General features: G+C 71.3%; 54 protein-coding genes and 1 riboswitch (2 of these 55 cut by a window edge). Of the genes, 28 read left to right on the top strand and 26 right to left on the bottom strand.

Annotated features, from left to right (window positions below):
• Positions 1-658, bottom strand: partial view of a VOC family protein gene (locus AC07EJ_RS21095; protein ID WP_393581730.1) — the 5' portion only. The gene continues 134 nt to the left of window position 1, outside the view; only the first 658 of its 792 coding nucleotides appear in the window; its start codon is at positions 656-658; the stop codon falls past the left edge of the window.
• A gap of 218 nt (positions 659-876) precedes the next feature.
• On the opposite strand from AC07EJ_RS21095, the gene AC07EJ_RS21090 reads away from it, so the two are divergent.
• The gene (locus tag AC07EJ_RS21090; RefSeq protein WP_478884699.1) at positions 877-1,902 is read left to right on the top strand and encodes an NAD-dependent epimerase/dehydratase family protein; all 1,026 of its coding nucleotides are present in this window, start codon (positions 877-879) and stop codon (positions 1,900-1,902) included.
• 87 nt (positions 1,903-1,989) lie between these two features.
• Here AC07EJ_RS21090 and AC07EJ_RS21085 read toward each other — a convergent pair whose 3' ends face one another.
• Complete coding sequence (locus AC07EJ_RS21085; RefSeq protein WP_389491330.1) at positions 1,990-3,102, bottom strand: sensor histidine kinase; 1,113 nt, start codon at positions 3,100-3,102, stop codon at positions 1,990-1,992.
• Complete coding sequence (locus tag AC07EJ_RS21080) at positions 3,095-3,901, bottom strand: response regulator transcription factor (RefSeq protein WP_478884698.1); 807 nt, start codon at positions 3,899-3,901, stop codon at positions 3,095-3,097. Before AC07EJ_RS21080 ends, AC07EJ_RS21085 begins: the two co-directional genes overlap by 8 nt.
• 123 nt (positions 3,902-4,024) lie before the next feature.
• Here AC07EJ_RS21080 and AC07EJ_RS21075 point away from each other — a divergent pair, with 123 nt between their 5' ends.
• From AC07EJ_RS21075 to AC07EJ_RS21065, 3 genes are read left to right on the top strand one after another with little or no spacing between them, the layout of a single operon-like run.
• Entirely contained in the window at positions 4,025-4,759 is a 735-nt protein-coding gene (locus AC07EJ_RS21075; RefSeq protein ID WP_389491334.1) for a glycosyltransferase family 2 protein, read from the top strand.
• A complete protein-coding gene (locus tag AC07EJ_RS21070) occupies positions 4,756-5,424 on the top strand; it encodes a TIGR04282 family arsenosugar biosynthesis glycosyltransferase (protein ID WP_389491336.1) in 669 nt (222 codons plus the stop codon). Before AC07EJ_RS21075 ends, AC07EJ_RS21070 begins: the two co-directional genes overlap by 4 nt.
• Positions 5,421-6,074, top strand: a complete 654-nt coding sequence (locus AC07EJ_RS21065; RefSeq protein WP_389491338.1) for a class I SAM-dependent methyltransferase — start codon at positions 5,421-5,423, stop codon at positions 6,072-6,074. Before AC07EJ_RS21070 ends, AC07EJ_RS21065 begins: the two co-directional genes overlap by 4 nt.
• Here AC07EJ_RS21065 and AC07EJ_RS21060 read toward each other — a convergent pair.
• Both AC07EJ_RS21060 and AC07EJ_RS21055 read right to left on the bottom strand, forming a co-directional pair.
• Positions 6,029-6,580 (bottom strand): hypothetical protein, encoded by a 552-nt coding sequence (locus AC07EJ_RS21060; RefSeq protein WP_389491340.1) that lies wholly within the window; start codon positions 6,578-6,580, stop codon positions 6,029-6,031. The two genes, AC07EJ_RS21065 and AC07EJ_RS21060, sit on opposite strands and share 46 nt — an antisense overlap.
• Complete coding sequence (locus tag AC07EJ_RS21055; protein ID WP_389491342.1) at positions 6,580-7,812, bottom strand: molybdopterin-dependent oxidoreductase; 1,233 nt, start codon at positions 7,810-7,812, stop codon at positions 6,580-6,582. The genes AC07EJ_RS21060 and AC07EJ_RS21055 overlap by 1 nt, the downstream gene beginning before the upstream one ends.
• Before the next feature lie 227 nt (positions 7,813-8,039).
• Here AC07EJ_RS21055 and AC07EJ_RS21050 point away from each other — a divergent pair, with 227 nt between their 5' ends.
• A complete protein-coding gene (locus tag AC07EJ_RS21050; protein WP_389491345.1) occupies positions 8,040-9,380 on the top strand; it encodes a hypothetical protein in 1,341 nt (446 codons plus the stop codon).
• Here the strand turns inward: AC07EJ_RS21050 and AC07EJ_RS21045 are convergent.
• Positions 9,367-11,112, bottom strand: a complete 1,746-nt coding sequence (locus AC07EJ_RS21045; protein WP_389491347.1) for a phosphatidylglycerol lysyltransferase domain-containing protein — start codon at positions 11,110-11,112, stop codon at positions 9,367-9,369. The two genes, AC07EJ_RS21050 and AC07EJ_RS21045, sit on opposite strands and share 14 nt — an antisense overlap.
• Positions 11,113-11,269: 157 nt before the next feature.
• Here AC07EJ_RS21045 and AC07EJ_RS21040 point away from each other — a divergent pair, with 157 nt between their 5' ends.
• Both AC07EJ_RS21040 and AC07EJ_RS21035 read left to right on the top strand, forming a co-directional pair.
• Positions 11,270-12,496, top strand: coding sequence for an alpha/beta hydrolase (locus tag AC07EJ_RS21040; protein ID WP_389491349.1), 1,227 nt, complete (start codon positions 11,270-11,272; stop codon positions 12,494-12,496).
• Positions 12,497-12,598: 102 nt separating this feature from the next.
• Positions 12,599-13,084 (top strand): DUF4440 domain-containing protein, encoded by a 486-nt coding sequence (locus AC07EJ_RS21035; protein WP_389491351.1) that lies wholly within the window; start codon positions 12,599-12,601, stop codon positions 13,082-13,084.
• On the opposite strand, the gene AC07EJ_RS21030 is transcribed toward AC07EJ_RS21035, so the two are convergent.
• Positions 13,081-13,806 carry a class I SAM-dependent methyltransferase gene (locus AC07EJ_RS21030; RefSeq protein WP_389491354.1) on the bottom strand — a complete coding sequence of 242 codons (726 nt, stop codon included), beginning with the start codon at positions 13,804-13,806 and terminating at the stop codon, positions 13,081-13,083. The two genes, AC07EJ_RS21035 and AC07EJ_RS21030, sit on opposite strands and share 4 nt — an antisense overlap.
• Positions 13,807-14,214: 408 nt before the next feature.
• On the opposite strand from AC07EJ_RS21030, the gene rho reads away from it, so the two are divergent.
• From rho to AC07EJ_RS21015, 3 genes are all read left to right on the top strand, one after another.
• A complete protein-coding gene (gene rho / locus AC07EJ_RS21025) occupies positions 14,215-15,375 on the top strand; it encodes a transcription termination factor Rho (RefSeq protein ID WP_393581720.1) in 1,161 nt (386 codons plus the stop codon).
• 60 nt (positions 15,376-15,435) lie between these two features.
• The gene (locus AC07EJ_RS21020; protein WP_478884697.1) at positions 15,436-15,924 is read left to right on the top strand and encodes a GNAT family N-acetyltransferase; all 489 of its coding nucleotides are present in this window, start codon (positions 15,436-15,438) and stop codon (positions 15,922-15,924) included.
• Between the two features lie 153 nt (positions 15,925-16,077).
• Positions 16,078-16,512: an inorganic diphosphatase gene (locus tag AC07EJ_RS21015; RefSeq protein ID WP_478884763.1), complete on the top strand. Its 435-nt coding sequence runs from the start codon at positions 16,078-16,080 to the stop codon at positions 16,510-16,512.
• A gap of 35 nt (positions 16,513-16,547) precedes the next feature.
• On the opposite strand, the gene AC07EJ_RS21010 is transcribed toward AC07EJ_RS21015, so the two are convergent.
• Positions 16,548-16,910, bottom strand: coding sequence for an ArsR/SmtB family transcription factor (locus AC07EJ_RS21010; protein WP_478884696.1), 363 nt, complete (start codon positions 16,908-16,910; stop codon positions 16,548-16,550).
• Positions 16,911-16,999: 89 nt separating this feature from the next.
• Positions 17,000-17,223: riboswitch (cobalamin riboswitch) on the top strand.
• 29 nt (positions 17,224-17,252) lie between these two features.
• On the opposite strand from AC07EJ_RS21010, the gene nicT reads away from it, so the two are divergent.
• From nicT to AC07EJ_RS20970, 8 genes are all read left to right on the top strand, one after another.
• Complete coding sequence (gene nicT, locus AC07EJ_RS21005) at positions 17,253-18,347, top strand: Nickel transporter NicT (RefSeq protein WP_389491362.1); 1,095 nt, start codon at positions 17,253-17,255, stop codon at positions 18,345-18,347.
• 30 nt (positions 18,348-18,377) lie between these two features.
• Complete coding sequence (locus tag AC07EJ_RS21000; RefSeq protein ID WP_478884695.1) at positions 18,378-19,106, top strand: YoaK family protein; 729 nt, start codon at positions 18,378-18,380, stop codon at positions 19,104-19,106.
• Between the two features lie 90 nt (positions 19,107-19,196).
• On the top strand, positions 19,197-19,763 hold the full coding sequence (locus AC07EJ_RS20995) for a hypothetical protein (RefSeq protein ID WP_478884694.1): 567 nt from the start codon (positions 19,197-19,199) through the stop codon (positions 19,761-19,763).
• A gap of 543 nt (positions 19,764-20,306) precedes the next feature.
• Positions 20,307-22,004 (top strand): sensor histidine kinase, encoded by a 1,698-nt coding sequence (locus AC07EJ_RS20990; protein ID WP_389484886.1) that lies wholly within the window; start codon positions 20,307-20,309, stop codon positions 22,002-22,004.
• Between the two features lie 118 nt (positions 22,005-22,122).
• The gene (locus tag AC07EJ_RS20985) at positions 22,123-22,542 is read left to right on the top strand and encodes a roadblock/LC7 domain-containing protein (protein WP_362907536.1); all 420 of its coding nucleotides are present in this window, start codon (positions 22,123-22,125) and stop codon (positions 22,540-22,542) included.
• A complete protein-coding gene (locus AC07EJ_RS20980) occupies positions 22,539-22,898 on the top strand; it encodes a DUF742 domain-containing protein (RefSeq protein ID WP_362907537.1) in 360 nt (119 codons plus the stop codon). Before AC07EJ_RS20985 ends, AC07EJ_RS20980 begins: the two co-directional genes overlap by 4 nt.
• Complete coding sequence (locus tag AC07EJ_RS20975; RefSeq protein WP_389484882.1) at positions 22,879-23,490, top strand: GTP-binding protein; 612 nt, start codon at positions 22,879-22,881, stop codon at positions 23,488-23,490. Before AC07EJ_RS20980 ends, AC07EJ_RS20975 begins: the two co-directional genes overlap by 20 nt.
• Positions 23,487-24,731 carry a cytochrome P450 gene (locus tag AC07EJ_RS20970; RefSeq protein WP_389484880.1) on the top strand — a complete coding sequence of 415 codons (1,245 nt, stop codon included), beginning with the start codon at positions 23,487-23,489 and terminating at the stop codon, positions 24,729-24,731. The genes AC07EJ_RS20975 and AC07EJ_RS20970 overlap by 4 nt, the downstream gene beginning before the upstream one ends.
• 55 nt (positions 24,732-24,786) lie before the next feature.
• Here AC07EJ_RS20970 and AC07EJ_RS20965 read toward each other — a convergent pair whose 3' ends face one another.
• On the bottom strand, positions 24,787-26,010 hold the full coding sequence (locus AC07EJ_RS20965) for a cytochrome P450 (protein WP_389484878.1): 1,224 nt from the start codon (positions 26,008-26,010) through the stop codon (positions 24,787-24,789).
• 651 nt (positions 26,011-26,661) lie between these two features.
• Between AC07EJ_RS20965 and AC07EJ_RS20960 the strand changes: the two genes are divergently transcribed.
• Together AC07EJ_RS20960 and AC07EJ_RS20955 are read left to right on the top strand one after the other, a co-directional pair.
• Positions 26,662-27,171: a transglycosylase SLT domain-containing protein gene (locus AC07EJ_RS20960; protein WP_389484877.1), complete on the top strand. Its 510-nt coding sequence runs from the start codon at positions 26,662-26,664 to the stop codon at positions 27,169-27,171.
• A gap of 66 nt (positions 27,172-27,237) precedes the next feature.
• The gene (locus AC07EJ_RS20955; protein WP_478884693.1) at positions 27,238-28,374 is read left to right on the top strand and encodes an LCP family protein; all 1,137 of its coding nucleotides are present in this window, start codon (positions 27,238-27,240) and stop codon (positions 28,372-28,374) included.
• 10 nt (positions 28,375-28,384) lie between these two features.
• Here AC07EJ_RS20955 and AC07EJ_RS20950 read toward each other — a convergent pair whose 3' ends face one another.
• On the bottom strand, positions 28,385-28,813 hold the full coding sequence (locus AC07EJ_RS20950; protein ID WP_389484873.1) for a hypothetical protein: 429 nt from the start codon (positions 28,811-28,813) through the stop codon (positions 28,385-28,387).
• A 105-nt stretch (positions 28,814-28,918) separates the two neighbouring features.
• Here AC07EJ_RS20950 and AC07EJ_RS20945 point away from each other — a divergent pair, with 105 nt between their 5' ends.
• Together AC07EJ_RS20945 and AC07EJ_RS20940 are read left to right on the top strand one after the other, a co-directional pair.
• A complete protein-coding gene (locus tag AC07EJ_RS20945; protein ID WP_389484871.1) occupies positions 28,919-29,980 on the top strand; it encodes a right-handed parallel beta-helix repeat-containing protein in 1,062 nt (353 codons plus the stop codon).
• A 52-nt stretch (positions 29,981-30,032) separates the two neighbouring features.
• Entirely contained in the window at positions 30,033-31,085 is a 1,053-nt protein-coding gene (locus tag AC07EJ_RS20940) for a methyltransferase (protein WP_389484869.1), read from the top strand.
• A gap of 100 nt (positions 31,086-31,185) precedes the next feature.
• Here AC07EJ_RS20940 and AC07EJ_RS20935 read toward each other — a convergent pair whose 3' ends face one another.
• From AC07EJ_RS20935 to AC07EJ_RS20905, 7 genes are all read right to left on the bottom strand, one after another.
• Positions 31,186-31,518: a TcmI family type II polyketide cyclase gene (locus AC07EJ_RS20935; RefSeq protein WP_389484867.1), complete on the bottom strand. Its 333-nt coding sequence runs from the start codon at positions 31,516-31,518 to the stop codon at positions 31,186-31,188.
• A 25-nt stretch (positions 31,519-31,543) separates the two neighbouring features.
• The gene (locus tag AC07EJ_RS20930; protein ID WP_389484866.1) at positions 31,544-32,020 is read right to left on the bottom strand and encodes an SRPBCC family protein; all 477 of its coding nucleotides are present in this window, start codon (positions 32,018-32,020) and stop codon (positions 31,544-31,546) included.
• A gap of 1 nt (position 32,021) precedes the next feature.
• Positions 32,022-32,312 (bottom strand): acyl carrier protein, encoded by a 291-nt coding sequence (locus tag AC07EJ_RS20925; RefSeq protein ID WP_389484864.1) that lies wholly within the window; start codon positions 32,310-32,312, stop codon positions 32,022-32,024.
• Between the two features lie 24 nt (positions 32,313-32,336).
• Positions 32,337-33,584, bottom strand: a complete 1,248-nt coding sequence (locus AC07EJ_RS20920; protein WP_478884692.1) for a ketosynthase chain-length factor — start codon at positions 33,582-33,584, stop codon at positions 32,337-32,339.
• A complete protein-coding gene (locus AC07EJ_RS20915; protein ID WP_389484860.1) occupies positions 33,581-34,849 on the bottom strand; it encodes a beta-ketoacyl-[acyl-carrier-protein] synthase family protein in 1,269 nt (422 codons plus the stop codon). Before AC07EJ_RS20915 ends, AC07EJ_RS20920 begins: the two co-directional genes overlap by 4 nt.
• A complete protein-coding gene (locus tag AC07EJ_RS20910) occupies positions 34,846-35,325 on the bottom strand; it encodes a cupin domain-containing protein (protein ID WP_389484859.1) in 480 nt (159 codons plus the stop codon). The genes AC07EJ_RS20915 and AC07EJ_RS20910 overlap by 4 nt, the downstream gene beginning before the upstream one ends.
• A 67-nt stretch (positions 35,326-35,392) precedes the next feature.
• Positions 35,393-36,517 (bottom strand): SchA/CurD-like domain-containing protein, encoded by a 1,125-nt coding sequence (locus AC07EJ_RS20905; RefSeq protein ID WP_389484857.1) that lies wholly within the window; start codon positions 36,515-36,517, stop codon positions 35,393-35,395.
• 231 nt (positions 36,518-36,748) lie between these two features.
• Here AC07EJ_RS20905 and AC07EJ_RS20900 point away from each other — a divergent pair, with 231 nt between their 5' ends.
• Positions 36,749-38,497, top strand: coding sequence for an FAD-dependent oxidoreductase (locus AC07EJ_RS20900; RefSeq protein ID WP_389484856.1), 1,749 nt, complete (start codon positions 36,749-36,751; stop codon positions 38,495-38,497).
• A 233-nt stretch (positions 38,498-38,730) separates the two neighbouring features.
• Here AC07EJ_RS20900 and AC07EJ_RS20895 read toward each other — a convergent pair whose 3' ends face one another.
• Both AC07EJ_RS20895 and AC07EJ_RS20890 read right to left on the bottom strand, forming a co-directional pair.
• A complete protein-coding gene (locus tag AC07EJ_RS20895; protein ID WP_389484855.1) occupies positions 38,731-39,531 on the bottom strand; it encodes a class F sortase in 801 nt (266 codons plus the stop codon).
• 262 nt (positions 39,532-39,793) lie between these two features.
• Entirely contained in the window at positions 39,794-40,738 is a 945-nt protein-coding gene (locus AC07EJ_RS20890; RefSeq protein WP_478884691.1) for a hypothetical protein, read from the bottom strand.
• A gap of 18 nt (positions 40,739-40,756) precedes the next feature.
• On the opposite strand from AC07EJ_RS20890, the gene AC07EJ_RS20885 reads away from it, so the two are divergent.
• Positions 40,757-40,987 carry a hypothetical protein gene (locus tag AC07EJ_RS20885; RefSeq protein WP_478884690.1) on the top strand — a complete coding sequence of 77 codons (231 nt, stop codon included), beginning with the start codon at positions 40,757-40,759 and terminating at the stop codon, positions 40,985-40,987.
• A gap of 763 nt (positions 40,988-41,750) precedes the next feature.
• A complete protein-coding gene (locus tag AC07EJ_RS20880) occupies positions 41,751-43,142 on the top strand; it encodes an MFS transporter (RefSeq protein WP_478884689.1) in 1,392 nt (463 codons plus the stop codon).
• 126 nt (positions 43,143-43,268) lie between these two features.
• Here AC07EJ_RS20880 and AC07EJ_RS20875 read toward each other — a convergent pair whose 3' ends face one another.
• The 4 genes from AC07EJ_RS20875 to lnt form a co-directional block, all read right to left on the bottom strand.
• Positions 43,269-45,215: a helix-turn-helix domain-containing protein gene (locus tag AC07EJ_RS20875; protein WP_478884688.1), complete on the bottom strand. Its 1,947-nt coding sequence runs from the start codon at positions 45,213-45,215 to the stop codon at positions 43,269-43,271.
• A gap of 90 nt (positions 45,216-45,305) precedes the next feature.
• The gene (locus AC07EJ_RS20870) at positions 45,306-46,097 is read right to left on the bottom strand and encodes a 3-hydroxybutyrate dehydrogenase (RefSeq protein ID WP_393581705.1); all 792 of its coding nucleotides are present in this window, start codon (positions 46,095-46,097) and stop codon (positions 45,306-45,308) included.
• 55 nt (positions 46,098-46,152) lie between these two features.
• Positions 46,153-46,632 (bottom strand): NUDIX hydrolase, encoded by a 480-nt coding sequence (locus AC07EJ_RS20865; protein WP_478884687.1) that lies wholly within the window; start codon positions 46,630-46,632, stop codon positions 46,153-46,155.
• 10 nt (positions 46,633-46,642) lie between these two features.
• Positions 46,643-48,241 carry an apolipoprotein N-acyltransferase gene (gene lnt, locus AC07EJ_RS20860; RefSeq protein WP_478884686.1) on the bottom strand — a complete coding sequence of 533 codons (1,599 nt, stop codon included), beginning with the start codon at positions 48,239-48,241 and terminating at the stop codon, positions 46,643-46,645.
• A gap of 224 nt (positions 48,242-48,465) precedes the next feature.
• Between lnt and AC07EJ_RS20855 the strand changes: the two genes are divergently transcribed.
• Positions 48,466-49,536 carry an O-antigen ligase family protein gene (locus tag AC07EJ_RS20855; protein ID WP_478884685.1) on the top strand — a complete coding sequence of 357 codons (1,071 nt, stop codon included), beginning with the start codon at positions 48,466-48,468 and terminating at the stop codon, positions 49,534-49,536.
• A gap of 14 nt (positions 49,537-49,550) precedes the next feature.
• On the opposite strand, the gene AC07EJ_RS20850 is transcribed toward AC07EJ_RS20855, so the two are convergent.
• Positions 49,551-50,114 carry a hypothetical protein gene (locus AC07EJ_RS20850; protein ID WP_478884684.1) on the bottom strand — a complete coding sequence of 188 codons (564 nt, stop codon included), beginning with the start codon at positions 50,112-50,114 and terminating at the stop codon, positions 49,551-49,553.
• 105 nt (positions 50,115-50,219) lie between these two features.
• The gene (locus AC07EJ_RS20845; protein WP_389484838.1) at positions 50,220-51,008 is read right to left on the bottom strand and encodes a glutamate racemase; all 789 of its coding nucleotides are present in this window, start codon (positions 51,006-51,008) and stop codon (positions 50,220-50,222) included.
• 58 nt (positions 51,009-51,066) lie between these two features.
• Here AC07EJ_RS20845 and AC07EJ_RS20840 point away from each other — a divergent pair, with 58 nt between their 5' ends.
• Complete coding sequence (locus tag AC07EJ_RS20840; RefSeq protein ID WP_478884683.1) at positions 51,067-52,242, top strand: glycosyltransferase; 1,176 nt, start codon at positions 51,067-51,069, stop codon at positions 52,240-52,242.
• A gap of 13 nt (positions 52,243-52,255) precedes the next feature.
• On the opposite strand, the gene AC07EJ_RS20835 is transcribed toward AC07EJ_RS20840, so the two are convergent.
• Positions 52,256-53,536 (bottom strand): TerD family protein, encoded by a 1,281-nt coding sequence (locus AC07EJ_RS20835; protein ID WP_389484833.1) that lies wholly within the window; start codon positions 53,534-53,536, stop codon positions 52,256-52,258.
• Between the two features lie 260 nt (positions 53,537-53,796).
• On the opposite strand from AC07EJ_RS20835, the gene AC07EJ_RS20830 reads away from it, so the two are divergent.
• Positions 53,797-53,985: the start of a DUF6643 family protein gene (locus tag AC07EJ_RS20830; protein WP_478884682.1), read on the top strand. It continues 252 nt past the right edge of the window; the window shows 189 of its 441 coding nt (coding positions 1-189); its start codon is at positions 53,797-53,799; its stop codon lies beyond the right edge, outside the window.

The following is a 53,985-nucleotide window of genomic DNA, read 5'->3' as shown; positions in this document are numbered from 1 at the left end:
GCCTGGTCACCGTGGCGACCGCCGCGTCGCAGTCGTCGACCGCGAAGTAGACGTTGACGTACGACGGGACCTGCGGCGGGAAGTCCTCGGTCATCTTGAAGCGGCCGAGCTGAGCCTGACCGTCGAGGTTCCAGATCTTGAAATCGACGTTCTCGTCGACCATCTTCTGGACGTCGTACGGGAAGGCGGCCTCGAAGAATCCGTCGGTCTTCGCCGTGTCACGCGTGGTCACCTCGGCCCAGGCGTACGAACCGGACTCGCCCACCTTCTCGAACCCCTCGTGCGTACCCGGCTGCCAGAGGCTGAAGAAGACGCCCGCGGGATCCTGGACGGTGACCATCGAGCCGAAGTCGCGGACCTCCATGGGCTCCATCACCAGGGTGCCGCCGGCCTCCTTGACGCGGGCCGCCGCGGCCTTGACGTCGGGCGTGGCCAGGTACAGGTTCCAGGCCGGCGGGGTGCCCTCCATGCCCGGCATCTGCGGCGAGAGCGCGCCGACCCGCTTGCCGTCCGACTTCGCCTGCGTGTAGTTGCCGAACTCCTCCTGCCCCTCCTCGAACGTCCAGCCGAGAAGCTCACCGTAGAAGGTCTTGGCGGCCTCCAGGTCGGGGAACATGGCGTCGGCCCAGATGGGCGCGCCCTCCGGTCGTGCGGCCATGGCGCGAACCCTTCTTCCGAGTGGTGGCGGTTCCGGGGGTGAGATGTGCCGGGCGACAGTGACGCGTTTCGAGCACTTCGCCGCGATTCCCCCGTTTCACGCTAGTCGCGTACGGGCCCCCGCGCGATACCGAACTCTGTTCGCACAAGCCTTACGGAGTCGTGACACATCGGCAGGGAGTGCCCTCGCGGCGCCCCGCCCCGCATAGCGTGGGCGGCATGCGTGTACTGGTCACCGGCGGTGCCGGGTTCATCGGGTCCGCGGTCGTGGACGCTCTTTCCGCGCGAGGACATGAGGTCGTCGTGCTCGACGTCCGGCCGCCCGGCCCGGACGAGCGGCATCCGTGGGTCGTCGCGGACGTACGCGACCCCGCCGCCGCGGAGTCGGCCCTCGCCGGCATCGACGCGGTGTGTCATCAGGCGGCGAAGGTCGGCCTCGGCAAGGACTTCGCCGACGCGCCCGACTACGTCTCGCGCAACGACCTCGGGACCGCCGTGCTGCTCGCCGCGATGGCCTCGCGGGGCGTACGGGACCTGGTGCTCGCCGGGTCGATGGTCGTGTACGGGGAGGGCCGGTACGAGTGCGAGCACCACGGAGTGGTGCGACCGGGGCCACGTGCCGAAGGCGATCTGCGTGAGGGTCGATTCGAGCCCGCGTGCCCGCGGTGCGGCGCCGCGCTGAGCCCCGGCCTCGTCGGCGAGGACGCCCCCACGGACCCGCGCAACGTGTACGCGACGACGAAGCTCGCCCAGGAGCACCTGGCGTCCGCCTGGGCGCGGGCCACCGGGGGCCGCGCGATGTCGCTGCGCTACCACAACGTGTACGGGCCGGGGATGCCGCGCGACACCCCTTACGCGGGCGTCGCGTCGTTCTTCCGCTCCGCCCTGGCCAGGGGCGAGGCCCCGCGCGTCTACGAGGACGGCCGCCAGCGGCGGGACTTCGTGCACGTACACGACGTGGCCGCGGCGAACGCGCTCGCACTCGAGGCCATGAACGACCGGCCGGCCGGGTCGTGCGTCGCGTACAACACGGGCAGCGGGGACCCGCACACGGTGGGCGAGATGGCCCACGCCCTCGCCGCCGCGTACGGCGGGCCGATGCCGGTCGTGACGGGCGAGTACCGGCTCGGCGACGTACGGCACATCACGGCGGACCCGGCCCGGCTGAGGACGGAGCTCGGGTGGCGCGCCGAGGTGGGGTTCGAGGAGGGAATGACGGAGTTCGCCAAGGCGGAGCTGGGGTGAGCCAAGGCGAAGCCGGGGTGATGTGACGGCGGTAGGGGGTGAAGTGACGGCGGTGGGGGTGTGCGGGTCCGCCGTTCGACCCGGTGGCTACGCTGCTGCGGCCGGGAGAGTCACCTCGAAGCAGCAGCCGCCCGCCACGTTGCGCACGGCGGCGCTGCCCCGGTGGGCCTCGACGATTCCCCTGACGATGGCGAGCCCGAGGCCCGCGCCCGACGGGGGTGTACGGGCGTGACTGCCGCGCCACCCCGTGTCGAAGACGCGGGGCAGATCCTGCTCGGGAATGCCGCCGCAGCCGTCCGTGACGGTGAGGACCACACCGTCCGTGGAGCCGGCCGCCGCCACGGCGACGGTGCCGTCGGCCGGGGTGCGACGGATCGCGTTCACGAGGAGGTTGCCGAGGACGCGGCTCATCTCCTTGCCGTCGACCTCGACGGGAATCCTGTCGATGCGGTCGCCGACGAGGCGTACGCCGTGTTCGCGGGCGAGCGGGTCGGCGCCCGCGAGCGCGTCCCCCACAAGGTCGTGCAGGGAGATCCTCGACGGGCTCAGGACGAGGGTCCCCGCGTGGATGCGTGACAGTTCGAAGAGGTCGCCCACCATGTCGTTCATACGCTCGACCTCGGTGCGGATCTGGCGCAGATAGCGGTCCGGGTCGTCCGCCACGCCGTCCTCCAGGGCCTCGGACATCGCGCGGAGCCCGGCGAGCGGGGTGCGCAGATCGTGCGAGATCCAGGCGACGAGCTCACGACGCGAGGTCTCCAGGGCGCGCTCGCGATCCCTGGAAGCGGCCAGCTTGGCGCTCGTGGCCTCCAACTCCCTTGAAAGCGCGGCGAGTTCCGCCGTCGCGGGGACGAGGGGCGCCGCGAAGCTGCCGCCATCGCCGAAGGAGCGGGCGGCGAGGGTGAGTGCCTTGCTGCGGGCGACGACCCAGCGGCCCAGGAGCAGCGCGGTGGCCAGTGAGACGGTGGCGGCCATCGCGGCGACGGTCGTCACGACGGACAGGTCGTGCGGGGACAGGAACATCGCCCAGGCCACGACGAGCGTCCCGGCAAGCATCGCCGTCACGGCGACGGCGGCGACGACCGTGAGCGACACCGTCAGGGAGCGGCGGCGCAGCACGAACAGGGCGAGCGCGCCCAGCAGGCCCGCACCGACGGCGCCGAGGAACGCGTAGAGGGCGATGAGGAGCATGTCATGCACGGGGTCCGGTCCAGCCTTCCGTTTCGCGGTCGTGTCCGTGTTCGCGGTCGTGTTCGCGGTCGCGCTGAGGAACGTCCGGCGCGCGGTCGGCGTCGCCGTGCGGGCCCGCGTCCAGGCGGTAGCCGACGCCCCAGACCGTCTGGATGAGGCGTGGCGCCGCCGGGTCGTCCTCGATCTTGCCGCGCAGCCGGCGGACGTGGACCGTGACGGTCGACAGGTCGCCGAAGTCCCAGCCCCACACCTGCTGCATGAGTTCCTCGCGAGAGAAGGCCCGGCCCGGGTGGCGCACGAAGAAGGCGAGGAGGTCGAACTCCCGTATGGTCAGGGCGAGTTCGGCCCCGGCCTTGGTGGCGCGGCGGGCCGCGGGGTCGATGGTGAGGGCGGCCGCGCGCAGCGGTCCCGCCGTCTTGGGTGCCGTGGCCGCGCGGGCCCGGCGCAGCACCGACTCGACGCGCAGAACCAGCTCGCGCGGGCTGAACGGCTTGGTCACGTAGTCGTCCGCGCCGACCTCCAGGCCGAGGATGCGCTCGTCCTCGTCGCCGCGCGCCGTCAGCATGATCACGGGGACGGGACCGCGCGCACGGAGCCTGCGGCAGACCTCCAGGCCGTCCATGCCGGGCAGCATCAGGTCGAGGACGACCAGGTCGGGCCCGTGTGCGTCGGCGCGGTCGAGAGCGGCCGGGCCGTCGGCGGCGCGGTCGACGTCGTAGCCGGCGCGGTCCAGGTAGCCCGCGACGACCTCGGCGACGGTCGGGTCGTCGTCGACGACGAGGACGCGGCCGAGCGGTGGTGTCTGCATTCCACCAGCGTCGCACCCGACCGCGTCCGTCGGAGCCGCCGGAGGGGCCGTTCGCGGCCGACGTCCGCGTTTCGTAAGGAGCTGAGGGCCGGAATGTCCGTTTTGGATTCGTAGGGTGACACCGTGATCCCCCCTGACTACCCCTCTCCCCCCGACCCGGCCCCCTCGGTCGACGTCGTGCTGCCCTGCCTCGACGAGGCCGCCGCGCTGCCGTGGGTGCTGGCCCGCGTCCCGGACGGCTGGCGGGCACTCGTCGTGGACAACGGGTCCACCGACGGCTCCCCCGACGTCGCCCGTTCCCTGGGCGCGACCGTGGTGACGGAACCCCGGCGCGGCTTCGGGGCCGCCTGCCACGCCGGTCTGCTGGCGTCCGACGCGGACATCGTCTGCTTCTGCGACTGCGACGCGTCGCTCGACCCGGGTCTGCTCACGACGTTCGTCCAGGACGTCCGCGCGGGCAGGGCCGATCTCGTGCTCGGCCGGCGCAGGCCGCAGGGCCGGGGCGCCTTCCCCGTGCACGCGCGCGCCGGCAATCTCGCGCTGGCGGGGATGCTGCGCCGGCGCACCGGGCTGCGGCTGCACGACCTGGGCCCGCTGCGGGCCGCGCGCCGCACGTCCCTCCTCGCCCTGGACCTCACGGACCGCCGCAGCGGCTACCCGCTCCAGATGGTCGTCCGGGCCGCCGACGCGGGCTGGCGCATCGAGGAGCGCCCGGTGCCCTACCGCCCCCGTAAGGGAAAGTCCAAGGTCACGGGCACCTGGCGGGGTACCTGGCAGGCGGTACGGGACATGCGCGGGGTCCTCGCGGAGAAGCCCCGGACGGCGCTCCCCGCCCGCGGAGAGGCGGCGTCCCGGTGAGCGCCGGCGGAGCACCCGCAGCACGGCGGCACGGCACCACGCTCCTCGTCATCGCCAAGTCCCCGGTGCCCGGTCGGGTCAAGACGCGGCTCACGCCGCCGTTCACACCCGAGGAGGCCGCGCGCCTCGCCGAGGCCTCGCTCGTCGACACACTCCACGCCGCGCTCGCCACGCCCGCGCGACGTCGCGTCCTGGTGCTCGACGGGGCGCCCGGAGCGTGGCTGCCGCCCGGGATCGACGTGGTTCCGCAGTGCGGCGGAGGCCTGGACGAGCGGCTCGCGGCGGCGTTCGCCGGGTGTCCCGGGCCCGCCGTCCTGATCGGGATGGACACGCCTCAGGTGACGCCCGCACTGCTTGCTCCCGCGCTCGGGCCCGACGCCTGGCGGGACTGCGACGCGTGGTTCGGGCCCGCCGACGACGGCGGGTTCTGGGCGCTCGGGCTCGCCGAGCCCGATCCGGCGCTGCTGCGGGGCGTGCCGATGTCGACGGCGCACACGGGTGCGGCCCAGCGGACCCGCCTCACGGACGCGGGGCTGCGCGTACGGGATCTGCCGGTGCTGCGGGACGTCGACACGGCCGAGGACGCCACCCTGGTGGCGGCCGCCGCGCCGGACGGCCGGTTCGCCGCCGAGCACGCGCGGCTGACGCGGGTGGTCCGCTCATGACCACGACGCACGAGGCGGCGCCGGCCTGGTGTACGGATCCGTACACCGACGCCGTGCGCAACGAGCGCGGCCCCCTCTTCCTGCGGCGCGCCGACGGATGGCTGCTGCCGCTCGATGTGGAGCGCTGGTGCGCGGTCGCCGACGCCGCCGACCTGTCGGCGCTGCGCCGCTGCGAGGGCGCTGTCCTCGACATCGGCTGCGGCCCCGGCCGAATCGTCGCCGCACTCGCCGCGGCCGGGCACCGCGCGCTCGGCATCGACGTGAGCGAGGCGGCGGTCGCGCGGACGGTCCGTCTCGGTGGCGCCGCGCTGCAGCGGTCCGTCTTCGACTCCCTGCCCGGCGAGGGCCGTTGGGGGACGGCACTCCTTCTCGACGGCAACATCGGGATCGGCGGCGCCCCAGAGGTCCTGCTGTCCCGTGTCGCCGAACTCACCGCTCCCGGCGGGCTGTTGATCGCCGAGACCGCACCGCTCGACATAGACGAGCGGGTCGAGGTGCGGGTGGACGACGGGCAGGGGGCGGCCGGCTCACTGTTCCCGTGGGCCCGGGTGGGCACGCGCGCGCTGCTGCGGGACGCGCGCCCGCTCGGCTGGCGGCCGGTCGCTCAGTGGTCCGAGGGCGGGCGGCCCTTCGTCTCCTTGCGCCGCTGACGCTCGCGTTCACGCTCCCGCGCCCGCTCCTGACGGCGCGCCCTGCGCGCCTGCCTCCAGGGCGACGCGGGAGCGAGGAACGTGACGGACACGAACCACAAGGCCGACGCGGCGAACAGCGCGGCCGTCAGGAGCAGCCAGCGGGGCAGGAACGCGTCCCCCGAATGTCCCGTCACGAGGGCATAGTGCTCCTCTCGCGCCCGCGTGATCAGCGGAAACCACACCAGGAGCAGCAGGCCCGACAGGAACGCGGGGACGCGTAGGTATCCCATCGCTGTGCGGCGCCGGTCGCCGAGCGCCTTCTGCGCCGCGCGGTCCGCGAGCGAGTACAGCGGCACGAGCAGCAGGTCGTGGACGAGGGCCGCGCCGACGAACCAGACCGCCACAGCGAACCAGTCGTTCTCCAGCAGCCGGACCCCCGCGTATCCCGCGAGGGCGAACGAGGCTGCCAGGAGCAAGAGTTGGAGCGGGCTCTCGCCGTACCAGCGGTTCACGAGTCGGTTCATCACAGCGCTCCGAAGGTCATGCGGGCGACCCACTTCGTGTTCAGGACGCCCGGCGCCGCGGGGACGATTACGCGGGCCGGGTAGCCGTGGTCGAGGGGGAGGTCGGCTCCGTTGACGCGCAGGGCGAGCAGGGAGCGCGGGTCGTGGACCTGGTTGTGCCGCAGGGCCGCCTTCCGGAAGGCGCCGTGTTGCTGCAGGGATTCGACGAACACGTCGGTGTCGCCGTCGGTTCCGGCGAGGGCGGCCAGGTCGCGCAGCCGTACGCCGCTCCAGTGCTGGTCGTCCGTGGACCAACCCTCGACGCAGGCGATGGGCAACGCGGAGGTGTGCTGCGGGAGTTGGAGGAGTTCCTCACGGGTGAGCCGGTGGACGGTGCCGTCCGGTCCGGTGACGACGAGCCGCCACGGCTCGCCCGTGTCGACGGTACGGATGCCCGCCACGGCGGCGGTCTTGTTGATCTGGAAGCGCCCGGGGCCCGTGCCGGGGTCGGCGCCGCCGTGCGGGGCGAGCAGGGCGGTGCGGCGCCACACCCCGCCGATGCTCTGGCCGGCCGTCGTGACGAGGAGCAGGAGCGAGCCCGCGCCGACCATGGCGAGCGCCCCGCGCCGCGACACGGTGGGCTCGGCGGGCTTCGCCGACAGCAGGTCACCCGTCTCGGGCAGGCCCGCCTTCCGCTCGCGCAGCACGCGCAGCGCCTGGGGTACGCGCAGCACGGCGTGGACGACGAAGGCGCCGATGAACACCCAGGCGCCGTAGAAGTGCAGCGGGTAGAAGGAGCCGGGGAACAGGTAGTCGAGCTGGACGTTGAGGATGCCGGTCACGAACTCGAAGAGGGCGCCGCCCACGAGCAGGAGCAGCGAAAGCCGTTCCAGGGCGTGGCCGATGGAGCGTGCGGGTGGCATCACGAACAGTTTGGGCACGACCGACCACAGTTTGGCGAGGAGCACCGGCACGAGTGCGATGCCCACGGTGACGTGCAGTCCCTGGGTGAGGCGGTACAGCCAGTGCGGGTCGGTGGGCCAGGAGAACAGGTAGAAACCGAGCAGCCCCTTGCCGGGCGTCTTGTCGTTGACCGCCGCGAGGTTCGGGTTGTACGCGGCGTACGACAGGAGGCCGGTCACGAAGAGCAGGGTCATTCCGGCCAGGAGGACGAGGCCGAGGACCGCGGTGAAGCGGGGGCCGCGCAGGGGGCTGCGCCACGGATCGGGGAGGGTGGGAGGAAAGTCGCCCATGTGGTTCGGTTCCTTCAGGCTCTGCGCGGCGGGGCCCGCCGACCTGTTCCGACCGTATGGCGCGCGGCCCGCGGATCGGCGCAAGAAGATCTGACGGTTCGGTGACGCCAGCCCGTATTGCCGCCCGATGGGGGGTGCGGGCGCCTAGCGTTCCGGATGTGAAGGTCGAAGCTCCCCCCGCTGCCCCCCGCTCCGCGCCGCCCTCCACCGGGACGCGCCGTGACCTGATGGCGGCCGCTGCAGCCGTGGCCCTGGTCACGGCGGCCGTCCTCGTGGGCCGGTACATCCAGGACCACTACGGCACTCTGCACGTCAACTGGGCTCCCTTGTACGCCCATTGGGAACCGCACGTGGGCCCGGGGACCCCGGCGGCGATCTCGGTGGCCGTACTGGTCATCGCGTACGGGCCCGTGGTGGCCGAAGGGCTCCGGTGGCGGCGGCTGCTGCCCGCCGTGTGGGCCGCGTCGGCGGCGTGGACGTTCTCGCTCGCGCTGATCGACGGCTGGCAGCGGGGCATCGCCGGGCGCCTCACCACCTCGTACGAGTATCTGCAGGTCATCGACCGGTTCGACGACGTCGGCGCGACGCTGCGCGACTTCACGCGGCACATCCTGCTGCACTCCCCCGACCACTGGCCGCCCCATGTCGCGGGGCATCCGCCCGCGGCGACCCTGACCTTCGTCGGCCTGGACCGGATCGGGCTCGGCGGCGGCGCGTGGGCCGGGGTGTGGTGCATCACGGTGGGGTGCACGGCGGCGCTCGCCGTCCTCGTCACCGTGCGCGCGCTCGCCGACGAGCGGACGGCGCGCCGCGCGGCGCCGTTCCTGGTGCTCGCGCCGGCCGCGGTCTGGGTGGGCACGTCGGCCGACGGATACTTCGCGGCGGTCGCCGCGTGGTCGGTGGCGCTCCTCGCGGTGGCGGCCACCCGAGGCAGCCGCTGGGCGGCCCTCGGCAGCGGGCTCCTGTTCGGTCTCACCTGCTATCTGTCGTACGGGCTGACGCTGATGGTCCTCGTCGGGGCGGCCGTGCTGCTCGCGGCGCGGACGGTTCGGCCGCTGCCGCTTGTCGTGGTGGGAGCGGCCGTCGTGCCTGTCGCCTTCACTCTCGTCGGGTTCAACTGGTGGGAGGCGTACCGTCTGCTGACGGAGCGTTACTCCCAGGGGGCGGGCGGAATCCGTCCGTACTGGTACTGGGTCTGGGCCAACCTCGCGTGCACGGTCTTGATCGTCGGACTGGCCACGGTGGCGGGGCTGGGGCGCGTTCCAGGACGCCTCCTCGGCTCGAGTAGGGGGCCGGAGGGGCGGCTCTCTCTTCCGGGACGCTTCCTGCGAGCGCGTGCGGAGCCGGAGGGGCGGCTCGCACTGGTCGTCACCGGCGCGGCGCTCGCCCTCCTGGCCGCCGACCTGTCGGGCATGAGCAAGGCGGAGACGGAGCGCATCTGGCTCCCGTTCGGCGTCTGGCTCGTCGCGGCCACCGCTCTCCTGCCCGAGCGGTGGCGCCGCGGGTGGCTGACCGCGCAGGCGGTGCTCGCCCTGCTGGTCAACCACCTGCTGGTCACGGGGTGGTGACCTCCACCGGCTGCGGGTGCTCCTCGCGGGCGGCGGGCCGGTTCCTGAAGCGCTGACGCAGCCGCTCCGCCGGGCGCGGCAGGACGACGAACGCCTCCGCCTGGAGGCAGGCCCAGCTGATCCTGGGCAGGTCGCGCACTGTGGGGTAGACGACGAAGCGCGGCTCCCACTCCGGGCGGAACTTCGCGTTGAAGCGGTAGAGGGACTCGATCTGGAACCAGCGCGACAGGAACACGAGCAGCCCCCGCCACACGCGCAGCACGGGGCCCGCGCCGAGGCGCTCGCCGCGCGCGAGAGCGGCCCGGAACACCGCGAAGTTGAGCGACATGCGGCGCACTCCGAGGCCGGGCGCGCCGCGCAGGGCGGCGACGATGAGGAGTTCGTTCAGGCCGGGTTCGGCCGCGCGGTCGCGGCGCATCAGGTCGAGAGAGAGACCGTCCTCGCCCCACGGCACGAAGTGGAGCAGGGCGCGCACGCGGTCGTTGCCCGCCTCGTCGTCCTGGTGGGCGGTGACGACGACGCAGTCCCCGTCGTCGGGGTCACCGAACCGGCCGAGCGCCATGGAGAATCCGCGTTCGGTGGCGCTGCCCCGCCACGCGGCGGCGGCCTCGCGCAGCCGCTTCTTCTCCTCGTCGGGCAGATCGCGTACGCGCCGCATGCGGCAGGTGTAGCCGGCGCGTTCGATGCGGTTGACCATCTGCCGGACGTTGCGCATGGAGCGCCCGGAGAGGCTGAAGGCCGCGCAGTCGACGATGGCCTCGTCGCCCAGCTCCAGGGCCTTGAGGCCGCCTTCGCGGGTCCAGACCTGTCCCCCGAGCTCGCTGCACCCCATGACGGCGGGGGTCCAGGCGTGCAGGGCGCACTGCCGCAGGAACTCCTTGATGGCGCCGGGCCAGGCCTCGTAGTCGCCGATGGGGTCGCCGCCGGCCAGGGCGACGCCGGACACCACGCGGTACGCGACGGCGGCCTTGCCGGTGGGCGAGAACAGGACGCTCTTGTCGCCGCGCAGCGCGAAGTAGCCGAGCGAGTCGCGCCGCCCCTCGTCGGCGAGCAGGGCACGCAGTCGTTCGTCGCTGTCGGCGCGGCGCAGGGTTACGGGCCGCAGGGCGAGGTAGACGCTGGTGGCGGCGGTGACCACGCCGAGCGCGAGCAGCGAGAACTGGACGATGTCCCCGGCCCGGTCGCTGCTGTACGCGATGGGGCCGGACGCACCGAGCAGTCCGTAGCCGACCTCCTGGACCCGGTCCGTGAACGTGATGGCGTGGCCGGCCTCCTGGTTCGCGCGCACACCGACGACGAGGAGGCCGAGTCCGAAGCTGCTGCCGCCGAGGACGACGAGGTTCCACAGGGCGCGGGTCCGGCCGCGTGGGTCGCCGAGTGCGTAGAACTCCTCGCGGTAGGCGACGAGCGCGACGCACAGGACGGCCGAGACCGTCGCGGGGACGAGGGCGTGATGGCGCACGCCCTGGACGAGCGCGCTCACCGCGAGCAGCCCGACGGCCGCCTCCCAGGCGCGCCTTTTGCGGCGGCGCAGCCCCCTGGCGAGCATCACGAGCAGCAGTCCCGCGGCGAGTGCGGCGGCGCGGGCCACTTCCTCGGCGAGGCCCGGCACGTAGGGCGCGATGCGCTCCATGCGGGTCTCCTGCATGTGCGGGGAGATCGCCGACGCGATGTCCAGGATTCCGATGATCAGGCACGTGTGGCCTGCCACGGCGGCGGGGCGTTGTTTCACAGTGACTGAGCGTAGGAGCGCTCCACCTCGCTGGAGTAAGAGCGGCACAGGAGCACGGTAAGAACGCGGTGGCCGGCAAACCCTCCGCGGCCGTCGCGCCTCTTTCCCGGTGAAAACTGCCGAACAGCGCAGATGACGGCTGAAAGTTGAGGAAATCATGGGCCTGACGAGCCGGGCACTCGAATACGCGACGGTGCTGGCCGCCCTGGTGTGTGTGGGGCTCACGGTCTGGGTGTGGCCGAGGCTCGCCCGGCGCGGGCCCGGGGCCGTGCTCGGTCGCCTCGGCGTCATCGCCGCGACCCAGCTGACGATCCTCACCGCGTTCGCCGTCGCCGTGAACACGAACTTCGACTTCTACGGCTCGTGGGACGAGCTGCTCGGCCATGTCGACAAGGCGCCCGCCGAGGTCACGGCGCTCGGCCGGTCCGGCTTCTACACCACGGTCGGCGCGGTGCGCGGCGGTCTGGTGCAGCCCGCCGGGCCCCAGGGCCTCGACCGGGTGAAGGGCATTCCGCGCGGGCCCGCGGCGCGGGTCGGCCGGGTGGAGTCGGTCAAGATCGTCGGGCGGCGCAGCCGGGCCGTGAACCCGGCGTTCGTGTATCTGCCGCCGCAATACTTCCAGAAGCAGTTCCACCGCCAGCGGTTCCCCGTGATGGTCGCGATCAGCGGCTATCCGGGCGGCATCATGAACCTCGCCCAGTACCTCCAGGTCCCGCAGACCGCCGGCCGGCTGCTTCGGGCGGACAGGATGCAGCCGACAGTGATCGTGATGGTGCGCCCGACGATCGCGCCGCCGCGTGACACGGAGTGCGTGGACGTGCCGGGCGGCCCGCAGGCGGAGACGTTCTTCACGAAGGACCTGCCTGAGGCACTCAAGCGGTCGTACCGCGTGGGTCACGACCCCAGCGCGTGGGGCGCTCTCGGCTACTCCTCGGGCGGCACGTGCGCGCTCCAGCTCACCCTGCGCCACCCCGGCGTGTACACCTCGGCGGCCGCGCTGTCGGCGGACTACACGATCGGGGACGACCTGACCACCGGCAGCCTGTTCGGCTCGGGTCCCGCTGCCGCGCGGCGGCAGCGGGCGCACGACCTCGTCTGGCGTCTGGAACACCTGCCCGTGCCGCGTGTGTCTGTCCTCGCCGCCAGCAGCAGGTCGGGCGAGAAGGACTACGGCGACACGATGAGGTTCCTGCACGCGGTGAAGCCGCCCATGACGTCGGCTCGGATCATCCTGCCGCGCGGCAGCCACCACTTCACGACGTGGCAGCGGGAGATCGCGCCGGCCTTGCAGTGGATGAGCGGCCAGCTGACGTTCCCGCAGGACACCACGCCCGCGCCGCACCGCCCGCCCACGACACAGGCCGCGAACCGGCCACAGCCGTAACCACGCCTCGGCCCGGCCGGACACCCGTCACCGACGACCCGTTACGGTGGCCTGGCATCCGCGTCGCCCCGGCGCCTCCCCGTCCGACCAGGAGCATCCCTCATGCCCGAGTCCGCCGTGTCCGCCCGCCCCGCACTGGCCAGGCCGGGCGCGGCGCCCGGCGACGTGGCCGCCGTCTGGTCCGTCGTGACCGGCATGTACGAGGCGTACGCCACCGGGGACCGCGCCCAGATCGACGCGCGGCTCGACCCGGAGGCGACGATCTGGGACCCGGCCGCCGAGCCGCTGCTGCTCGGCAAGCCGGACCTGGACCGGGTGCGGGACGATCGGCCTGAGGCCGGGGACGGACCCGTGGGCAGCGGGCTCCGCCCGTACGACCCGGTCGTCGACGTCTTCGGTGACACGGCGGTCCTGCGCTACTGGCTGCGCGTCGCGTACGCCCCCGGCCCGGACGGCACCCCGCTCCGTCCCGAGCTGCTGCGGAACACGGCGGTCCTGCGCAAGGATCCCGCGGCCGGACGCTGGCTGATCGTGCATCTCCACGAGGACGTACGGCAGACGGGCGGGGCGCCCGAGACCGCCGTTTAGCGCGGCGCGCCGGCCTTGGTGGCCACCAGGAGGCGGCACCTGGGGCTGCCGTCGGAGCGCTCGCCCAGTTCGGGCAGCGCCTGGAGCTCCACGTCGAAACCGGCCCTGACCAGCTCACTCCGTACGTCGCCGAGGCGGAAGCCGCGGTAGTACATGACGAAGGGCGGCCGCCACAGCGCATTGCGGACCCGCATCGCGCCGTCGAAGGCAAGCATCGACCAGTACCCGCGGGAGCCGGGCCGCGCGGGAGCCGGCACCGGGAACGCGATGCGTCCGCCCGGCCTCAGCACGGAGTGGACCTGGGCGAACAGGGCGGGCCGCTGCCGGGGCAGGAAGTGGCCGAACGCTCCGAAGCTGACGACCAGGTCGAAGACCGGGCCGAAGGGCAGCGCGAGCGCGTCGCCGCGCACCAGGTCCGCACCGCTCCCGCCGGCCGCGCGGCCGGCCCTGAGCATGCCCGCGCTGATGTCGACCCCGACGGGCCGCTCGCGGCACACCTGCCGCAGCACGCCGAACCCCGCACCGGTCCCGCAGCACAGGTCGAGTCCGCGCTCGAAGGGGCCCATGCGGCGCAGGGCACGGGTGACCGGTGCGAGGACCGACCGGGGCGTGCGGAACGGCGTGTGGTCGAACTTGGGGGCGAGCAGGTCGTAGCCGTGCTCGACGGAGGACAGCGCCTGAACGGCGAGCTCCCGGACTGTGGGGCCTTCGGATGCGAACATCGGGGCTCAGCATAGGCCGCGCCTGGGTGCACGGGGCTTTGTGCGAGGGTTCGAGCAGGGTTCGCGGGCGCCTTGGAAGGCAGGCCCGTGACGTAAGCCCTTGCGGGACGGCGCCCCCATGGTGTTACAGTGCGAGTGGCACGTGTGCTAGCCGCCTTTTCGGCTCCGGTGCCAGTCTCCCTCTCCGAATCGCCGCTGCGGCGGGATTCGTCGAATCGATGTCAGCGATGCGCCAGGCGGCGCCGACGCGCCGTACCCCGCATCGCTTCTCCCCGGCCACAGGCTTCTCAGGGCTTTCACGGGCCTCTTCGCCCGCCCGCCTCGCGGGGCGTGCAGTCACCGCCCCATCCCGCCGGATCCCACCTCTCTCATGCTCTCGTACGAACGTCCGCGAAAGGACCGATTCCGATGACCACCACACTCGAACCCCCCACCACCACAAAGGCGTTCACGACGCAGCCGAAGGAGGTCGCGGTCCAGGCCGCGGGCGTCCTCGACATCTCGGGCAACGGGCCCGGATTCCTGCGCCTCGCCGATCTCCTGCCCACGTCGCACGACGTCCAGGTGCCGGCCGCCCTCATCCGCCGACTCGGCCTGCGCAAGGGCGACTTGATCCAGGGGACGTGCGGCAGGCCGCGTGTCCTCGCCGAGGCCGAGCGCGTCAACGGGCGCCCCGTCCAGGAGCTGCGCGGGCGGCCCAAGTTCGGCGACCTCACTCCCCTGCACCCGCGGCAGCAGCTGCGTCTCGAAACCGCGAAGGGCGGCGTGACGCCCCGTGTCGTCGACCTGTTCACCCCCATCGGCAAGGGGCAGCGCGGGCTGATCGTGGCGCCACCCAAGACCGGCAAGACGGTACTGCTCCAGCAGCTCGCCGCGTCCGTCGCCACGAACCACCCCGAGGCCCATCTGATGGTGGTGCTCCTCGACGAACGGCCGGAGGAGGTCACCGACATGCGGCGCTCGGTGCGCGGCGAGGTCTTCGCCTCGACCTTCGACCAGCCCGCGAAGGCACACATCGCGCTGGCCGAACTGGCCGTCGAGCGCGCCAAGCGGCTCGTCGAGGCCGGCCGGGACGTCGTCATCCTCCTGGACTCGCTGACACGCCTGTGCCGCGCCCACAACAACACCGCTTCATCCGGCGGCCGTACGCTCAGCGGCGGTGTCGACGCCTCCGCACTGATCGGCCCCAAGAGGTTCTTCGGCGCGGCGAGGCTCGCCGAGGAGGGCGGCTCACTCACCATCCTCGCCACCGCCCTCGTCGACACCGGCTCGCGCGCCGACGACTACTTCTTCGAGGAGCTGAAGAGCACGGGCAACATGGAGATCCGCCTCGACCGCAGCCTCGCCGAGCGCCGGATCCACCCCGCCGTCGACCTCACCCAGTCCGGCACGCGCCGCGAGGAACTCCTGCTGCCCGAGGCCGAGTTGGCGGTCGTACGCGGTCTGCGGCGAGCACTTCAGTCGCGGGACGGACACGCCGGGCTCGAGACGCTCGTCGAGCGGATCCGGCAGACACCGGACAACGCGACGTTCCTGCGGCAGGTGCAGTCCACCGTCCCTGCCGCGTGAGACGGCCGCCGTACACCGTCCCGGTTCGATCGGCGCGGCCAGATGCGTAATACTCTCACTATGACTTCGAGCATTACAGCCGCGGGGAGCGCGGAGGACGGCCGGAGCGTCCGGGTACGCAGGGCGACCGCCCGCGACGCCAAGCGGCTGACCCGGCTCGTCCGTACGTCCCGCGCCTACGAGGCCCCGTACGCGTCGATGGTGGCCGGCTACCGGGTGGGCCCCGACTACATCGAGGCCCATCGCGTCTTCGTCGCCGTCGGCGCCGACGACCTGGTGCTCGGGTTCTACGCGCTCACGCTCGTGCCGCCGGAGCTCGACCTGATGTTCGTCGCCGACGCGGCGCAGGGGCTCGGCATCGGGCGGCTGCTGGTCGCCCATATGAAGGACGAGGCGCGCGCCGCCGGACTCACCTCGGTCCGCGTGGTCTCGCACCCGCCCGCCGAGGGCTTCTACCGCAGTACGGGAGCCGTCCGCACCGGCACCGCGGCCGCCGACCCGCCCGCCGTGATGTGGGACAGGCCCGAATTGGAGTTCCCGATCGGCTGACGCGCCCCTACTCCCGGGAGCACACTCGGGGTGGACGAGGAGGCCGGCTTGGACAACGAGGTCCGACACACCGACGCAGCCCACGGCACCGACGCGGTCCACGCGTTCGACGTCACCGTGGAGATCCCCCAAGGCTCCCGCAACAAGTACGAGATGGACCATTCCGTCGGCCGGATAAGGCTCGACCGGATGCTCTTCACCTCCACCCAGTACCCGGCGGACTACGGATACATCGTGGGCACGCTCGGGCGCGACGGCGATCCGCTCGACGCGCTCGTCCTGGTGGGCGATCCGACGTTCCCCGGCTGCACCGTCGAATGCCGGGCGATCGGCATGTTCGTGATGCGGGACGAGAAGGGCATGGACGAGAAGATCCTGTGCGTGCCCGCGCACGATCCGCGCCATACCTCCGTGCAGGACATCGAGGACATCCCCGAGTTCGACCGTCTGGAGATCACACACTTCTTCGAGGTCTACAAGGACCTGGAGCCCGGCAAGTCGGTCGAGGGCTCGCACTGGGAGGGCCGCGACCTCACGTACGCGGAGATCGCCGCCGCGCGCCGCCGGGCCGACGGCCAACGGGGCTGAGGGACAGAGCAGTCGGCCACGACGGCGCGCACGTGTCAGTGCGCGCCGTCCGTCGCGCAGTGCTCGAGAAGGTCCGCGGTCGCCGCGTCGACGACGCGGTAGCGCACGATCCTGCCCTCCTTCTCCCCCTCGACCACTCCGGCCGCGCGCAGCAGCCGCAGCGCCTGCGAGACCGCCGGGTCGTTCATGCCCGTGGCCACGGCGAGATCCGACACGGCCAGCGGACCTGCCCGGTACAGCGCTAGGAGCAGTGCGAGGCGGCGGGGATCGGCGAGCAGGGAGAACCGGTCGGCCCAGGTGCGGGCATGTCCTGGCTCGCCGATGGCGGCGATGGCTTCGCAGACCCGGTGGCCGTCGATCGTGCGGCGGTCGGCGCGCTCGGCAGGGACGAGATGCATGGCCCCATCCTCGCAGCCGCCGATGTGATCTTGAATACCCGCGCACACCTACGCAGCTGTGCAGCCTTGCAGGCATCGCCGACCGGCCTCTACTGTGGGCGGGCCGTGGTGCTCGGGAATTCGGTGACGGTCCCTCAAAGGACTCAGACCGAAGCGGCCCTCGCCACTGTGATCGGGCCCCGGGTCCCTCGGCAACGAGACGACTCGGGACGCCTCGCCCCACTGAGCCACTGGCTGCCGCGCGCAGCTGGGAAGGCAGGGGCGGACGCGGACACCCGTCAGCCAGGAGACCGGCCACGGCATCTCACGAAGTGATTCCACGAGGTGTTGGAGCGTGACCGCATGACCCTGTCCGTGAAGTCCCCGGAGACCGGACGCGACGCGTTCCACTGGCGGCGCGAGGACACCGTCCGCACCGCCGGGCTCCTCGCGGTGATCGCCGCACTCCATGTCGCCGCCTTCGGCATCCTGTTCCTTCTCGTCGTGCCGGAGCACTACGAGGTGGGGTCCAAGGCCTTCGGCATCGGCCTCGGCGTCACCGCGTACACCCTGGGAATGCGGCACGCGTTCGACGCGGACCACATCGCCGCGATCGACAACACCACCCGCAAGCTGATGGCCGACGGCAAGCGCCCGGTGTCGGTGGGGTTCTGGTTCGCGCTCGGTCACTCCAGCGTCGTGGTCCTGCTCGCCGCGCTGATCGCCGGAGGCACCCAGCTCGCCGGGCGGATCATGAACGAGGGATCCGCCACCCATCAGACGCTCGGCGTCATGGGCACCACCATCTCCGGGTCGTTCCTCTACCTCATTGCGGCGCTCAACCTCGTGGCCCTCGTGGGAATCCTGCGGGTGTTCCGGGCGATGCGCGCGGGCTCGTACGACGAGGCGGAGCTCGAACAGCACCTGGATTCACGGGGGTTCATGAACCGGATCCTCGGCCGGTTCACCAAGTCCATCACCCGTCCGGGCCAGATGTACCCGCTCGGATTCCTCTTCGGCCTCGGCTTCGACACGGCGACCGAGGTCACGCTGATGGTGATGGCGGGCAGCGGCGCGGCGGCCGGGCTGCCCTGGTACGCGATCCTGTGCCTGCCGCTCCTGTTCGCCGCCGGGATGAGCCTGTTCGACACCCTGGACGGGACGTTCATGAACTTCGCGTACCAGTGGGCGTTCTCGAACCCGGTGCGCAAGGTGTTCTACAACCTGGCCATCACCGGCCTGTCGATCGCCGTCGCGTTCCTGATCGGCACCATCGAGCTCGTGGGTGTCCTGCACGACAAGCTCGACCTGCGGGACTCGGTGACCGGCTGGATAGCGGGGCTCGACCTGGACAACGTCGGGTTCATCATCGTGGGTCTCTTCGTCGTCGTCTGGGCGGGGGCCATCGGGTACTGGCGGCTCGCGAAGGTCGAGGAACGCTGGGCCTTGCGGACCTGATCCGGCGGGCCGCCGGGGCCCGGACTCCGTATGGTCGTGCGGGTGAGTGAAGCCAGCGTTCCACCAGCGGCGCCGGTGCCCGTGCCGCGCAGGTCCACCCTCCCCGCGGCCCTCACGGTCCTCACGGTCGTGAGCGGCTTCGTCGACGCGGTCAGCTATCTGGGCCTCGGCCACGTCTTCGCGGCGAACATGACCGGCAATGTCGTCGTCATCGGCTTCGCCGCCGCGGGCGCTCCCGGGTTCTCCGTCCTCGGGTCACTCACCTCGCTCGGTGCGTTCCTCGCGGGAGCCGTGTGCGCCGGGCGGCTGACGAAGGCCTTCGCCGGGCGGGCCAGGGAGACCTGGGTTCGGTCGGTGTTCGTCACGGAGGCGGTCCTGCTGGCCGTGGCGACAGCCGTCGCGTTCGCGTGGCCGGGCGGGGCGGCGTACGCGCTCATCGCGGCCCTCGCATGGGCGATGGGGCTGCGCAACGCGACGGTCCGCAAGCTCGCGGTCCCGGACATGACCACAACGGTCCTCACGATGACGCTGACCGGGCTCGCCTCGGAGTCCTCGCTCGCGGGCGGGACCGATCCGCGGGCGGGGCGGCGGATCGTCTCCGTGGTGGCGATGCTGGCGGGTGCCGCGCTCGGCGCGCTCCTCGTGCTGCACCACGGCCTCGGCTGGCCGCTCCTCGCCGCCACCCTGCTCGTGACGGCCACCGCGGTGGCCTATCGCGAGCCGGCCGCCGACGAGGGGGACGACCTCCGATCGGCCTAGTCCTACGGGCGCCGACCGCCCGAGCTCACTAGCGTCCTGACCAGGACCGCAGCTCCCCTGCCGCTGCGGCACAGGGACCGGAGACGCCTCATGTTCTGCCCCATAGCCACCGTCATCACGACTACCGCCTGCCTCACCGCGCTCGCGCCCGGGTCCGTGAGCGCACAGCAGCCCCTCACAGCGCCCGCCTCGGTGATCGCACCCGGCGGGGTGGGCCGGACCGACATCTTGAGCCGCGCCGACTCGGACAGCGGAAACCGCGACCAGGGCTCCGGCAACGGAAACCGAGACCAGGGCTCCGGCAACGGAAACCGAGACCAAGGATCCGGCAACGGAAACCGAGACCAAGGATCCGGCAACGGAAACCGAGACCAAGGATCCGGCAACGGGAACCGCGACCAAGGCTCCGGCAACGGGAACCGCGACCAAGGCTCGTACAACGGGAACCGCGACCAAGGCTCGTACAACGGGAACCGCGACCAAGGCTCGTACAACGGGACGTCGGACGGCGGCTCCAACTACCGCGGCGCACGCGCCGGGGTCGGCAGCACCGCGGGCGGCGGCGTGGACCTGGGCAGGATCGGCTTCGGCGCTGCGCTCGCGGGCGGGGCCGGCTACCTGCTGTGGCGCAGGACGCGCGCCCCGCACGAGGGCTGACCGGCCCATCCGCCAACCGTCACGTTCGAGGCAAGTGCGCCGTACGCCCGTTCCACCTCCGACCAACCGTGCGTTGCCGACAATCGCCTTCATTACGGCCGGCCGAGCGGCACCTGCCCCGACTCCGCATCGATGACTCATCACCGCAGATCCGGCCGGGGTTGGCTGAAAACAGCCCCCGCCGGTAACGCGGGAGCCGCACGGGACGGCCATTCACCGGCCCGCTTGCCTGCGAACGCGACCCGGTCCGAGCCCCGCTCGCGCCCGGTCGCGTCCAACATCCGTACGACTGGGCCTATTTGAGGCGGCCTCCGCGACAAGAGTCATTACCACGGCCTTCTGACGGGCTGGCGACTTCGCGACGAACTTCGCCGCCGGGCGCTCTGCGTTCATTGTCCCGGTTTTCTCACCGCGCGCGGTGGCTAGCATGAGCGCCACATACGTGCCGGAAGATCACCATCCCTTTGGTGGGACCGGCCGTGCGGCCGGTCCGAGCCGATCGGCCACGACCTTCCCGCACGCAAGCACCGATGGGACCGCGGAATGCCAGTGCCTGCCCGCCCGAGGCCGAGCCGAACACCCACGTCGCGGCGCTCCACGCTCGCCGTCCCCCTCGCCGTCCTCGTAGTGGCCGGAGCGGCCGTCGGCGCGGTGACCGCCGCGGCTCCGCAGGCCGCCCGCACCTGGGTCCTCGTCGCGCTCCTGATCAGCTGGCTCTGCGTCGCCGCCTCCCTCCTCGCAGCCGCGCTGCTCCAGCAGCGGGCCCGCGGTGCCGTGGACGCCGCCCAGGGTGAATCACTCGCGCTCCAGCAGCAGTTGACGCAGCGTGGGGCCGAGTCCGCCCATCTCGTGAACGTGACGCTGCCCTCCGTGTCGAAGCGGCTGCGCGACGGCGCGGGCGCCGAGGAGGCCCTCGCCGCCACCGCGCCGCCCGCCGATCCCCAACTGCGCCTGGCCCTCGAGGCGTTCACCGCCGAACTCGACGACGCCGTACGGCGCGAGGCGTCCGCCGTGACCGCCGCGCAGGACGCGGCCCACCGCATCGCCCGGACCGAACGTGACCTGGACGAGCTGACCACGGCGACCCTGCCGGCCGCCATCGCGGCGCTGCGCGAGGGCTCCACCGCCGACGCGGTCCTGTCGGGCCTCGGCCTCCCCGAGGACGTGCACCTGCGCACCCTGGCGGAGTCCTTCGTACGGGAACTCGCCACCAGCGAGCGGCGTGCCGCGGCCGCCCAGGCAGCCAGCGCCAAGGCCCTCAGCCGGGTGCAGGCCAAGTCGGTCAGCATGCTCGCCGATCTGCGCGAGATGCAGGACCGCCACAGCGAGGAGGTCTTCGGCGATCTGCTCAGGCTCGACCACAACACCTCTCAGCTCGGCCTGCTCACCGACCGGCTGGCCCTCCTGATGGGCGGCCGTGCCAGCCGAGCGTGGAACAAGCCGATCGTCATGGAGAGCATCCTGCGCGGCGCGGTCGGCCGGATCGCCGCCTACCAGCGGGTCAGGCTCCACTGCGCCACCACCACCGCGATCGCCGGGTTCGCCGCCGAGGGAGTCATGCACCTCCTCGCCGAACTCATGGACAACGCGGCGAACTTCTCGCCGCCCATCGACGAGGTCCATGTCTACGTCGAGGAACGCAGCGCCGGGGTCGTCGTGACGATCGAGGACAGCGGTCTGAAGATGGCCGACGCGGCCATGCGCCGGGCCGAGGCTGCGGTGTCGGGCCGCGAGACGGACCTGGCCTCGCTGCAGGGGACCCGGCTCGGCCTCGCAGTGGTGGGCCGCCTCGCCGCCAAGTACCGGATGAGCGTGAACTTCCGGCCGTCCTCCCGCGGCGGCACCGGCGTCGTGGTCCTCCTTCCGCCGCAGTTGCTCGCCCAGCAGCGCGAGCCGGCCCCGCAGCAGCAGCCCCCGGTCCGCCGCGCCGCCGCCCCGGCCGCTCCTGTGACGGCGCCGGACCCCGCTCCGCAGGCGCCCGACGACACCACGCCCGGGATCCCCGCCCAGGCGGACCCGCCGTCCGCGACGCCGGGCGGACTGCCGGTACGGGCGCCGGGGCGCACCATGGCCTCGGCCGACCGCGACCGCAGGGACCCCACCCCCGCCGACGACGCGCCCGCGGAGGAATCCGTGCGTGCGCCGCGACGCGGCGCCGGTGAGCAGTTCGGCGCCTTCCACCGCTCGCGGCGCGCACACGAGGAAGCGCCCGCCGCCGCCGACGAGCCGCCGGCCGAGTAGCCCGCCCCGCTCCCCGTACGCGCCCGGGCACCGGCGCCCTCATCCCCCTTACGAGAACGTTTGATTGGAGGCACGGGCTGGTGATCCGGTTCGCCGGGCACAACCCGCCCCACATGCCATGCGGACCACTGACAACAGCCTGACCTGGCTCCTGGAGAACCTGCTGGACGGCACGCCCGGGACGCGCCACGCCCTGGTGCTCTCCCGGGACGGTCTGAAGCTGTGCTGGAGCGAGCATCTGACCCTCGACCAGGCCGACCAGCTCGCGGCCATCTGCTCCGGCATCCAGGCGCTCGCCCAGGGCGCCTCCATGGAGTTCGGCGACGGGACGGGCGGTGTCCGGCACTCGATGACCGAGTTCCACGGCGGCCTCTTGTTCATCGTCGAGGCGGGCGAGGGTGCTCATCTCGCGGTGATCGCCGAGGACGGGGCCGACCCGGGTGTGGTCGGCCACCGGATGAGCGAGCTGGTCGAGCAGATCGGCGAGCACCTGCGGGCCGAGCCACGGACAGCCGACGGCGAGAGCGCGTCCTCATGACGCGGCGGCCCGTCGACACCGGTGACCCGGACCGGCTGTACACGGTCACGGGTGGCCGCAGCCGGGCCGACGACGACACCTTCGACCTGGTCACCCTGGTCGTCGCCGAGTGCGAGCCCACGCCGGGGATGCAGTCGGAACACGTCCGCATCCTCGAGCTGTGCCGCCATCCGGCGGCCGTGGTCGAGATCTCCGCCGAGATGAACCTGCCGATCACGGTGGTGAGGATCCTGCTCGGCGATCTCCTCGCGACGGGCCGCATCACCGCCCGGCATCCACGCGCGGCGCGGTCCGTCGCCTCGCTCCCCGACTCCGCCCTTCTCAAGGAGGTGCTGCATGGACTCCGCAACCTCTGAGCTGCCCTCCCGTACGCCGCTTGCCGACGTCGCCGAGACCGGGCTCAAGATCGTCATCGTGGGCGGGTTCGGCGTCGGCAAGACGACCCTGGTCCGGTCCGTCAGCGAGATCCGGCCGCTGAACACCGAAGAGGTCATGACGCAGGCGGGCGTCGGCGTCGACGAGCCGGCCGCGGTCTCCTCGAAGACCACGACGACCGTGGCGTTCGACTTCGGGCGCATCAGCCTCACCGAGCGGATGGTGCTCTATCTGTTCGGCGCCCCCGGGCAGGAGCGCTTCTGGTTCCTGTGGGACCGGCTGTTCTCGGGGACGCTCGGCGCGGTCGTGCTCGTCGACACGCGACGGATGAGCGACTCCTGGTACGCCATCGACCGGCTCGAACACCACGGGACGCCGTTCGTGGTCGCCGTGAACCGGTTCGACGACGGGACCCGTTTCTCCCTCGACGAGATCCGCCAGGCGCTCACGCTGCCCGAGCACGTGCCGCTGATCGACTGCGACGCGCGCGTCAGGTCGTCGGGCAAGCACGTCCTGATCACCCTCGTCGACCACCTCTACGAACTGGCCATGGCCCGGGAGAAGACACCATGACCGACGCGACCCCGCCTCCCGGCTGCCCCGCTCACTCCGGGGCGGTGGCCCTCAGCGGCCTGGAGTACCAGCAGACCCCCTCGGAGCTGTACCGCTCCCTGCGCAGGGAGCACGGCGCGATCGCGCCCGTCCTGCTCGACGGGGACATCCCCGCGTGGCTCGTCCTCGGCTACCCCGAGGTCACGTATGTCACCGGCCATGACGAGCTGTTCGCCCGGGACTCGCGGCGCTGGAACCAGTGGGAGCACATCCCGGCCGACTGGCCGCTGATGCCGTTCGTCGGCTATCAGCCGTCGGTCCTGTTCACGGAGGGCGCCGAGCACCAGCGGCGCGCGGGCGTCATCACCGAGGCCCTCGAAGCGGTCGACCAGTTCGAACTCGCCCGCGACTGCGAGCGCATCGCCGACCAGCTCATCGACGCGTTCGCCGGCAGCGGCCGCGCCGAGCTGATGGCCGCGTTCGCGCACGCCCTGCCCATGCGGGCGGCGGTGCAGTTCTGCGGTATGCCCGCGGGCAGCACCGACACCGAGCAGCTGGTGGACGATCTGCGGATCTCCCTGGACGCGGCGGAGGGGGACGACCCGGTGGCCGCGTACGGCCGGGTGGGCGCGCGCATCCAGCAACTCGTCAAGGAGAAGCGGGAGTCGCCGGGTCCTGACGTCACGTCACGGATGCTGGCCCACCCGGCGGGCCTCACCGACGAGGAGGTCGTCCAGGACCTAATCTCCGTCATCGCGGCGGCGCAACAGCCGACGGCCAACTGGATCTGCAACACCCTGCGCCTGCTGCTGACCGACGAGCGGTTCGCGCTGAACGTGTCCGGCGGGCGGCTCAGCGTCGGCCAGGCGCTGAACGAGGTGCTGTGGCTGGACACGCCCACACAGAATTTCATCGGCCGGTGGGCGGTGCGCGACACGCAGTTGGGCGGTCGGCAGATCCGGGCGGGCGACTGCCTGGTCCTGGGCCTCGCGGCGGCCAACACCGATCCGCAGATCTGGCCCGAGTCGCAGGTGGGCGCGGAGAACTCGGCCCATCTGTCGTTCAGCAACGGCGAGCACCGCTGCCCGTATCCCGCCCCTCTCCTCGCCGATGTCATCGCGCGTACGGCGGTGGAGACGCTGCTGGAACGCCTCCCCGACCTGGTGCTCGCCGTGGAGCCGGGCGAGCTGACCTGGCGTCCGTCGATCTGGATGCGGGGGCTGACCGCGTTGCCGGTGCAGTTCACTCCCGTGTCGCACTGACACCTGCGGGCATGAGCGTCCGGGACCGGTCAACCACCGCTCCCGGACGCGTGGTTCAGGCCGTGACAGGGGTGAACTGCACCGGCAGGGACTGCGGGCCCCGGGTGAACACGCCTTGTTCCACCGGGTCGAACCCGTCGGCGAGCCGCAGGCCGGGCATCGCGTCGAGGAGCTGACCGACGCCGATCTCGACCTCGGCCTTGGCCAGCAGCGCGCCGACGCAGAAGTGGCGGCCGAGCGCGAAGGACAGATGGTCGGCCGCCGCCGAGAACGCGTTCGTGGCGGTGAGGTCCTTGCGGAAGATGTCGAAACGGTCGGGCTCCGCGTAGCGGTCCGCGTCGCGGTTGGCGGCGCCGATCAGGCAGGTGACGGTCGCTCCCGCGGGGATCGTGCCGCCACTCACCTCCACCTCTGTCGCCGACTGGCGCATGATCATGTGGACCGGCGGGGTGTAACGCAGCGTCTCGGCGAAGGCGCGGGCGACCAGCGTGCGGTCCTCGCGGACGGCGTCGAGCTGCTCGGGGTGGGTGAGCAGGTTGGCGAAGATGCTGGCGATGGCCTTGTCGGTGGTCTCGCCACCGGCCGCGAGGAGCAGGCTGCAGAACGCCTTGATGTCCTCGTCGCTCATGCGGACGCCGTCGACCTCGGCGGCGCAGAGCGAGGAGAGCAGGTCGTCACCGAGGTCGTCCCGGCGCTGCCGGATGATCGGGATCATGTACTCGGCGAACTCGACGCGGGTGCGCTCACCGGCCGCCGCGACGTCCTTGTCGCCGGACAGGTTGCCGAGGAACGCGATGACGGTGGTGTACCAGCCGTGGAAGCGCGCGTGGTCCGCCTTGTCCAGGCCCAGCATGTCGGCGATCACGTTGACGGGGAAGCGGGTGGCGTACGCGTCCACGAGGTCGACGGAGCCGGTGGCGCGGAACGTGTCGATCAGTTCGCGGGAGTTGCGCTCGATGACCGGCAGGAACTTCTCCTGGAGGTCACTGCCACGGAACGCCGGTGCGACGAGGGCGCGGCGGACCGCGTGCTCCCGCCCGCTGAGCTGCAGGATCGTCTTGCCGTGCACCGGCTCGATCTGCCAGTTGTAGTTGTCGGTCGTGAACTGCGACTCCTTGTCCTTGAAGACGCGCTCCACATCGGCGTACCGCGAGATGACGTAACTCTGCGTGGCCTCATGCCAGATGAGCGGAGAGTGCTCACGCATGGCCGCGTAGGCCGGGTACGGATTCTCGGCGAACTCCGGCGACAGTATGTCGGGGACCTGTGCGGTGGACATGAAGCTCCCTCGGTCAGTAACAGGCAACGCCCACCAGGTTATTGATCATCCGTCGGCGGAGACAGACCCCCCTCATGGATTCGTCGGGCCGATCGGCGTGGTAGGCCCGGCGCTCCGTGGTGGCGCCCGGGGCGGCGGTGACGGCTCCGCGCACCCGCGGCCGGTCGGCGCCGGCCATGCCCCCGGCCGAGAGGACCTTCTTCTTACGCACCGATGCGGAGGTTCCCGCTTACGCACCGATGCGGAGACTCCCGTTCTTTCCTCGGGCAGCGAGCGTCCGGACCGCTTCCAGAGGGGGCTGTACGCGTGGCCCGGGTCACTTGAACGGGGTCGAGGCTGTGAGGCGCCCCATAGGGGCCAGATCACATACTAGGGGCGGTAGTAGCGAGCCGAGCCGCCCGACGGACCACAGTGAGGCACCCCGTCCGATCATTTCGGACATTCCTCCGTAGTGGGGTAGTACGTCACATCCTTGCGCCCCCTCTCGGGCATCGCTAACCATGGCTGACGTCCCGGAGAGCAGGTCGGTACACGAGCGACGGTGCTCGTTCCGATCCCCCGGGTCAGGACACGGATCCCCACTCCGGTCCGGGCGCCCCCGCTCTGTTCGGCGCTTACGACGTCCGCATGAACATGAAGAGGTAATCCCGCATGGCTTTCTCCACCCCGATCACCGCTGTCGCCCGCCCCACCGCCTTCAAGCGCGCCACCGTCACGGTCCTGGCCGCCGCCGGTCTCGCGGGTGCCGCGCTGACCTTCGCCCCGTCCCCCGCGCAGGCCGCCGAGCCCACCGCGGCGCCGAAGGCCGCTCACTCGCTGTCGACCAAGAAGGCCGGCTACGCGAACAACCTGGACGGCTGGATCAAGGAAGCCCTCTCGATCATGAAGAAGAAGGGCATCCCCGGCTCTTACGAGGGCCTGCACCGCAACATCATGCGTGAGTCCTCCGGCAACCCGAACGCCGTCAACGGCTGGGACGTCAACGCGGTCAACGGCATCCCCTCGAAGGGTCTGCTGCAGGTCATCCAGCCGACCTTCGACGCCTACCACGTCTCCGGCACCTCGAAGAGCCTCACGGACCCGGTCGCCAACATCACCGCGGCCGCCAACTACGCCGCCGACAAGTACGGCTCCATCGACAACGTCAACTCCGCGTACTGAGCCGTCGTAAGTACACGCCTCAACTGATCCACGGCACACCTCACCATCGAACGGAGGGCAGCCCCCATGCCGCACACCAGCGGAGACGAACGGCGCACGCCCTCAGCCGATGCCCTTGACCACCCTGGCTACGGGTCCGCGAACCTGCACCGCTCACGCGGCAGGTCACGCAAGAGGCGGCTGCGCGTCATCACGTACACCGCGCTCGGAGCCGTCCTCGTCGGCGGCGGCGGTGTCGCCTACGCCTGGTCGCACCTGAACGGGAATCTCCAGGGCACGGACATCAACGCCGCACTGGGCAAGAACCGCCCGGACGCGGGCCACGACGGGTCGATGAACATCCTCCTCCTCGGCTCCGACTCACGCGCCGGTACACACGGCAAGTACGGCAAGGGCGTCACCGGCGCCCGCTCGGACACGGCGATGGTGCTGCACGTCGACAAGAGCCACAAAATGGCCTCCGTCGTCAGCATCCCCCGCGACACGATGGTCGACCGGCCGCGGTGCGCGAAGCCGTCGGGCGGCACGGCGCCGGGCGAACATCAGGCGATGTTCAACGCGGCGTACCAGGTGGGCGGCCCCGCCTGCACCGTGAAGACGGTGGAGAAGATGTCCGGCGTCCGCATGGACCACTACCTCGAGGTCGACTTCAAGGGCTTCCAGAAGTTCGTCGACGAGCTCGGCGGTGTCGACGTCACCACCCACCGGGCCATCAAGGACGCCAGCAGCCACCTGTCCCTGAGCGCCGGCAAGCACACCCTCAAGGGCGAGCAGGCCCTGGCGCTCGTGCGGACCCGGCACGGCGTCGGCGACGGCAGCGACCTGGGCCGCATCCAGCTCCAGCAGACCTTCATCAAGGCACTGATCCACCGCGCCGAATCGATCAACGTGGTCGGCAACCCCGCCAGGGCGTACGAGCTCGCCGACACCGCGACCAAGACCGTGAGCGCCGACTCCGGTCTCGCGTCCGCGGACAAACTGCTCGGCCTGGCCAAGGACCTGAAGGGCATCAGCCCCGACCACATGAACATGGTCACGCTGCCGGTCAGCTACGACGCCCAGGACGCCGGCCGCGTCCTGCCACTGACCAAGGCGTCCCACCAGGTCTGGCAGGCCCTGCGCGAAGACCGTCCGATCCCGAAGTCCGCGACCGAGAATTCGGTGGCCGCGCGGACCGACTCACCGGTGTCCGCGGGCGCGTAGGCACGCGCCGTTACGGCAGGTCGGTGCGGCCCAGCCAGGCCGGTTTCACCGGCACCCCGTCCTCGTACCGGTCGACAGTTGGTCCCGCCGCCGGAGCGACGTCCTCGGGCGGAGCGGCGGGCGGGGTGCCGGCGTGCGCGGGCAGCGGCTGCGGCTCGGGCGGCGCGGCACTGTCCTTCACCAGCTCCGCGACCGTGAACCGGGAACTGAAGGACTGCCAGGCACCGTCGATGACGAGCAGGTATCCGTCGGCGATACGGAAGAGGCGGCTGCGCTTCGGACTGCGGGGATGCTCCGGCGTATAGCACCCGATCCGCTCCGCCAGCTCCGCGAGGGCCTGTTCCCGCGAGCCCTCCACATGCCCGAGCACGGACGCCTCCATGTGCTTGCGTTCCCCCGTCCCCACCGTCATCTCGACGATCAGCCCCCAAGTGGCCATGTGCCGCCCCCTTTTCCGCTCGTTCGGCTCACCCACAGCGTAGGGCGCTGCCCACCTGGGTGATCAGCGGTGGCGGGCCGGAACACCCGCTCGTAGCTTCGCCGTATGACCAAGCGACAGATTGCGTACCTCGTATGCACTGCGGCCGTCGTCGCGTCGGGGGTGGGGGCCGCGGCCCCGTCCGCCTGCAGCCGTACGGTCCACCGGGTGAACCCGGGCGAGTCGATCCAGAAAGCCGTGAACACGGCAAAGCCGGGAGACGTCATCTTCGTCTCCCCCGGCACCTACCACGAGAGCGTCAGCATCTCCGTGTCCGGACTGACGCTGCGGGGCGCGAGCACCCGGTCCACCGTCATCGTCCCTGACAAGGCGTCCGCTGACAGCGCCTGCGCCAAGGCCGGCAACGGCATCTGCGTGACCGGAACGAAGAGCAAGCCCGTCACGGACGTCACCGTTCGCTCACTGACCCTTCGTGGTTTCAAGAAGACCGGTCTGTGGGCGACCGGGACCGATCGCCTCCGGGTCGAGAGAGTGACCTCCGAGAAGAACGGCCAGTGGGGCATCGCCCAGGAGAGGTCCGTGCGCGGGGTGTTCCGCCACGACACCGTCGAGGCCAACGGCGACGCCGGGCTGTTCCTGGGCAACACGGTCGCCACCGAGGAAGGGGCCCTGGACTCCAAGGCGGTGATCATCCACAACCGGCTGCTCGGCAACCGGATCGGCCTCACGGTGCGGCGACTGCGGAACGTGGTCGTCGATGGCAACGAAGCGACCGGCAACTGCACCGCAATGTTCCTCGTCGGTGACGAGAACAAGCCGCGCCCCGGGGCGCTGAGGGTGACGGACAACTTCGTCCACGCCAACAACAAGTTCTGCGCCGCGACCGCGCGTCTGCCCTTCCTCCAGGGGTCGGGCATCATCCTCACCGGCGTCGAGGACTCGCTGGTGGCCGGCAACCGTGTCGAGGACAACGTGGGCAAGGCCCCGATGTCGGGCGGCATCGTGCTCGCCAAGAACTTCCAGGGCGCCCTCAACCAGCGCAACGACATCCGCGACAACCTCGTGCTGGGCAACGGCACGGCTGACCTGGCCAGCCAGGACAAGGGCAAGGGCAACACGTTCCTCGACAACGAGTGTGCGGCCTCCAGGCCCGCCGGAATGTGCTGAGCGTCCGCACCATGCCCGCACACACATCACGCCAGCAGAAGCGAGGCAACAGATGACGACCGTTGATCAGGCTCCCCAGCCGCCCGTCGACCAGGCTCCCCAGCCACCCATGCGCCTACGGGAGCTGGTCTTCGGGGCCGCGTGCGCCGCCGCGGTGCGCGCGGCCGCCCGACTGGGTGTCGCCGACGCCCTGGGCGACGCACCCATGAGCGTGGATGACCTGGCGGCTGCGGTGAAGACCCAGCCGACGACGCTGCGCCGGCTGCTGCGCGCACTGTCCAGTCAGGGCGTCTTCACGGAACGCCCGGACGGCACGTTCGCGCACACGGACATGTCCCGGCTCCTGCGCGAGGACGACCCGCACAGCCTGCGCTACATCGCGCTGTGGTGCACCGAGCCGTGGACCTGGAACGTCTGGCCGAAGCTCGACGAGGCGGTGCGCCACGGCCGCAACGTCTTCGAGGACGTGTACGACAGGGAGTTCTTCACCTACCTCAACCAGGACGCCCCCGAGTCGGCGCACGTGTTCAACCGCGCCATGACCACGTCCAGCGCGCAGTCCGCGCGCGACGTCGCCGACCTGCTCGATCTGCAGGGCGTCGCCTCGGTCGCGGACATCGGCGGCGGTCACGGGCATGTCGTGGCCAGCCTGCTGGAGAAGCACCCCGAGATGCACGGCACGCTGCTCGACCTGCCGGGTGTCGTCGAGGACGCCGATCCGCGCCTGCGCGAGGGCGGTTCGCTGGCCTCGCGGGTGCGCATCGTCGCCGGTGACTGCCGCGAGGACATCCCCGTCCAGGCGGATGTCTACATCATCAAGAACATCCTGGAGTGGGACGACGACAGCACCCGCAGGGCGCTGGCCAACGTCCGCAAGGCGGCACGGCCCGGTGCCCGCGTCATCGTCATCGAGAACCTCGTGGACGACACCCCGTCGATGAAGTTCACGACGTCCATGGACCTGCTGCTGCTCCTCAACGTCGGCGGCGCGAAGCACACCCGGCTGAGCATGGTCGAGCGGCTGACCGACGCGGGTCTCGTCCTCGGCGAGGTCCGTCCCGTCAACGCGTATCTGCACGCCTTCGAGTGCACCGTCCCCGCCTGACCCGGAACAACTTCCGGACACAATCTCCGGACACAACCCGAGGCCGCCGGCTCCGCGTCTGACGCGGGACCGGCGGCCTCGGGTTGTGTCGTGCCCTCGGTCAGGAGGGGTTGTTCCGGTTCCAGTGGTAGAAGCGCTGCGCCATGGCGTCCTTGGGGCTGCGCCATGTCTGCGGGTCGTACGCGCTGACGTACGCCGACAGCTGCTCGCTGACATTGCGGAACTCGGGGTGCCCGGCCACCTGTGCGATGGCGGGCGCCGGGTCCTCCTCGGATTCGATGAGGTGCAGGTACACGTCGCCGAACTGGAACAGGCTGCGGCTGTTGACACCGATCAGGCGCGGGAGCTCGCCTCGGTCGGAGGCGGCGAACACGTCGGAGATCGCCGGCGCCGAACCGGGCGCCATGCGGGCCACGATCAGGGCGTGATGCATCGGGTCTTCCTTCCTGTGCGGGCGATCAGCGGGGTACGGCGGCGTTCTGCCGGTCACGGGCGACGCGCTCGATCCGGTCGCGGATGAGACCCATCTGCGTGACGGAGTTGCGGTTGATGTTCTCCGTCATCCAGGCGTCGTCGACCGGGGCCTCGGGCTTCATCGCGAAGTCCTGCACCCAGTCCATACGGGTGCCTTCCGGGGTCTCGGTGTAGTCCCACCGGATGTCCATGTGCGCGAAGGGACCGGTCTCGACGCGGCGGGCACGCACGCTCTGCTTGGCGCGGTCCACGGTGCGCTCCGAGACCCAGCTCCAGACCTTCCCGTTGTCGTCCGGGTGCATGGTCAGGCGGAAGGTCGTCTTGTCGCCCTCGCGGGAGAGCACTTCGAGGGACGCGTACTCGCTGAAGAGCTGCGGCCACTTCTCGATGTCGTTGGTGATGTCCCAGACGAGGTCGAGGGGGGCGTCGATGGTGATGCTGTTCTCTGTGTGTCCTGACATGTCAGGCTCCCGCCTTCAGGGTGCTGTTCTTGAGGGAGTTGCTCTTGAGGGTGCTGTTGACGAGGTCGAGGAACTCGCGGGGCGTCTTGCAGCGCTCCGAGTCCGGGGGAAGCGACTGGCCTGAGCGGTTCTCGAGCTCGCCCACGATGCCGAGCAGGCCGAGCGAGTCGAGGCCGACGGAGTCGAACGGGGAGTCCGGCGACTGCTGGAGCTGCAGGGGGTCCACGGTGACTCCGGCCGCCTTCTTCATCAGGCCGGCCAGTTCTTCGAAGGTCAGTTCTGCGGTGATCATGCGGATTCTCCTTCCCGCCCGGTCCTACCGGGCGGAGTCGCCACCGCGGCGCAGTACCAGCGCCGCGTTGGAACCCATGAGTCCCCTGCTGAGGACCAGGGCCGTGCGCAGCTCGGCGGGGCGAGCGCGAGACATCACCAGGTCGAGGTCGTGGCAGATGTCGAACACGTTGGGGGTGGGGGGTACGAGGCCGCTCTCCATGGCGAACACGGCGGCCGCGACGTCCAGGACGGGCGCTGCGCAGTAGGCCCGCCCGATACCCGTCTTGGGTGCCGTGACGGGAACGCGGCTGCCGTGCGCGCCCAGGGCGTCGACGATGGCCAGCGCCTCGGCGCGGTCCGCCGCCGGGACGCCCATTGCGTCGGCGAACACGACGTCGATCTCCTCGGGGGCGCAGCCTGCCTCGTCGAGGGCGCCCTTGATCGCGCGGGCGAGCCCCTCTCTGGACTGCTCCCATCGGGAGGCGCCGGTGAAGGTGGCCGAGTGGCCGGCCACCACGGCCCGGATGTCCGCCCCCCGTTCGCGGGCGCGGGACTCGTCCTCGACGACGAGCATCGCGCCGCCCTCGGCAGGCGCGAACCCGCGGGCTCCCTTGGTGAAGGGCAGGTAGGCGCGGTCGGGTTCCTCGGCGGTGCTGAGCTCGGGGTAGCCGAGCTGGCAGACCATCGAGTACGGGGCGAGGGGCGCCTCGGCGGATCCGACGACCATGGCGCCGGTTCCGCGGCTCACGTCTCGGGCCGCGTGTGCGATGGCGTCCAGGCCGCCCGCCTCGTCGCTCGCGACCACTCCGCACGGCCCCTTGAAGCCGCTCCAGATGGATATCTGTCCGGTGCTGGCGGCGTAGAACCAGGCGATGGACTGGTAGGGGCCCACGAATTTCGAGCCCTGACCCCACAGCTTCTGGAGCTCCCGCTGCCCGAACTCACCGCCGCCGGATCCGGCCGCGGTGACCACGCCTATGGAGTACGGGTCCGCGGGGTCACCGCGGCCGAGCCCGGCGTCGTCGAGGGCGAGCCCCGCAGCGGCCATCCCGAAGTGGGTGAACCGGTCCGTCTGGACCAGGAACCGCTCCTCGATGAGGTCCGCGGGATCAAAGCCGCGGACCTCACCCCCGACGCGGAGCGGCAGGTCCTGGCATCCCTCGTGGGTGATCCGGTCCAGGGCGCCGAGGCCCTCCCGGACGGATTTCCAGTAGGCGTCGGCATGCAGTCCGTTGGGCGCGATCACACCGATTCCGGTGATGGCCGCGCCGGGGGCGCGTTCCGTACTCATCGTGTCCTCCCACCTGGTTCCGTCAGGAGCACCGCGGACTGGAATCCGCCGAATCCGCTGCCGACGGAGAGCACGTTCCGCAGCTTCCGCGGGCGCGCGGTGCGCGGTACGTAGTCGAGGTCGCACTCGGGGTCGGGGGTCTCGTAGTTCGCCGTGGGCGGTACCACCTGGTGCTTCATGGCAAGGACGCAGGCGACCACCTCGATCGCGCCGATCGCGCCCAGGGAGTGGCCCACCATGGATTTGATGGAGCTCATGGGTGTCTCGTACGCGTGAGCTCCCAGGGACACCTTGACGGCGGCCGTCTCGTGGCGGTCGTTCTGTCTGGTGCCCGAACCGTGGGCGTTGACGTAGTCGATCAGCGTGGGGTCGATACGGGCCTGGTCGAGCGCGCTGTCGATCGCGCGTGCCATCTCCAGCCCTTCGCTGGTCAGACCGGTCATGTGGTAGGCGTTGCCGAAGGTGGCGTAGCCGCTGAGTTCGCAGTAGATGTGCGCGCCGCGGGCACGGGCGTGCTCGTAGTCCTCCAGGACGAGCACCGCGGCGCCTTCGCCCATCACGAAGCCGTTGCGGTCGGCGTCGAAGGGGCGGGAGGCGTGCGCGGGATCGTCGTTGTTGGGCGACGTCGCCTTGATGGCGTCGAAGCACGCCATCGTGATCGGGGAGATCGGCGAGTCCGACGCCCCTGCGATGCAGATGTCGGCCCGGCCTTCCTCGATGGTGTGGAAGGCGTAACCGACCGCGTCGAGCCCGGAGGTACAGCCCGTGGACACGGTCTGCACCGGGCCCTGGGCACCGAACTGTTCGGCGACGACCGAGGCGAGAGTGCTCGGCGAGAACGCCATGTGGAGTTTCGGTTCGGCCGCGCGGTGGTCCACGTCCCACCGCTGCCCGCCCTCGCTGACCCGCACGTAGTCCTGCTCCAGGCGAGTGGTGCCGCCGATGGCGCTGCCGAGGGAGACGCCGATGCGCCAGGGGTCCTCGACTCCGGTGTCGAGTCCCGAGTCCTTGACGGCTTCTCCGGCGGCTATGACCGCGAACTGGATGTACCGGTCGGCGTGTTCGACCAGGTCCGGGTCGAGACCGTGCGCGAGCGGGTCCAGGTCGCATTCGGCGGCTATGCGCGAGCGCAGGCCCACCGGGTCGAACAGCGTGATGCCTCGGGTCGCCGTACGGCCGTTGGCCAGAAGGTCCCAGAACGCGCTCGCCCCGATACCACCCGGGGCGACTACACCGACACCGGTGACAGCCACCCGCCGGGTCACCTTATGGCCCCACTTCGCTCGGACACCTGTCCGTTTTCTGGCGCGGACAGGTCCGGGCCGCCGGTGATGAACCCGGGGCCGGATTCGGCGCCCTCGGTCACCTCCGTGTCGACGTGGCCGAGGCTGGGACGCGGGGCGAGCGGGCCGAGGTGGAAGACCATACGGGCCTCCACGTCGCCGACGTTGCGGAAGCGGTGGCGCATGTTGATCGGGATCAACAGGCCCTGGTCCGGGCGGAGTTCATGCGTCTCGCCGTCCAGGTCCACCTCGAGGGCGCCGTTGACGACGTAGACGAACTCCTCCGAGTACGGGTGGTAGTGCTCGCCGATGCGCTCGCCGGGCTGGACGAGGGCCAGGCCCATGAAGCCGCTGGTGGAGCCGACCGTCGCCGGCGTGAGCATGGCCCGCAGATCACCTCCTCGCCGGCGGTTGGGTTCGGTCTCGCTCAGGTCCACGATGCGTGGATTCTTGGTCATGGTTGATACCTCCGGGTGCGGCGGTGGCGTCCGGGGCCGTGCCCTCGGACACCCCCGCAGTTGTCCGTCAGGAACCCGCCGAGCTGCGGTCGGTGATGGGCATCATGTCGGCGTGCGACAGGAGCCGGTTGATGTTGCGCTCCGTCTGCAGGGAGCCCTCGACGCCGATCGCGGCGCCGTCGAGGAGCCGCTCGAGCTCCGCACTCTTCTTCCCGCCCTTGAGGCCGAGGGAGGCGGCGGGGTCGCTGTCGAGCTCGCCCGTGATGTCGATGAGACGCACCACGATGTCGTCGCGCTGGAAGACGGTGCTGCCGTACACGGGGTTGTCCGGGTCGTCCGCCGCGGTCGCGTCCTGCTCGGACAGCAGCCGGGCCAGGTCCATCCCGCAGCCCTTCTTGGCCGGGTAGAACAGGGCGTGACGCCGCAGGTCGGCCGGCACCGGAATGTCGGACACCACATGGTGGACGGCCGGGAGCGCGGCCCGGGTGAAGAAGACGCGCGCCGAATCGTCGTCGGTCAGGTCCCTGTGCTGTTCGAGGTAGGGGTTGATGGCTTCCTCGACCGCCCGCACCTCGGGCTGACGGGCGACGTGGCGCAGCGCGGCGAGGAGGTCGCCCTCCACCTCCACGGCCCGCACCACACGGTTGCCGTGCATGAAGAGCGAGGTACGGCGCAGGCGCGTGGAATCGTCGACCTGGGCCTGGGGCGACTGATACCCGGCCAGGATCTCCGCGACCTTCGACTCGGAGCCCGGCTTGACGGTGAAAGTAAGTGCGTGGCGCGCTGCGCCGTCGCCCACCCGGGCCGCCACCGCGTTCGCCGCCGCCGGCGCCGGCGTGACCGGGTCGGCGGGGTTGGTCTCCCGGAGGATGCTATAGCGCATCGAGCGGGTGTCCTTGACGCAGCTGTGCATCGGCCTGACGGTCTCGACGTGCTCCTCGCTGTTCACCCAGGCGAGGAAGGGCGGGGCGCTCTCCCACTCGCTGGTGATGAGCCACTGCGAGGGGTTCTCGATCGACTGGCAGAGCTGGTCACTGAGGTGACCGGGCACCGAAGCGACCTGATTGCGCATGTGCTCGTACGCATCCAGGAACTGCTGCTGGGCTCCCTCGTACAGATCGAGCAGAAGGATCACTCGCAGCCTGGAGCCGTCGAAAGCCGATTGCGATATGCGTCCTGAGATAGGGGTCATACGGCACACCTCTCCTCTTCTTCACAGAAGTTCAGGAACGACCACCGCGTCCGAAATGCCGGGGTCGCCATGAGCCGATCGTTGATCGCGCCCCCGGGGGGCGCGAACCGCAGGCGCCGTACGGGTGACCAAGGCACCCATCCGGGTGCGCCGGGGGGCGAAGCGACCCGGTGAGACATGGACTGGGCTCCCGACCCCCGACTCACCCGCGGCTGCGGCTGGAGGCAATCAATGAACCGATCGGAAGAGGACCCCGAGGTCGCTCAGCACGTGCCGGTGCTCATTGTCGGCGGCTCCCTGGTGGGTCTGTCGACCTCGCTGTTCCTGGGGCGTCTCGGCGTCCCGCACATGCTCGTGGAGCGCCACTCGGGCACGTCGATCCACCCCCGCGGGCGCGGCAACAACGTGCGCACGATGGAGTTGTTCCGGGTGGCCGGGATCCAGCAGCGCATCGAGGACGCCGCGTCGGTCCTGGCCGACAACCACGGCATCCTGCAGACGCCGACCCTGGTGGGTGACGCCGGCGAGTGGCTGTTCAAGGAGATCGACCCCGGTGGCGGGCTCGCCCGCTTCAGCCCCGGCGGATGGTGCCTGTGCAGCCAGAACGACCTCGAGCCGGTCCTCCTGGAGAGCGCGCGGGAGCTGGGCGGGGACCTGCGGTTCCACACGGAACTGATGTCGTTCGAGCAGGACGACCAGGGTGTGACCGCGCAGCTCAAGAACCGCGACACGGGCGAGCACACCACCGTCCGGGCGGACTACCTCGTCGCGGCGGACGGCCCGCGCAGCCCCATCCGCGAGCGGCTCGCCATCGGGCAGAGCGGTCCGGGCGACCTGTTCCACAACGTGAGCATGACGTTCACCTCGCACGGTCTCGCGGAAGTCGTCGGCGACCGGCGCTTCATCGTGTGCTACCTCACGAACCCGGAGGCCGACGGCGCGCTCCTGCCGGTCGACAACCGTGAGCACTGGGTGTTCCACGCTCCCTGGCATCCCGAGCACGGGGAGACGCTCGAGGAGTTCACCGACGAACGGTGCACGGAACACATCCGGCGGGCCACCGGAGTCCCGGACCTCGATGTGCAGATCACCGGCCGGGCCGCCTGGCACGCCGCCGAGAGGGTCGCCGAACGGTACTCGGACCGCCGGGTGTTCCTCGCCGGCGACTCGGCCCACGAGATGTCCCCCACCGGAGCGTTCGGCTCCAACACCGGCATCCAGGACGCGCACAACCTCGCCTGGAAGCTGGCCGCCGTGGTGGGTGGCTGGGCAGGCCCCGGTCTGCTGGATTCCTACGACCTGGAGCGCCGGCCGGTCGCTGAGACGACGAGCGCTCGCGCGTCGTCTCGGTCGGTCGAGCACAGCCACCCGGGATACACCCCTGGCCCGGAAGCCGGGGGCCGTGGAGCTGGGGGCCCCGGCGCACCTGGCGGACCGGGAGCCGGCGGACCGGGCGGACCTGGTGGACCGGGCGGACCGGGAGCGGGCGGACCCGGCGGCAAGAAGGGCGGAATCCTCAACGTCGCGCTGGGCTACCGCTATCCGCGCGGCGCGGTCCTCGGAGCCGATCCTGCGACGCCGGTCGTACCCGAGGGGATGCGGCTGACGGGCGAGCCCGGGAGCCGCGCGCCCCACATGTGGCTGGACCGCGCAGGCACCCGGATCTCCACCCTCGACCTGTACGAGCGGTCGCTGGTGCTCCTGAGTTCGGGCAACGGCGACGGCGCCTGGCACGACGCGGCGACGGCCATCGCCAAGCGGCTGTCCGTGCCGCTCGACTCGTACCGGATCGGCAGTGGTCCCGACGCGGAGGTGTCCCCCGCGGGCGACGTGGACTGGGCGGAGGTCCACGGCATCGCCCCGGGCGGTGCGGTCCTTGTCCGCCCTGACGGGTTCGTCGCGTGGCGGTCCGAAGGCCCGTCGCAGGCGCCCGGCAAGGAACTGCGGGACGCCCTCGCGGTGATCCTGGACCGAGACTGACAACTACGGCCGACCTCAGACGAGATGGACGAAGACCGCAGGCTGTGGGTGTCGTCCTTCTCGTCTCGGTCGTACTCACTCCCCCGCACAGGCGATCAGCCGGACCCCCTCTTGACGGGGAGCGGCGAGCAGACACGCGCGTGGCCGCGCGAAAGGGCGTCGCAAGCTCCCGGAAAGGAACTGCGGACGCCCTCGCGGTCGTCCTGGACCGGAACTGACAACTACGGCCGACCTCAGACGAGATGGGCGAAGACCACCAGGTTGTCGGTGTAGTCCTTCTTCGTGTGGTCGTACGCCCCGGCACAGGTGATCAGCCGGACCTGGGCCTGAGGCGTGTCCGCGTACACGCGCTCGTTGGGGAAGTTGTCCTTCGCGAACGTCTCGACGCTGTCGACCACGAAGGAGGCCGTGAGCGAGTCGTCCCTCTTGACGGTGAAACGGTCCCCCTTCTTCAGGGCGCTGAGGCCGGCGAACACCGCGGCGGATGTCTTCGTGTCGACATGCCCGGCGATGATCGAGGTACCCGTCTCGCCCGGGGACACGCCGTCGGCCTGCCAGCCGACCAGGTTCGTGTTGGCGGCGGGCGGGGGCTGGAGCTGGCCCGTGGGGCCGATGGCGAGGCTGGTGAAGGGGGCATCCACACCGATCTTCGGGATGATCAGCCGCGTCGGTGTGGCCCGCGGCAGATGCTTTCCGACGGGGACGGGCGCCGCGGGCGCTGCGGGCGGCGCGGGCGGCACGGCCTGCGAGGGCGGTGCGACCTGCGACGGCGGCGCAGCCTGCGAGGGCGGCGCGGCCTGCGACGGCGGCACAGCCTGGGAGGGCGGCGCGGCCTGCGACGGCAGCGCTTGCGCCACCGCGGGGCGCGACGCGCCGGAGGAATCGGAAGTGTCGGACGACTCGCCATGACCGCCGAACAGACTCACCGCCAGGACGATCATGCCGACGGACCACACGATCCACGCGCCGATGCGGAAACGGCGCTCGGGCGGCACGGACTCGGTCTGATTGGGGGAAGGCAACCGCGCTGCCATCTGGCACCACCTCACTGGAGCGAGCAGATCTGGAAAAGGAATGGAAGATCGGGATCAGTGCAAAAAGTTAGGTACCGGCGCAAGCGGTTCGGGACCGCGTAAATGATTTGGGAGCGCCAACGCACATGCACCCATGCGCACATACGCCCATGGGTCGAGAGCTTCGAAGAGGAACAGAGCAGCAGGGAAGCCCGGCCGGGAAGCCAGCCGGGCCGCCGCGACGTGTAAACGCGGCGGCCCCGGCCGCTATGACGGGCATCGGTCAGGAAGCACGGTTGGACGCGCTCTTACGGCGCATCGCGTACGTGCCGGCCGCGGCGACCGCCAGGATCGCCATACCACCTGCCGTGACACCCGGCGTGGCGAGGCCGCCACCACCGGTGTGCATGCCACCACGGGGCTTGTCGTGGCCCGAGCCGTAGGAGTCACCCTTGCCGTAACCGCCCTTGTCCCCCTTGCCGTAGCCGCCCTCGTCGTCCTTGCCGTAACCGCCCTTGTCCCCCTTGCCAGAGCCGCCCTCGTCCTTGCTCCAGTCGTCACCCTTCACCACGGAAAGCGCGCCACCACCGGTGTGCACGCCACCACGGGCCTTGTCGTGGCCGGAGCCGTAGGAGTCACCCTTGCCGTAGCCGCCCTTGTCCCCCTTGCCGTAACCGCCCTTGTCCCCCTTGCCGTAACCGCCCTCGTCGTCCTTGCCGTAACCGCCCTTGTCTCCCTTGCCGTAACCGCCCTCGTCCGAGTTGCCGGAACCGCCCTCGTCCGAGTTGCCGTAACCGCCCTTGTCCCCCTTGCCAGAGCCGCCCTCGTCCTTGCTCCAGTCATCCCCGTTCACCATGGCGAGCGCGCCACCACCGGTGTGCATGCCACCACGGGCCTTGTCGTGGCCGGAGCCGTAGGAGTCACGCTCGGAGTCACCCTTGCCGTAACCGCCCTTGTTCCCCTTGCCGTAGCCGCCCTCGTCCGAGTTGCCGTAACCGCCCTTGTCCCCCTTGCCGGAACCGTGCTCGTCCGAGTTGCCGTAACCGCCCTTGTCCCCCTTGCCAGAGCCGTGCTCGTCCGAGTTGCCGTAACCGCCCTTGTCCCCCTTGCCAGAGCCGTGCTCGTCCGAGTTGCCGTAACCGCCCTTGTCCCCCTTGCCGGAGCCGTTCTCGTCCTTGCTCCAGTCGTCGCCCTTCACCATGGCGAGCGCGCCACCACCGGTGTGCATGCCACCACGGGGCTTGTTGTGACCGGAGCCGTAGGAGTCACGCTCGGAGTCACCCTTGCCGTAGCCACCACGGTCACCACCGCGGTCACCACCGCGGTCACCACCGCGGTCACCGCCACGGTCACCACCGCGGTCACCGCCACGGTCACCGCCACGGTCACCACCGCGGTCACCACCGCGGTCGCCACCCTGGCCGTGGTCGCCACCCTGGCCGTGGTCGCCACCCTGGCCGTGGTCCGAGCTGTATGAGGAGTCGTCGTCGTTGTTCCAGTCGCCGGCGGCGAGGGCGTACGCGCCGGGAGCAGCGATCGCGATTGCGGCCGTAGCCGTCGCGGTAGCGAGGAGCATGCGGGCTGAACGCATCGTCGAAGTCCTTCCGCCGCAGCCAGGCCGCTAACGCTTCGTCAGCTCGAATTACCCGGCCCCGACGTGATCACCGTCAGCCAGATACGAGCCGCGCACCACTCGAGCGGCCCGCCCGGCGGATAGCCACGCCGTCACCCACTCGGCCTCCAACCGCCCGGCCCAAGGGCGAGCTACAGATCCTGACCAGGCATTTCGCCACGGGCATTACGTCGCTTCCGCCCCCTCATGCCGCTGCGGGCACAACCCGATCGGCCCCGACACGTGTGCGCGCACCCGGTCCCTCGAATGCACCGGCCTGGTCGCACCCGAATGCTGACGCAGGGTCGGATCCGCGCCCGCCCGATCCCTGACGATGGGTCTGATCCGCCAAGCCCTCATCCCTGACGCCGGGTCCGATCCGCCCTCCCCGATCGCTGACGGTCAGTCTGATCCACCTGGCCCAGTGACTACGGGGGCCCGTGGGCGTCGTGCTGTCGCGACACGCCGACCCGCGCTGAACTTGGCGCTGTTCACCGTCTCCTCATGGTGGCCCCCCGCATAGCACCGCCCAAAACTATGGTGCCCCACCACATGTGCCGTTGACCTGCGCCTTTCTACCTTGTGCCGACACGTACCCGTCCCCGCCCAACGCCTGGAAGTGGTCCACATGGCCTCCGCAGCAACCGCTCCCCCACCGCCCGCGAGCCTCAGGCGGATCGTCGCCGCGAGCCTCATCGGCACCACGATCGAGTGGTACGACTTCTTCCTCTACGGCTCCGCCGCCGCACTTGTCTTCAACAAGCTCTTCTTCCCCAACACCGACCCGCTCGTCGGCACGCTCCTCTCGTTCCTGACGTACGCGGTCGGTTTCGCGGCCCGGCCGATCGGCGCGCTCGTCTTCGGGCACTATGGCGACCGGCTCGGCCGCAAGAAGCTGCTGGTCCTGAGCCTGCTCATGATGGGCGGGGCGACGTTCGCGATCGGTCTCCTGCCGACGTACGGCACTGTCGGCGTGGCCGCTCCGGTACTGCTCACCGTGCTCCGCCTCGTCCAGGGCTTCGCGCTGGGCGGCGAGTGGGGCGGCGCCGTGCTCCTCGTCTCCGAGCACGGGGACGCCGAGCGGCGCGGCTTCTGGGCCTCCTGGCCGCAGACCGGAGCGCCCGCGGGACAACTGCTCGCCACCGGCGTGCTCTCCCTGCTGACCGCGCTCATCTCCGACTCCGCCTTCACCGCGTGGGGCTGGCGCATCCCGTTCCTGCTGTCCGGCGTGCTCGTCATGGTCGGACTGTGGATACGTCTCTCCGTCGATGAATCGCCGGTCTTCAAGGAGGCGCTGGCCCGGGCCGAGGCGCGCAAGGCCGCGCAGGGCGGCGCGAGCGAGAAGACGCCGCTCGTCGCCGTACTGCGCCACCACTGGCGCGACGTCCTCGTCGCCATCGGCGCACGCATGGCCGAGAACATCAGCTACTACGTCATCACCGCCTTCATCCTCGTGTACGCCACCACGTCGGCCGGCGTCTCCAAGCAGACCGCGCTGAACGCCGTACTCATCGCGTCCGCCGTGCACTTCGCGGTCATCCCGGCCTGGGGCGCGCTCTCCGACCGGATCGGCCGCAGGCCCGTGTACCTGCTCGGGGCCGCGGGCGTGGGCCTGTGGATGTTCCCGTTCTTCCGGCTCATCGACACCGGCAGTTTCTGGAACCTGATCCTCGCCGTGACCGTGGGCCTCGTGCTGCACGGTGCGATGTACGCGCCCCAGGCGGCCTTCTTCTCCGAGATGTTCGCGACGCGGATGCGCTACTCGGGCGCGTCCATCGGCGCCCAGTTCGCCTCGGTCGCCGCCGGAGCGCCCGCGCCGCTCATCGCCACGGCGCTCCTCAGGGACTACGGCAACTCCACCCCCATCGCCCTGTACGTGATCGCCGCCGCCGTCCTGACACTCATCGCCGTGGGCGTCGCGAAGGAGACCCGGCACCGCGACCTGGCCCATATCGAGGAGGACAGCACTGCCGGCGACAAGTCGGCCGTGGCCCACACGGCGGACGCAAGCACCGCCTGAGCCGGCGGCCATCGCTCCCCCGGCCCCCGTACGAACTCCGAGTGCGGGGGCCTTCCCGTCGCAGGCCACACGACACACAGCTCATGACACGCGACACACAGCTCATCGCGCACCACGCAGCGGCCCTCAGCCCGATATCGCCCCGGCCAACCGGTGCAGCCGCAAGGCTAGTTGGATCTCCAAGGCACGCGCGGGCGACTGCCAGTCGGGACCGAGCAGGCGGCCTATGCGTTCGAGGCGCTGCGCCACCGTGTTCACGTGCACGTGCAGCGCGTCCTTGGTCCGGGCCGGGCTCATGCCCGAGGCGAAGTACGCGTCGAGCGTGCGCACGAGGTCGGTCCCCCTGCGCCGGTCGTACGTCACGACCTCGCCCATGGTGCGTTCGACGAACCCCGAGATGTCGCGACTCTGAGCGAGGAGCAGGCCGAGGAAGCCGAAGTCCTCGGCGGCGGCGCCCTCCCCCGCTCTGCCGAGCAGGCGCAGGGCGTCCAGGCAGCGCTGCCCCTCCGCGTAGGCGGCCGCGACGGTGTCGGTGCGGGTGGTCAGGTCTTCCACGGGCGCCGACGCGCCGACGGTGACCTGCTCGTGGACCGCGGAGGAGAGATGTTTGGCGGTGCGGCGGGCGAGGTCGGAGGCCTGGTCCGCGGCTCTCAGGGGAAGCAGCAGGACCGTGCCACCGTCGCGCGCGGCGGCGAGACCGTGCCCGATGGCGGCGAGATGGGACGCGGCGGACCACAGGCGGCGCCGTGCGGCGGCCTCCTGTTCCGCGTCGGCGCCCGGGGTCTCCAGACGCGCGGCCAGGACCACATGGGTGGCTTCCAGATCGGCGTGCAGCCGGGCGGCACGCTCCCTCAGCAGCCGAGGGTCACGGTCCCGCGCGTCGAGCAGGTCGTCCAGCAGCTCGCCCCGTACGCGCTGTTCGGCCTCGGAGGCGGAGCGCCGGGCGAGGAGCAGGAGCGAGGTGACCATCGCGGCCCGCTCCAGGGTGCGCTGGTCGACGGGGTCGAGTCCCGGGTGGCCGCGCAGCACGAGCGCGCCGAGGAGTTCGCCGCCCGCCGCGACGGCGGCGACCCAGTCGTCCCCGTCGCGCACGGCGTGCCCGTCTGCGCGGGAGGCGTCGAGGGGTTTGTCGGGGGCGGTGACCACGTCGGCGAACTCCACGGTCCCGTCGAGGACTTGGGAGACGGCCGCCGCCACGTCGTGGACGCCGCCGCCCCGCAGGACGAGTTCGGCGAGGCGGTCGTGGACGTCGGACGCGCGCTCGATGACGTCGCCGCGGTCCCGGATGATCTCGTTGGCTCGCTCCAGCTCGCCGAGCGCCTCCCGCGTCTCCGAGAGCAGGTTCGCTGTGTCGATGGCGGCAGCGGCGAGCGCCGCGAAGGAACCGAGCAGCGCGATCTGCTCCCGCTCGAAGACCCGCGCACGCCGGTCCGCGGCGAACAGCACGCCGATGACATGAGGGCCCAGCATCAGGGGCACGCCCAGGATCGCGACGAGACCTTCGTCGTGAACACCGGTGTCGATGGTGCGCGTGTGCTTGAAGCGGACGTCGTGCGCGTAGTTCGTGGTGACGTACGGCCGGGCGGTCTGGGCGACGAGTCCGCCGAGCCCCTCGCCCATGCCGAGCCTGAGCTGCTGGAAACGCGCGGCGACGGAGCCCTCGGTGACGCGCATGTAGGTGTCACCTCTGGCCGGGTCGTTCAGCGTCAGATAAGCGACGTCCGTGCCGAGGAGGGAGCGGGCGCGCTGCACGATGGCCTGGAGGACGGCTCCCAGGTCACGCAGGCCCGCGAGGTCGTGCGCGGTCTCGAAGAGTGCGGACAGCTCCGCCTCGCGGCGGCGCCTGCCTTCGAGGTCGGCACGGACCCGCAGGGCGAGCCCCTTGGCGTGTTCGAGCGCTTCGACCCGCCCCTGCGGCTCGCCCTCGGCGCGGGCGATCAGCACGGGCTGTTCGTAGGCGTCGGCGGACGCGCCCCGGGCGAGCAGCTCGAGGAACGGCGCCTCGGCACTCGATGCTGCGGGGCGGTCAGGGCCCGCGGGGCCTGACGGGGACTGTGCTGGATCGTGCGACATGCTCACCAGGATTACCCGCCGTACGGCCGGCCCCGCCAGCCCTGTGGACAACTCAATGGATCAGACAATCACCGCCACCCGCGAGGGTGATCAGTGTGCGGTCCAGCCGCCGTCCAGAACGAGCGACGTCCCGGTGATGAACGAGGCCTGCGGGCTGCACAGATACGCGACCGCCTCGGCGACCTCGTCGGGTTCGATGAGCCGCTTGAGCGCGCTGTCCTGGAGCATGACCTCGGCCAGGACCCGGTCCTCGGGAATGCCGTGAGCGGCGGCCTGGTCGGCGATCTGCTTCTCGACCAGCGGCGTGCGGACGTAGGAGGGGTTCACGCAGTTCGAGGTGACGCCGTGCGGAGCGCCTTCGAGCGCGGCGGTCTTGGAGAGGCCTTCGAGGCCGTGCTTGGCGGCGACGTACGCGGACTTGAACGCGGAGGCACGCAGGCCGTGGACCGAGGAGAGGTTCACGATGCGCCCCCAGCCCTGCTCGTACATGTGCGGCAGAGCGCCGCGGACCAACCGGAAGGGCGCCTCCAGCATCACCGTCAGGACGGTGTGGAAGACATCGGGCGGGAACTCCTCGATGGGGCGCACCAGTTGGATGCCCGCATTGTTGACCAGGACGTCGGCGCCCGCGGCACACTCCTCGGCCGCGTCCAGGTCGGTGAGGTCGAGGACGTACGGCTCGATGCCGCCGGGGGTGGCGCCGGCCTGCTCGGCCAGCGCGTCGAGGCCCTCGCGGTCCCGGTCCACCGCTCTGACCTTGGCCCCGGCCGCGGCGAGCCGCAGCGCGCAGGCGCGGCCGATGCCGCCTGCGGCGCCGGTGACGAGTGCGATGCGGCCGCCGAGATCGAGCGGCGCGGTGAGGGGTGCGTTGGGCGCGGTCATGCTCCGCACCCTAGGCAGCGCTCGCGCCCCGCCCGATGTGGTCAGCACCCATACTTCAGCGCTCGGACATGGTCTCGAACCATGTCGGCCCGTCGGAGGCCGCCTGCTTGATCCGGAGCAGGCAGAAGTCGCCCAGCGGCGGCAGCGAGTCCAGCGCGAACCAGCCCACCTCGAGGGACTCGTCGTCGTTGACCCGGGCCTCGCCGCCGGTCGCCCGGCATCGGAAGGAGATGTCGGTGAACTGGCACTGGTCGCCGTTCGGGTACGTCACCGGCTTGAGGGTCTTCACCAGGACGACCCGCTCGGGCACGCACTCGACGCCCGTCTCCTCGTACACCTCGCGTACGGCGGCCTCTGCCGGCTGCTCCCCCGGCTCCGGGATTCCGGCGAGGACCGCCCACTTGCCGGTGTCCGCGCGCCGCCCGAGCAGGACCCGGCCGTCGTCGTCGAAGACGACGGCGCTGACGCCGGGCAGCAGGAGGAGCTGGTGCCCGACAGTTTCCCGGATCTTGCGGATGAACTCTGGAGTAGCCATGCCCGCGACCCTATCCGGCGGCGGATGCGCCCCGGCGGGAGCGCACCACGGCCCAGCCGAGACCGGCCACGCCGACGGCCACGAGCAGCAGCTCCGGCCAGCCGCCCAGGCGCGTGGCGAGGGTCAGCGAGGTCCGCTTGGGCACGTCGGCAACCAGGGTGTCGGCGACGAACATGCCGGTGTGCTGGGCGACGGATCCGTCGGGCCTGATGACCGCGCTGACCCCGCTGGTCACCGGCACCATCACGGCGCGGCCGTGCTCCACGGCGCGCACCCGGTCCATGGCGAGCTGCTGGTAGGTCATCTGGCTGCGGTCGAAGGTGGCGTTGTTGCTGGGCACGGAGAGGATCTGCGCGCCGGCCTTCACCTGGTCGCGCACGACGGAGTCGAACGCGGCCTCGTAGCAGGTCACCGGCCCGATCCTGGTGCCCGCCATATCGAAGACGACCGGCTTCTTGCCGGCCACGAAGTTGCCCGCGCGGTCGACGTCCTTGCTGAAGATGCGGAAGAAGCTGCGGTACGGCATGTACTCGCCGAACGGCTGGAGCTGCCGCTTGTCGTAGACGGCGCCGGGGCCCGTCTTGGGGTCCCAGAGGATCTGGCGGTTGCGGGGCGTGCCGTCCTTGAGGGTGACGACGGCGCCGACGGAGATGGGCGCGCCGACCGCCTTGGCCGCCTTGTCGATCTCGGCGTAGGCGTCGGGGTTGGTGTAGGGGTCGATGTCGGAGGAGTTCTCCGGCCACAGCACGAGGTCGGGCTTCTTCACCTGGCCCGCCTCAATCCTCGTGGCGAGCTTCATCGTCTCCCGCACGTGGTAGTCGAGCACGGCCCGGCGCTGGGAGTTGAAGTCGAGGCCCATGCGCGGCACGTTGCCCTGGACGACGGCGACGCGCGCGGTCCCGTCCTCGGCCCCGGTGGCGACGAGAGGCGCCGCGGCCGCTCCGGCGACGATGGGCGCGACGGTGAACGCGGCGGCGAGGGCCACGCCCCGGTCACGTACACCGCGTACGTCCTTGAGGCGCAGCGCGAGAGCGGTGAGGCCGAAGCCGCACAGGACGACCGCGAAGCCGAGGAGTGGGGTCCCGCCCAGCGAGGCGAGCGGCAGGAACACGCCACTGGGCTGACCGAACGCGACCTTGCCCCAGGGGAAGCCGCTGAACGGGAAGCGTGCCCGCAGCGCCTCGTCCGCGATCCACACGCCCGCGGCCCACAGCGGCCACAGCGGCAGCCGCGAGACGTAGGCGATGCCCAGCCCGGCCAGGGACATGACCAGCGATTCGGCGAGGGCGAGCGCCAGCCACGGCAGCGGCCCGACGTCGACGCCCGTCCACGACAGGAGCGGCACGAGGAAGCCGAGACCCATGAGGAAGCCGAGGCCGAACCCCGCGCGCAGCCGCCGCCCGTACACGGAAGCTCCGAAGAGCGCGAGGGCCAGGGGCGCGAGCCACCACAGCTCACGGGGCGGGAAGCCGGCGTACAGCAGCACTCCGGAGAGCACCGCGGCGGCGGCCGGAGCGATCCGTCGCGGCAGGCGGGCCCATCGTGAGGAAGGCGCCGACTGCGGATCGAGCTGTTCCGGCTCGTCTACGGAGGTTGCGGTGGCGGTCACTCGGGGAGTGTACGGCGGGTCACCTGCAGGGCGACACGGCGGTCCGCGGGGGTCGCGCCCGCCGCGTGGACCACTCCGTGCAGCATCGTTCCTGCGCAACCCGTCCACAAACCGGTGCATCAGCCGTTACGGTGTGCCCCAGTCCCCGAGGAACGGCCGGATCCGGCCACGACGCTCGGGGCCCGTCACAGTCGGGGGGCGACGGGGTGGTGGGGACCACGGGGATGTCGTCGACGGCCGGTCCGTCGGCTGAGTACGAGCGGCGCACTGTCGCCGACGCGGCAGGCGTTGTCGCGCTCGGGGCCTGCGCCGTCTGGTCGCTGATCACCGCGACCGCCCGCGCGGGCAGACCCGAGGGCGTGCTGCTCGCGGTGCTCGCCGTGGCGGCGGGTTACGCGTGCGGGCGGATCTGTGGCGCGCTGCTGCCCATGGCGGCGCCCTGCGCGGCGGCCTTCGCGGGACTCGGGCTCGCGCTCGCGTCCCCGCACGCGGTGCCCGTGCCCGACACCGGCTCTCCGCTCGGCCGCACCGGCGCGACGGCCGCACTCCTGGCGCTCTCCACCGGGGCCGCCTGCTGCGCGGCCTGGGCGACGCGGCGCCTGCCCGTGCGCGCGGCCCTGTTCCTGCTGGCCGGCGGCACCGTCGCAGCGGCTGCCGCCGTCGGGTCGGTCGCAGGAGTCGCCGCGTGCACGGGCGTGCTGCTGTGCTCCCTCGCGTCGGTCAGGATGCGGCACAGACGGGGCCTCGGCCTCACCGGTCTCGGGGTCGTGACCGGGCTGGTGGGCGGACTCGCGCTCGCTCTGCTGAAGGGCGTACTGCCATCGGGACTCGCCACATCCCTGGAGGGGCAGCTCACGCGGCACCGGATCTTCTTGTGGCAGGACGCGCTGCGTCAGACCGCATCGGACCCCGGCCTCGGCGTGGGTCCGGGCCGCTTCGGCGAGCTCAGCCCCACCGTCGGCGAGACGCTGCTGCCCGACGGCAAGCCGCACTCCGCCCCGCTCCAGCTGGCCGCCGAACAGGGACTCGTGGGCGTCTGCCTGCTGGCCGCGGTGTTCTGCTGGCTCCTGTACGCCCTGTGGCGGTCGGCGCACTCTACGCCGGTGGTCCTGACGGCTGGCGCCGCACTGACCGCTCTGGCCGGCCTGGCGACGCTCGGCAACGCCCTGAGCTTCACGACCGTCACGGCGGGTGCGGGCCTGCTCGCGGGGGTGGCGACGGCGAGACCCTGGGGCGACGAGACCCCGGACAGCACCACGGCCGCCCCGGAACGTGCCCGGGGCGGCCGTGTGTGAGTGTGCGGGTGCCGTCAGAGGATGGGGCCTATCGAGGGGCCCATCGAGGTGGGTTTCAGCCGGGCGTGGATGGCGCGGACCGCGGACTCCGCGTTGTCCACGGTCACTGTGAACTTCCTGCCGTCGCCCAGGATCAGCACGACGCCCTCGCCGCGCCGGACGATGACGGCGGTGCCTTGCTCGGGGCGCCAGCGGTAGCCCCAGCCACCCCACTGGCGGGGCGTGACACTGGGCTCGAACTCGGCACCCACCACGTGGGCGAGCAGGATGCGGCGGCGCGGGACTCCTATGTGGCCGCACCGCACTTCCAGGTAGTCCTTGTCGACCTTCACGGCCACATGGACGAAGGCGAGGGTCCCGAAAAGGATCAGGAGACCCGCGGCGATGCAGCCGACCACCGACATCACCAGTGCGGCGATCCCGGAAGTCCACTGGGAAGCAACGGCGAGCTCGATGCCGAGCGCCAGGCACGCTGCGCCGCCCAGAGCTGCCAGCCACTGCACGCGGTTGCGTGCACAGCCTGTCCAGACCTCGGGGGCGACGGAAGCGCGCCGCTCACTACCGGAGTGGTGCCTCATGGAATCGAGACTACTCATGTTCCGCAGTGAAGGCACTGGGCTGCGGAGAGTGATTGCGTAAAGCCCTGGCGCGCCTGGGCCATGCCCGAAATTCGCGCCCCGTCGTCACTGTGCGTGGCTGACGGCGGCCTGGAGTAGCCTGCCCTCCGCGTACGCGAGTGCGGCGGGCGGCAGCGCGGAGGTGCGGCCGCTGAGGAGGACGGTGAGGGCGCCCTGCGCACCGGTCCCGGCCTCGGGCCCGGCGCCGATCCTGCGCAGTGCCTGTGCGGCGACGGCTCCGGCGCTGCCGTGCAGGGCGAGCGGCGGCATGCCGGGCTGCTGGACGGCGGCGCGGATACGTTCCGCCACGAGTTCGTAATGGGTGCAGCCCAGGACGACGGCCCTTACATCGCTCGGAGTGAGCGCCGCGGCGGCAGCGATCGTCCTGTCGATGGCGTCCTCGTCCGCGTGCTGCACGGCGTCGGCGAGGCCCGGGCAGGGCACCTCGGTGACTTCGACACCGTCCGCGAAGTCCCGGATCAGTCCCCGCTGGTAGGGGCTTCCGGTGGTGGCGGGGGTGGCCCAGATGGCGACGGGTCCGGCACCGGCGGCGGCCGGCTTGATCGCCGGGACCGTGCCGATGACCGGGATCCCGGGTTCGAGGCGGGCCCGCAGGGCGGGCAGCGCGTGCACCGAGGCGGTGTTGCACGCCACGATCAGCGCGTCGGGACGGTGCTCCGCGGCGGCCTCGGCGACGGCCAGGGCCCGCGCGGTGACGTCTTGCGGGCTACGCGGGCCCCAGGGCATCCCGTCGGGGTCGGAGGAGAGGACGAGCCCGGCGTCGGGCCGCAGGCGCCGTACCGCGGCAGCGGCCGCGATGAGTCCGATTCCCGAGTCCATGAGCGCGATCTTCACCCCGAAACCATAGACGATGGCCCTCACACCGAGAGTGCGGTGGGGCAGACTGCGGCGGATGGACGCCGTTGTGTGGATCACCGCAGCATCGCTGGCCGCGTGGGTGTGGCTGCTGGCCGGGCAGGGCTTCTTCTGGCGCACGGACCTGCGTCTGCCCCCGCGTACGGAGCCGGCCGAGTGGCCCTCGGTGTGTGTCGTCGTCCCCGCGCGGGACGAGGCGGCCGTCCTTGCGGAGAGCCTGCCCTCCCTCCTCGCGCAGGACTATCCGGGGCGCGCGGAGATCTTCCTGATCGACGACGGCAGCACGGACGGCACGGGAACCCTTGCCGGGGAGCTGGCGCTGCGGCACGGCGGGCTGCCGCTGACGGTCGACTCACCCGGCGAGCCGCCGGCGGGCTGGACCGGCAAGCTGTGGGCGGTGCGCCACGGGATCGGCCTGGCACGCGCGCGTGAGCCCGAATATCTGCTCCTCACCGACGCGGACATCGCGCACGAGCCGGACAGCCTGCGGGAGCTGGTGGCGGCGGCCCGCACGGGCGGCTTCGACCTCGTCTCACAGATGGCGCGGTTGCGCGTGGAGAGCGTGTGGGAGCGGCTCGTCGTCCCGGCCTTCGTGTACTTCTTCGCCCAGCTGTACCCGTTCCGCTGGATCGCACGGAAGGGCTCGCGCACGGCGGCGGCGGCCGGCGGCTGCGTGCTCCTGAGTACCCGAGCCGCCGAACGCGCCGGAATCCCCGACACCATCCGGCCCGCCGTCATCGACGACGTCGCGCTCGCGCGGGCGGTGAAGGGCTCAGGGGGCCACATCTGGCTGGGCCTCGCCGACCGCGTCGACAGCGTCCGCCCGTACCCGCGGCTCGGTGACCTGTGGCGCATGGTGTCGCGCAGCGCCTACGCCCAGCTGCGGCACAACCCTCTGCTCCTGGCCGGGACCGTGGCCGGCCTTGCGCTGGTCTACCTGGCGCCGCCGGTCGCGCTCGTCGCCGGGCTCGCCACGGGGCACGGGATCACCGCGCTGCTCGGCGGGCTGGCGTGGCTGCTGATGACGGCGACGTACGTCCCGATGCTGCGCTACTACGCGCAGCCGCTGTGGCTGGCGCCTCTGCTGCCGGGCACCGCGTTCCTGTATCTCCTCATGACGGTCGACTCCGCGGTGCAGCACTACAGGGGGCGGGGCGCGGCCTGGAAGGGACGTACGTATTCCAGGCCGGACCCGGCGCCGGAGCGGCAGTAGTCGACTGACGCGACTACTTTCTGCCCGGCGTCCAGTTCATGCCCCACCCGTAGGCGTAGTCGACGGTGCGCTGCGGGCTCACGCCGCGCTCGGGCACGAGGTAGCGGGCCTCGCGCTGCACGGTCAGGTCGCTGCCCGTGTTCGTGATGAGTGCGAGGGCGCACACCGTCGACGGCACCGTGCACTCGTCGAGGGAGAAGTCGACGGCCGCGCCGAACTGGGGCTGGAGCGTGACGGTCGCGTGCAGGTCGGCGAAGCTGCGGGCGCCTTCGTAGATGGTGACGAAGATGAGGACGCGTCGCAGGTCCTTCATGTGGTCGAGGTTGATCGTCAGGTTCTCGCCGCTGGAGACGGCGCCGGTGCGGTCGTCGCCGTCGAGGTGGATGTACGGCGGCCGGTTCAGGGCTCCGAAAGCGTTGCCCAGGGCCTGGACGACGCCCTTGCGGCCGTCGGTGAGTTCGTAGAGGGCGCACAGGTCCAGGTCGAGGTCCGCGTGCTGCGCGACGGCGCGGCCCAGCTTGCTGCCCCATCCCTTGAACTGCTTGTGCACCTCCCAGTTGAGGTTCACTCGCATCGAGCCCGACGTGCCGCCCTGCTTGGCCAGGGAGACGGAGGGCGCCGCCTTGGTGAGCGTCACCTTGGTGAGGCGCACGGGCTGCGGGGGCGCGGCCGGGGGCGGCGGCGCGGTGACGGGGGCCGCGACCGGCGGTGCGGGGGCGGGCGTGACCGCAGGTGCGGGCGCGGGTACGGGTGCGGGCGCGGATGTCTGGGGTTCGTCGACCGTGATCCCGTAGTCGGTGGCCAGGCCCGCCAGACCACTGCCGTATCCCTGGCCCACCGCGCGGAACTTCCAGGCGCCCTGGCGCCGGTAGAGCTCGCCGAGGACGAAGGCGGTCTCCACGCTCGCGTCGGCGCTGTCGTAGCGCGCGATCTCGGCGCCGCTCGCCGCGTCGAGGACTCTGATGTACAGCCCGGGGACCTGCCCGAACGTGCCGCCGTCCGCCGACGCGGCGAGCACCACGCTCTCGATCGCGGGCTCCACGCGCGCGAGGTCCACCGAGATCGTGTCGGTCACCTGGCCGTCCGCGCTCTGCTTGCCCTCGTACCGCACCGCGCCCGAGGCGTGCGCCGGCTGGTTGTAGAAGACGAAGTCCGCGTCCGATCGGACCCTTCCGGACACGAGCAGCAGCGCGGAGGCGTCCGCGTCGGGCACCCCCGCGCCTGAACGCCACCCCAATTCGATCCGCACGGCCGGCGCCGGCACGACGACATTCGAACCTTTAGACATTGGCATGTCCGCCCCCAACAGAGATCTCCAGCTTCCAGGTCAACCTATTCCCCGTGGCCGAAAGCATCACAGGGGCACGTGTCTGATGATCACTGGCCAACCGCCGGTAACCCCTCAAGAACTTGCCTTTACACGATCCGAACGCTGAACGACGACCGATTTTGCCAAGTTCGCTCGCATTGGGGATCTCGAGTCACTGCCGACACGCAAAACAACCCTCTTATCGGTCTCCCCAACCAGCACATCGTGGGCTTAACTTATGTGCCATGACCTCCCCCCGCTCCACCTATGGCGGCGGTTACTACTCCGCGCCGTCCTTCCCGGACACTCCGATCTACGACTCCCTCGTCGCAGAGCGGGGCACACCCCAGATCGCCCCGATCCGGGTTCCTGCCATGTACGACACCGGCAGTCATCTGCCCGCGCTCCCGTCCGCGCTTCCCGCGCTGCCGGCC

It is taken from the genome of Streptomyces sp. NPDC045026, assembly GCF_056432625.1.
The sequence above is the reverse complement of the archived record's forward strand: the minus strand, read 5'-3'. Positions and strand labels throughout refer to the sequence as shown.

What these genes read in the sequence shown, in the direction of transcription:
- AC07EJ_RS21090 (WP_478884699.1), top strand. Translation starts at nt 877, where the DNA reads ATGCGTGTACTGGTCACCGGCGGTGCCGGGTTCATCGGGTCCGCGGTC.
- AC07EJ_RS21080 (WP_478884698.1), bottom strand. Translation starts at nt 3,901, where the DNA reads ATGCAGACACCACCGCTCGGCCGCGTCCTCGTCGTCGACGACGACCCG.
- AC07EJ_RS21065 (WP_389491338.1), top strand. Translation starts at nt 5,421, where the DNA reads ATGACCACGACGCACGAGGCGGCGCCGGCCTGGTGTACGGATCCGTAC.
- AC07EJ_RS21060 (WP_389491340.1), bottom strand. Translation starts at nt 6,580, where the DNA reads ATGAACCGACTCGTGAACCGCTGGTACGGCGAGAGCCCGCTCCAACTC.
- AC07EJ_RS21055 (WP_389491342.1), bottom strand. Translation starts at nt 7,812, where the DNA reads ATGGGCGACTTTCCTCCCACCCTCCCCGATCCGTGGCGCAGCCCCCTG.
- AC07EJ_RS21050 (WP_389491345.1), top strand. Translation starts at nt 8,040, where the DNA reads ATGGCGGCCGCTGCAGCCGTGGCCCTGGTCACGGCGGCCGTCCTCGTG.
- AC07EJ_RS21040 (WP_389491349.1), top strand. Translation starts at nt 11,270, where the DNA reads ATGGGCCTGACGAGCCGGGCACTCGAATACGCGACGGTGCTGGCCGCC.
- AC07EJ_RS21035 (WP_389491351.1), top strand. Translation starts at nt 12,599, where the DNA reads ATGCCCGAGTCCGCCGTGTCCGCCCGCCCCGCACTGGCCAGGCCGGGC.
- AC07EJ_RS21030 (WP_389491354.1), bottom strand. Translation starts at nt 13,806, where the DNA reads ATGTTCGCATCCGAAGGCCCCACAGTCCGGGAGCTCGCCGTTCAGGCG.
- rho (WP_393581720.1), top strand. Translation starts at nt 14,215, where the DNA reads ATGACCACCACACTCGAACCCCCCACCACCACAAAGGCGTTCACGACG.
- AC07EJ_RS21020 (WP_478884697.1), top strand. Translation starts at nt 15,436, where the DNA reads ATGACTTCGAGCATTACAGCCGCGGGGAGCGCGGAGGACGGCCGGAGC.
- AC07EJ_RS21015 (WP_478884763.1), top strand. Translation starts at nt 16,078, where the DNA reads ATGGACCATTCCGTCGGCCGGATAAGGCTCGACCGGATGCTCTTCACC.
- AC07EJ_RS21010 (WP_478884696.1), bottom strand. Translation starts at nt 16,910, where the DNA reads ATGCATCTCGTCCCTGCCGAGCGCGCCGACCGCCGCACGATCGACGGC.
- nicT (WP_389491362.1), top strand. Translation starts at nt 17,253, where the DNA reads ATGACCCTGTCCGTGAAGTCCCCGGAGACCGGACGCGACGCGTTCCAC.
- AC07EJ_RS21000 (WP_478884695.1), top strand. Translation starts at nt 18,378, where the DNA reads ATGGTCGTGCGGGTGAGTGAAGCCAGCGTTCCACCAGCGGCGCCGGTG.
- AC07EJ_RS20995 (WP_478884694.1), top strand. Translation starts at nt 19,197, where the DNA reads ATGTTCTGCCCCATAGCCACCGTCATCACGACTACCGCCTGCCTCACC.
- AC07EJ_RS20990 (WP_389484886.1), top strand. Translation starts at nt 20,307, where the DNA reads ATGCCAGTGCCTGCCCGCCCGAGGCCGAGCCGAACACCCACGTCGCGG.
- AC07EJ_RS20985 (WP_362907536.1), top strand. Translation starts at nt 22,123, where the DNA reads ATGCGGACCACTGACAACAGCCTGACCTGGCTCCTGGAGAACCTGCTG.
- AC07EJ_RS20980 (WP_362907537.1), top strand. Translation starts at nt 22,539, where the DNA reads ATGACGCGGCGGCCCGTCGACACCGGTGACCCGGACCGGCTGTACACG.
- AC07EJ_RS20975 (WP_389484882.1), top strand. Translation starts at nt 22,879, where the DNA reads ATGGACTCCGCAACCTCTGAGCTGCCCTCCCGTACGCCGCTTGCCGAC.
- AC07EJ_RS20970 (WP_389484880.1), top strand. Translation starts at nt 23,487, where the DNA reads ATGACCGACGCGACCCCGCCTCCCGGCTGCCCCGCTCACTCCGGGGCG.
- AC07EJ_RS20965 (WP_389484878.1), bottom strand. Translation starts at nt 26,010, where the DNA reads ATGTCCACCGCACAGGTCCCCGACATACTGTCGCCGGAGTTCGCCGAG.
- AC07EJ_RS20960 (WP_389484877.1), top strand. Translation starts at nt 26,662, where the DNA reads ATGGCTTTCTCCACCCCGATCACCGCTGTCGCCCGCCCCACCGCCTTC.
- AC07EJ_RS20955 (WP_478884693.1), top strand. Translation starts at nt 27,238, where the DNA reads ATGCCGCACACCAGCGGAGACGAACGGCGCACGCCCTCAGCCGATGCC.
- AC07EJ_RS20950 (WP_389484873.1), bottom strand. Translation starts at nt 28,813, where the DNA reads ATGGCCACTTGGGGGCTGATCGTCGAGATGACGGTGGGGACGGGGGAA.
- AC07EJ_RS20945 (WP_389484871.1), top strand. Translation starts at nt 28,919, where the DNA reads ATGACCAAGCGACAGATTGCGTACCTCGTATGCACTGCGGCCGTCGTC.
- AC07EJ_RS20940 (WP_389484869.1), top strand. Translation starts at nt 30,033, where the DNA reads ATGACGACCGTTGATCAGGCTCCCCAGCCGCCCGTCGACCAGGCTCCC.
- AC07EJ_RS20935 (WP_389484867.1), bottom strand. Translation starts at nt 31,518, where the DNA reads ATGCATCACGCCCTGATCGTGGCCCGCATGGCGCCCGGTTCGGCGCCG.
- AC07EJ_RS20930 (WP_389484866.1), bottom strand. Translation starts at nt 32,020, where the DNA reads ATGTCAGGACACACAGAGAACAGCATCACCATCGACGCCCCCCTCGAC.
- AC07EJ_RS20925 (WP_389484864.1), bottom strand. Translation starts at nt 32,312, where the DNA reads ATGATCACCGCAGAACTGACCTTCGAAGAACTGGCCGGCCTGATGAAG.
- AC07EJ_RS20920 (WP_478884692.1), bottom strand. Translation starts at nt 33,584, where the DNA reads ATGAGTACGGAACGCGCCCCCGGCGCGGCCATCACCGGAATCGGTGTG.
- AC07EJ_RS20910 (WP_389484859.1), bottom strand. Translation starts at nt 35,325, where the DNA reads ATGACCAAGAATCCACGCATCGTGGACCTGAGCGAGACCGAACCCAAC.
- AC07EJ_RS20905 (WP_389484857.1), bottom strand. Translation starts at nt 36,517, where the DNA reads ATGACCCCTATCTCAGGACGCATATCGCAATCGGCTTTCGACGGCTCC.
- AC07EJ_RS20900 (WP_389484856.1), top strand. Translation starts at nt 36,749, where the DNA reads ATGAACCGATCGGAAGAGGACCCCGAGGTCGCTCAGCACGTGCCGGTG.
- AC07EJ_RS20895 (WP_389484855.1), bottom strand. Translation starts at nt 39,531, where the DNA reads ATGGCAGCGCGGTTGCCTTCCCCCAATCAGACCGAGTCCGTGCCGCCC.
- AC07EJ_RS20890 (WP_478884691.1), bottom strand. Translation starts at nt 40,738, where the DNA reads ATGCACACCGGTGGTGGCGCGCTCGCCATGGTGAAGGGCGACGACTGG.
- AC07EJ_RS20880 (WP_478884689.1), top strand. Translation starts at nt 41,751, where the DNA reads ATGGCCTCCGCAGCAACCGCTCCCCCACCGCCCGCGAGCCTCAGGCGG.
- AC07EJ_RS20875 (WP_478884688.1), bottom strand. Translation starts at nt 45,215, where the DNA reads ATGTCGCACGATCCAGCACAGTCCCCGTCAGGCCCCGCGGGCCCTGAC.
- AC07EJ_RS20870 (WP_393581705.1), bottom strand. Translation starts at nt 46,097, where the DNA reads ATGACCGCGCCCAACGCACCCCTCACCGCGCCGCTCGATCTCGGCGGC.
- AC07EJ_RS20865 (WP_478884687.1), bottom strand. Translation starts at nt 46,632, where the DNA reads ATGGCTACTCCAGAGTTCATCCGCAAGATCCGGGAAACTGTCGGGCAC.
- AC07EJ_RS20855 (WP_478884685.1), top strand. Translation starts at nt 48,466, where the DNA reads ATGTCGTCGACGGCCGGTCCGTCGGCTGAGTACGAGCGGCGCACTGTC.
- AC07EJ_RS20850 (WP_478884684.1), bottom strand. Translation starts at nt 50,114, where the DNA reads ATGAGGCACCACTCCGGTAGTGAGCGGCGCGCTTCCGTCGCCCCCGAG.
- AC07EJ_RS20840 (WP_478884683.1), top strand. Translation starts at nt 51,067, where the DNA reads ATGGACGCCGTTGTGTGGATCACCGCAGCATCGCTGGCCGCGTGGGTG.
- AC07EJ_RS20835 (WP_389484833.1), bottom strand. Translation starts at nt 53,536, where the DNA reads ATGCCAATGTCTAAAGGTTCGAATGTCGTCGTGCCGGCGCCGGCCGTG.